Origin of the sequence: Herbidospora mongoliensis, from assembly GCF_001570545.1 — a bacterium.
Taxonomy (GTDB): domain Bacteria; phylum Actinomycetota; class Actinomycetes; order Streptosporangiales; family Streptosporangiaceae; genus Herbidospora; species Herbidospora mongoliensis.
The window spans coordinates 131125-186997 of the sequence record NZ_BBXD01000018.1 but is presented as its reverse complement, the minus strand read 5'-3'; the positions used below and the strand labels follow the sequence as shown (position 1 = coordinate 186997).

Genomic DNA, 55873 nt, shown 5'->3' with positions numbered 1-55873 from the left:
CGGACGCTTCGTCTGGGACACGAGCGACCACTGCTGCGTGCCGATGTGGGTGAAGGTCGAGCGGCAGCTGTGGGGCAGCTACGGCTGGCTGACCACGAACGCGCAGTACAAGAAGGTCCTCTGGGGCAACTTCGGCACGCACAACACCGCGACCGTCCCCTCGAAGACCTGGGAAGGCGATGAACGGTTCCACGCCTGCTGGGGTGTGGGCGACAGCCAGCCCGGCTCTTGGACCTGCGGCCCGTGGGTCGACTAGTCGGCTAGGAACCCGAACGGGTCAGGGCCCGGCCGCCTCGGCGACCGGGCCCTTCCGGCGTCACAGCTCGGTGGCGGTGATCTCGTTGGCCGTGGCCAGCAGGCGGCCGGCGGCGCGGTCGACGTCGAGGTCGGCCCGGATGCGGCGGCGATCACCCCGCTGCTGCGCCCCTAGATCGCCTGGGGTTCGGTGATCTGGAGCAGGCGCAGGCTGTTGGCCCAGAGTTCGTCGAGCTGGCCCGGGTCGTTGAAGAGTTTGGCGAACATGACCGTCCCCTCGATCTGGGCGACGATCGACTTCGCGGCGCCGCGCGCGTCGATCGCGGGCAGGTCGCCCAGCGCCTGGGCGGCCTCGATCGAGCGGCGGATGAGGTCGACCTGCTCGTCGAAGATCGCGCGCAGTCTCTCGCGCATCGGGTCGTCGCCGGTGCTCAGCTCCAGGCTCAGGTTGCCGAAGATGCAGCCGCAGACCACGCCGGCCTCGTTCAGCGACATGTTCTGCACCTCCACCGTGAAGGCGAACAGCTCCTTGAGGCGGTGGACGAGGGATCCTTCGCCGTCGAGGACCCGCTGCCAGTAGCCGCGCTGGGAGCCCCACTGCAGGTCGATGATCTCCAGGGCGAGCGCCTGCTTGGACTCGAAGAAGTGATAGAAGCTGCCCTTGGGCACCCCCGCCCGCGCGCAGATCTCCGCGACCCCGATGGAGCCGTAGGAGCGCAGGGAGAACAGCTCGGTGGCGGCGGTGAGGATCCGTCCTCGAGCGTCTGACGTTCGGCCCATTTTGTCATTATATGACCGGTCGGCTATAACTAGGACTCGTCAGTAGTAGACCGACCGTCTAGTAAGGATCAACGCATGTCAGAGCAGCGCGTCGCCATCATCACGGGCGCATCGCAGGGCATCGGCGAAAGCCTGGTGGCCGCCTACCGCAAGATCGGTTACGCCGTCGTGGCGAACTCCCGCTCCATCAGGAGCGGCGACGACCCGGAAGTGGTCGCCGTCCCGGGCGACGTCGCCGACCCCGCCACGGCGGCGGAGATCGTCAAGACGGCCCTCGACCGCTTCGGGCGGGTCGACACCCTGGTCAACAACGCGGGCGTCTTCATCGCCAAGCCCTTCACCGACTACACGCCGGACGACTACGCCGTCGTCCTGAACACCAACGTCGCGGGCTTCTTCCATCTGACCCAGCGGGTTATCGAGCCGATGCTGCGGCAGGGCGGCGGCCACATCGTCAGCATCACCACGACCCTGGTTGAATCGGCCCGCTCCGACACCCCGTCGGTGCTCGCCTCCCTGAGCAAGGGCGGCATCGCGGCCGCCACGAAGTCGCTGGCCATCGAGTACGCCGACCGGGGAATCCGGGTCAACGCCGTCTCCCCCGGGCTGATCGACACCCCGCTCCTGGGCGGCGCGACCCCGGAGCAGATCGCCGAGTTCCACCCGATGAAGCGGGCCGGTACCGTCGAGGACGTCGCCCACGGCGTGATCTACCTGGAGCAGGCGCCCCTGGTCACCGGCGAGTTCCTGCACATCGACGGCGGACAGAGCGCGGGCCGATGAACGAGGAGACGATCTTCGCCGGCGTCCTGGCCGTGTGGAAGCACGGCATCGACGTCCACGACCCCATCGAAGTGGGGACGGTGTTCGCCGAGGACGCGCTGTTCCAGGGCGCCCACCCCGAACCCTCGCGCGGACGCGCCTCGGTGGTGGACTACTACGACGGCCAGCCCCCGGGGCTCGGCGTCGACTACGAGATCATCGACGCGCGCCGCTCGGCGGACGACGTGATCACCGGCTACGCCGCCGCCGACTTCACCTCCCCCGGCGAGGAGGTCGTCCACCGGCACGTGACGATGGTCCTGGAGCGCACCGGCGACCGGTGGCTCGTCGGTCATTACCACGTCTCGTTGAAGCCGGCGGGCTTCCGTTAAGAGCGTTCTCTCACTCCGGGGCCGCCACCTGCGACTTCGAGGATGCGAAAAAGTTGTTCAGTCCAGGGGCCCATGATCCACAACGCCTGTGTCACAAAATGGGCGATCGTTTCCACCGGCGACTGTCCGGGCGGATGACCCGGGTCTCCCCAGGGAGATCCGGGTCGCGGGACGGGGGGCACCCCATCCCGTCGCCCGGTATCGCCGTGGCCGAGAGCACCGATGGGCCTACGCAACCCGTTCCGGATGAGCGTCGACCAGGCCACCGGCATCGTCTACCTGGCGACTACGGCCCGGACGCCGGTGGGCCGAGCGCCAGTCCCGGGCCCGGCGGTCAGGTCGAGTTCAACCGGGTGACCGGGCCGGGAAACTACGGCTGGCCGTTCTGCACCGGGACGAACACCGCCGACGAGGTCTACAACGAGATCACCTTCCCGAGTGGCCCCTCCGGCGCGAAATACGACCGCGCCAACGGGCCGCCCGACAACTCCTCCCGCAACACCGGTCTACCGACCCTGCCCCCGGCCAAGCCGGCTGGATTCCGCCCCCGCCACCTCAGGACGCCGAACGCTAAGCGCCGGAGCGATGGCCGCCACCGCGACTTGCTGTCTCCGCAGGCGAGTCACTTGTCGCATCGTGGCATGTTCGGCAGCGGATGCGTGGTGGCATCGACGTGTTCGGAGCCGACGTAGCCCCACCCTTCCCAGCGCTCCTTGCCCGGCTCCGAGCGGTCTCCCCGGGTGTAGTACCAGACCCTTCCCCCGTCACCTTGGACCCGTCCGAGCTCCCAGCAGACGAACCAGCTCTTCGGCGTGTCCAGGACCGCGATCTTCTCGGTGCTGCCCACGTTGACGTAGAGCGGCGTGTCGGGCCGGTTGACGCACACGAAGTCCTTAGTCCACACCCCGCCCTGTCTGGCGTCGACGTGCTTGACCCCGCTGCGTTCGGTGCAGTGGTTCGCGGTATCCGCGTCCGCCGTGACGCCCTGACCTAGGCGCCAGATCAGGAATCCGCCCACGATCAGGGCCGCCAGCCCCACGACGGTCCACCACGTGCGGTTCCGGCGGGGAACCGGCTCTGCGGGAGGCGGAGGAGGGAGCGGCGGTGCCGGTGGCTCGGCAGGCTGTTCGAGTTCAGGAGCCTGTACGGTATGCGCCCGCACCCACCGCCGGTGCAGTTCGACGATCTCCGTCTGGCCCGCCTGGCATTCCCTGGCGAACTGCTCCAGGAGAGTGAAGCGCGGCGGCACGCCCTCCCCGGAGCAGTAGCGGTGGAGGGTGGATTTGCCGACGCCGAGCCGCTTGGCGAGGGCGTCGTAACTCCGGCCGGTCTTGTCCTTCAGCTGGCGCAGATATGCGGCTAGGTCTTCTACCTCGGAGGGCTCTGACAACCTTGGCTCCTCGAGTTTCGAGCCCGAGTTCAACATCCCGAAGGCTAACAGCAGAGCCACCAGCATCTTTGACCATTCTCGCCACATCCCAGCCGGGCCGGGACGGTCCTGGTCAAAGCGGGTTTCCGTCCCACTCGTCCTGAGTTTTCCCAGGCCTCTTGTTGCGGGACGGCGGGCCGGTCACGGTGATGATCGTCATCCCAAGATGATCACAAATCACTCGTCCATCAGGAGATGCGCCATCATGCGTCTGTTCGTTTCCCTCCCCTCCCGGGTGAAGGTCGTGGCCGCGCTCGCCGTCCTCGTCGCCGGTCTGCCGGCTCTCCCCGCGAGCGCCGCGGCCGCCCCCAACCTCCAGTTGCCGTTCCCCTGCGGTCAGCAGTGGCGGCTGGACACCTGGGGCCACGCCCCCGGGCTCGACATGGTCAAGGAGCCCGACCAGGTGGGCACCGAGGGAGCCACGCTGTCGGCACCCGCCGCCGGGACGGTGAACAAGTCGTACTACCACGAGAACGCCGGCAACGTGATCCAGATCAACCACGGCGGCGGCTACTTCACCACTTACCTGCACTTGCAGTCCCGCGCCGTCAGCGTCGGCGCCAGGGTCCAGCAGGGCGCTGTCATCGGAAAGGTCGGCCGCACGGGCCCGACGTCCAACAACCATCCCCACCTGCACTTCGAACTCGGCTACGACGCGAACGGCAACGGCGAGGCGTCCTGGGGCTTCGCCGGCGCCGAACGGGTGAAGCCCACGTTCAACGGCGTCTCCTACGGCAGCGCCAACAACCAGACCTACCGGAACGTCACCAGCCGCAACTGCGGCGGCTCCCCCGACCTCGGGGTCCTGGACTTCTACCTGTCCGACGACCAGAACGCCACCGGGGCGACCCGGCCGGTTTTCGGTTACGGCAACAGCCCCATGGTGCCCATTACGGGCGACTGGGACGGCGACGGCACGGACACGGTGAGCACCTACGACCCCACCGCGGGTCGTTTCTTCATCAGCAACAACCCCGCCTCAGGTCAGGCTCAATACACCTTCCTGTACGGAGATCCTTACGGCGTCCCCTTCGTCGGCGACTGGGACGGCGACGGCAAGGACAACGTCGGCGTCCGCATGGGGATCGGGTTCTACATGCGGACCAGCCCGGTGAGCTCGGCCACCGAGACCACAGTGTCGGTCGCCTACGGCGATACCCCGATGATCCCACTGGCCGGTGACTGGGACGGCGACGGCAAGGACACCATCAGCGCCTACGACCCCGGCACGGCGCGTTTCCTGCTCAGCAACAGCCCGTCCAACGGCCAGGCCCAGTACGCCTTCGTGTACGGCAACGCCAACAGCCTGCCGTTCGTCGGCGACTGGGACGGCGACGGCAAGGACAACGTCGGCGTCCGGATGGGCTCCGGGTTCTACTACCGCACCAGCCCGGTGACCACCGCTACCGAGACCACCCACTCCGTCCCCTACGGCGACGCCGGTGATCTGCCGGTGATCGGCGACTGGGACGGCAACGGCAGAGACAGCCACGGCATCGCCCGCTGACTCGACCAACGGCATCCCAGGGCAGGCTTCCTGATCATTCTGGCAGCCTGCCCTAATCTGACCCACCCATCACAATGGTGGCATGGGGCCCGGCGTGGCCGGGCCCCACGGTCAGCGCGGCGATGCGGGCAGGGGGTCGTCGACCAGCGGGATCGGCGTCGGCTTGAGCAGGGCGCGGGCGATGCTCACCCGCTGGTGTTCCCCGCCCGACAGGGGCGGCGCCGGCCTCCCCGACGGTGGTGCGGTCCCCGTCGGGGAGGCGGGCCGCGATCTCGTCGACTCGGGCGAGGGTGACGGCGTGGCCGAACCGGTCGTCATCCGCGCTGCGGTCACCGGCGAGGATGTCGTCGCGGATCGTGCCGTCGAACAGGTACGGGTGCTGGTGGCCAGACCAGCACGTACACGCGAAAACGCGTTGCCGTCGGTGGTCTTCGACCATAGAGTCTTGCGCCCGTGGTCACAGTCGTGGAGAAAGTCCTGCCCGCCCGGCTGGGGCGGGGGTTCCGGTGGTTGCTGGCGTCGAGCTGGCTGACGAATCTCGGTGACGGGATCGCCGCCGCGGCGGGCCCGCTGCTGGTCGCCTCGCTGACGAGCGACCCGCTGCTGATCTCGCTGTCGGCATTGGTGAGCTGGGCGCCTCCGCTGCTGTTCGGCCTGTACGCGGGAGTGTTGTCCGACCGCCACGACCGGCGCCTGATCGTGCTCGTCGCGAACGCGGTGCGGGCCCTGATCCTGGTGGCGCTCGTCGCGCTCATGGCGACCGGCACGGTGACCGTGGCGACCGCTTTGGCGCTGCTGGCGCTGCGCGCCGTCGCCGAGGTGTTCGCCGACAACGCGACGGCCGCGTTGACGCCGATGATGGTCGGCCGGGACGACCTCGTCATCGCCAACGCCCGCCTGGGCACCGGATTCATCACGCTCAACCAGCTCGCCGGGCCGCCGGTCGGCGCCGCGCTGTTCGGCCTGGGGCTCGCCTGGCCGTTCGCCGGCCAGCTGCTCCTGGTGGCGGCGGCGATCGTGCTGGTCACCCGGATCACGCTGCCACCGCGTACCGAGATCCCCCGGCAGCACGCCATGAGGGAACTGGTCGAGGGTTTCGGCTGGACCCTCCGGCACGCGGCGGTCCGCACCCTGGCGCTGACCATCCTGATCTTCAATTTCACGTTCGGCGCGGCCTGGTCGGTGCTCGTGCTGTACACGCAGGAGCAGCTCGGGCTCGGCGCCCTGGGTTTCGGCCTGATGACCACGATCGGCGGGATCGGCGGCCTGATCGGCACCGGCCTGTACGGCGCGATCACCCGCCGGGTGAGCCTCGGCGCCCTGATGCGGATCGGGCTCGTCATCGAGACCCTCACCCACCTGGGCCTGGCCCTGACCCATTCGCCGTGGGTCGCCGGGGGCGTCTTCCTGGTTTTCGGCGCGCACGCGTTCATCTGGGGCACGACCTCGATCACCGTCCGCCAGCGCGCGGTGCCGGCCGAGCTGCAGGGCCGGGTGGGCAGCGTCAACACCGTCTGCGTGTACGCCGGTCTGGTGGTCGGCTCGCTGATCGGCGGCGTGCTGGCCACGCACTTCGGCGTCGCGGCGCCGTTCTGGTTCGCCTTCGCCGGTTCGGCGGTGTTCCTGGTCGTGTTGTGGCGTCAGCTCATGCTCATCGCCCATGACGACTGAGCCCCCGTCCGGTGTGACCTCATCTCCGGACGGGGGAACGTCACGGCCCGGTCAGCCCTTGCGGACCAGCCCGTTGTTGGTCCAGCCCGTCACGACGCCCGTGGCCGACGAGACGAGGTAGTCGTCGCGGCGGTCGCCGTTGAAATCGGCCAGGAAGACCTGGTCGCGGAGCGCCCCGGCACCGGCGGCGATCTGACCCTGGGTGAGCCAGGTCGCGCCACCGCCGCCGCGGTTGTTCAGCCAGGCCCAGACCCGGCCGTGCTCGTTGACCACCAGGTAGTCGTCCCGGCCGTTGCCGTCGATGTCGGCGAAGTCGATCATCGAGCCGGGCAGACCGAAACCGGAGGCGATGTCACCCTGGGACACCCACGTGACGCCGCCGCCTCCGCCGGGGGTGTTGAACCACGCCGTCACCTGCGCCTGCGGGCCGACGACGAGATAGTCGTCGCGGCCGTCGCCGTTGATGTCGGCGAACCGGATCGAGTCACGCGGCCCCGACCCGGTGGCGATCTCGCCCTTCGCCTGCCACGACACGCCGTCTCCGGTGCCGACGTTGAACCAGGCCTTCACCTGACCCTGCGCGCCCACCAGCAGATAGTCGTCGCGGCCGTCACCGGTCAGGTCGGCGAACCGCACCTCCTCGCGCGGCCCGGCGCCGGCGGCGACCTGGCCCAGGTACTTCCACGCCGAACCGTTGGCGCGGTCGTTCAGCCAGGCGCGTACCTCGCCCCCTGCGCCGACGACCAGGTAGTCCGTGCGGCGGTCGCCGTTGAGGTCGGCCAGTCGCACCTCCGGCAGCGTCGCGCCCACGCCGGACGCGAGCACGCCCTGGCGGTCCCAGCGGTCGTCGGTGACGTACACGTCGCTGGTCCAGGCCGAGACCTGCCCGGAACCGTTCACCACCAGATAGTCGGCGTTGCCGCCGCCGTCGATGTCGGCGAACTCGACGCCGGCCCCCGAGGCCCCGGCGCCGGCGGCGATCTGCCCCTGGACCAGCCACGACGCGCCGGTCTCGCCGAAGGTGTTCAGCCAGGCCCGCACCTGCCCCTGCGACTGGACGACCAGATAGTCGTCCCTGCTGTCACCGTCGATGTCGGCGAACCGCACCTGGTCGCGCGTCGCGCCGACACCCGAGGCGACCACTCCGGCGTAGCCCCAGGACATCCCGCTCGGGCTGCGGTTGTTCAGCCAGCCCTTCGCCACGCCCTGGGCGTCCACCACCAGATAGTCGTCCCGGCCGTCACCGTTGACGTCGGCGAACCGCACCTCGTCGCGCGAGGCTCCGACGCCCGAGGCGACCAGGCCCTGGGAGGCCCAGGACACGCCGTCGCCGGTGCCGACGTTGAGCCAGCCCTGCACCGAGCCCTGGCCGTCGACCACCAGGTAGTCGTCGCGGCCGTCGCCGTTGATGTCGGCGAACCGGATCGAATCGCGTGGCCCGGACCCCGAGGCGACCTGGCCCAGGAAGGTCCACGACGTGCCGCCCCCGTTGCGGTTGTTGATCCAGGCGCGCACCTGGCCCTGGGTGCCGACCGCCAGGTAGTCGTCGCGGCCGTCGCCGTTCAGGTCGGCGAACCTGACCTCCTCGTGGGTGGCTCCCACGCCGGAGGCGACCATGCCCTCGAAGCTCCAGCCGTCCATTCCCTCGGTCGTCGGGTTCTCCGGACCGTCGTTTCCGGGGAGGTCGCCGCAGGCGTCGGGGAAGCCGTCCCTGGCGGTCAGGAAGGCGCCCGCGCGCTCGACGTCGTCGATCGTCTTGTTGAACGCCTCGGCCATCTTCCTGAAGCCGTTCGCGTTCGGATGGAGGGAGTCGGTCATGTCTCCCGGCGTGACCGCGCCCATGTCGACCAGATACACGGGTCGGCCCGCGCGCTGGAATCCGGCCACGATGCCGGGTATCGCCGCGTTGTAGCGCTGGATGCGGTTCATGATCGCCGGCGCCGTCGACGGGATGAGGGTGGCGACCAGGACCGTGGTCTCCGGGGCCGCGGCGACGATCTTACCGATGAGCCCGCGCAGCCGGTCGGGGGCGGTGGCCGCCCCGGTTTCCTGGCGCATGTCGTTGGTGCCGATGTGTAACGTGACGACGTTCGGCCGGTATTCACGGAGGGTGCACGACGCGATTCCGCTGATGTCGCTGATCGTCCAGCCGGGGTGTCCCTCGTGGTCCCGGTCCGCCAGCTGACCGTTCCGCCCCGCGCCGACGTAGTCGAGCGTGTCCACGTCGCCGCCGAGGAGAAGGCTCGACAACCGGGCCCGGTAGCTGGAGTTGTCCGGCGTGCCGACCCCGTAGGTGATCGAGTCACCCAAGGGGAGGACGCGTAGATTCATGCTCCTGGGGGCCAGCGAGCGCCACGCCTCCATGAAGCCCTCGACGAAACGGGGCCCTTCGGTCCTCAGTTTCAGGCCCAGCCGGTACATGCCGGCGCCGACCTCCTCCAGCCAGCCGATGAGGGCGGTGCCTCTCTCGACCAGCCACGTGCCCGCTTTCGGGAACCACAGCGGCAGGATTTTTCCGGCGAACACATTGATCCCGCCCTCCCAGGCGATCCCCTGGGCGGCTGAAAAGACGGATTTCAGGAGCGCGTTTCCCCAGGCTTTCAGGTCCGTCGTCCGGCCCGAGGTGGTGATCACGATCGCCTGATAGATCATCTGCTGGATGAAACCGCCCACGGCGGCGCAGAGCGCGATGGCGGGGAGGGTCGCCGTGCCGGCACTGGCGGCGGCGAAGGCGCCGACGCAGAGGGAGCGGACCACGAGTTGCAGCACCAGGGTGGCGCCGTAGACCAGCGCGTCCGCCCACCAGCTGAGGTCCTGGGCCTGAACGGCGTCGGCCTCGATCGTCAGCACCAAGTTGGAGCCCGACAGCGAGAGGACGCCGTCGAAGTCCGTCTCGACCATGAACGGCGGGGCTTCCGGAAGAACGACCCCGTAGAGGTTCGACTGCTCGTGCATCGCGTCGCTCAGGGTCCCGGGACGGTCGTTGAGGTCCTCGATCGCGCCCTGGAGCATGTCGCGGTCGATGTCTTCGGGGAGCGGGAAGGCCAACGTCTGCGTGGTGGGCAGTCCCTCGGCGGCTTGGGCCGGCTGGGCCAGGTTCACCACCAGTGAGACAAGGACGACGATCGCGACCGCGATCCGGCCCCACCCGCGAGACCGTGGCGGCTGCCCGTGCCTCCGCGCTCCGACAATGACGACAGAACTGACAGCCACGCTGTCTCCACTCATGAGAAGGAGCCGCCGGGAGCGGACGCCCCCGGCGAGCTGAGACGGGCTCTTAGAATCCTCAACGCGCATACAAACCCGCCCGAAGTGCCGAGCGGTTTACGGGAGATGAACGCGAGATGACGATAAAAACGAATGGCGCCGGATTCCGCGATGCGTTGCCGACCGGCCGCTTTCCGTGATTATGTTTCCGGCCAGTGAAAGCGAATTCTCCGCTGTCAACCCATGAGGCCTTACCGATTCCTTACGGCTTCCTCACCTGCGGGTTCTTTCATGAGGTGAGGACGTCGCCAGGCGGCTCACGCCAGGCCGATCGGAAATTCGTCCACGAAAATAAAGGCCGATATCGCGGCGCCCCGCCGGTTCCCGTCGGCCCGGCTGGCCACCTTCGGTCATGCCGGTCGACCGGCATTCCGGACGGAAAACGTCATTCATATTCAGGAGAGAAACCGGCGGCCCGGCGTTTCCCCAGATGAACGACGGGCCGCGCCCTTTCGCATTCCGTGCCCGGCGGCTGCCCGTTCGAGCTCGCCCTGCCCTCGGTCACCTGACATCGGTAGCCCTCACGGCACCAGTCCGGTTTCGTACGCGATGATGACCAGCTGGACCCGGTCCCGCGCGTCCAGTTTCACCAGCAGCCGTGTCACATACGCCTTGACCGTCGCCGCGCTGATGAACAGCTCGGCCGCGATCTCCCCGTTCGACCGGCCGCGTCCGATCAGCGTGAGGACCTCGCGCTCCCGTTCGGTGATCCCGGGCAGCGCGCCCGGCGTCGGCCGGCCGGTGAACGCGGCGATCAACCGGCGGGTCACCCCCGGCGCGATGAGCGCGTCTCCGGCGGCGACCACCCGGATGGCGGCCAGGATGTCGTCCAGCGCCATGTCCTTCACCAGGAACCCGGACGCGCCCGCGCGCAGGGCGCCGTGCACGTTCTCGTCGTCGTCGAACGTCGTCAGCACCACCACCTGGGCGGACGCGGACGCCCGGGTGATCCGCCGGGTCGCCTCGATGCCGTCCATGCCGGGCATCCGGATGTCCATCACGATGACGTCGGGCGCGAGCTCCCCGGCGAGGCGGACCGCCTCGTCGCCCGTGCCGGCCTCACCGGCGACCTCCAGGCCGGGCGCGTCGGCGATCACCATGCGGAGCGCGGTCCTGATCAGCGGCTGGTCGTCGGCCAGCAGCACCCGCACGTTCACCGCGCCTCCACCGGCAACCGCGCCGCCACCCGGAAGCCGCCCTCCGGCGCGGGGCCCGCGGTGAACTCGCCGTCGAGCAGGGCGGCCCGTTCCCGCATGCCGGCCAGCCCGAACCCCGGCACGAGCTGTCCCCGGGCGCCGCGCCCGGCGTCGACGATCTCGACGGCCAGCCCGTCCTCCCGGTAGTCGATCGTCACCACGCACGATCCGGTCGCGGCGTGCCGGGCCACGTTGGTGACGGCCTCCTGGATGATCCGGTACGCCGCCGCGTCGACCTCCGGCGGCAGCGCGCGCCGCCCGCCGAGTTCCCGGAACTCCACGCTCACCCCGGCCGTGGTGAGCCGCCGCAGGTCGGCCAGCCCGGCGGCGGGGGCCGTGTCGCCGTCGCGCAGCGCGATGAGCATGCGGCGCAGGCCCGCCAGCACGTCGCGCCCGGCCGTCTCGATCTCGCCGAGCGCCTGGGCTGCCTCGGCGGGCCGGGTCTCGATCACCCGCCGGGCGGCCCCGGCCTGGAAGGCGATCACGCCGATGGAGTGGGCGACGGTGTCGTGGAGCTCGCGGGAGATGCGCAGACGTTCGTCGGTGACGGCCTGGGCGGTGGTCCAGGTGACCCTGTCGGCCGTGTGGTCGCGCGCCTGCCGGACGGCCCGGCCGAGCAGCCAGGCGATCACGGAGACCAGGACCAGCACGTAATAGGAGATCAGGGGGGTGTACAGGAGAAAGACGATCTGCACGCCCGCCGCGCCCGCCAGCGCGATCCAGGCGGTGCGCGGGGCGGCGACGGCGGCGATCCGGTAGAGGCCGAAGGCGACCACGACGAACTGGGTGAACGGCAGGACGCCGATGGAGAGCTCGCTCCCGAGCGGGAGGGTGACCAGCAGCAGCGCGAGCCCCGGCAGCGGCCACCGGTCGAGGAGCACCCCACCCGCCACGACCAGCACCGTCGTGACCGCCAGCACGAGGACGTCGGAGGCGCTCGGGGAGCCACCGCGGGACAGGACCATGACGAGCACCCCGGCCGCCCACGGCAGGGCCGTCCACAAAGCCGGTTTCACCCAACGCATGGTCCCGATCGTAGGCTCGGGCTCCTTCCCGGGGATCGGACCGTGGTCGTACACCCGCTGTCCGATGTGTCGCATCGGTGGCTTTCGGCATCGTCCCCGGCATGAAGCTGTGGGCACTCCTCGTCGCCGCGTCCGTGGCCCTGCCGGTCGGCGGTCAGACGATCCCCGCGCCGCCAGGGACACCGGTCGGGTTCAGCCCGGCGCACCAGGTCCTCACCAGGGAGGCGATCGGCCGCGCGGCCCGGTTCGCCGCCGATCGGGGCCACTTCACGCGGGCGGCGTCGCTGCGCGCGATGGCCGTACTGGAACGAACCTTTCTGGCGTTCGACGGTCACGACGGCGGGCAGGCGGTCGAGCTCTTCGGCACTCTTCCAGCGCGGACCGTCGCGGTCGTCGTCCCCGGCGCGGGCACCACGCTCGACGCCTACGGGCGTCTCCGGGGTGGCGCGATGCGGCTCCGGGCCGCTCTGGGCGCCGGGTCGGCGGTCGTCGCCTGGCTCGGCTACCCGACCCCTCGCCTGGTCAGCCTCGGGTCGGTGACCACCGCCCGCGCCGTCGCCGCCGCCCCGCGTCTGCGCGCGTTCGTCATCCGGCTCGCCGCCGCGTTTCCGCAGGCCAGGATCTCGCTGCTCTGTCACTCCTACGGCGCCGTCGTCTGCGCGCGGGCCGCGCCGGGTCTCCCGGTCAAGAACCTGGTTCTGTACGGCACCTCGAGCGTCCCCGCTCTCCGCACTCCGGCGACGGTCTGGGCCGGGCGCGGGCGCCGTGACTGGATCGCGAACGTACCGCCCGTCTTCGGCCCCGACCCGCTGTCACCGGGCTTCGGCGCACGCCGGTTCGACGCCGGAGACGCCGGGCACGGCGACTACCTGCTGGGCGACTCCCTGAAGAGCATCGCCGCGATCGTCGCCCATGCGTGACAGGGGGATCGATGCGCTGCGCGCCGTAGCCATCGCCGGAGTCGTGTGCGGTCACTGGCTCGTCACCGCGCTCGTCGCCGACAGCGGCACGATCAGGGTGACGAGCCCGCTCAAGCACCTGCCCGAACTGACTCCGATGTCCTGGCTCCTCCAGACGATGGCGCTGTTCTTCCTGGTCGGCGGGATGGTCGCGGCCCGGAGCACGACCCCGGTGCGGCTCCGGCTGACCCGGCTGCTGCGCCCGCTGCCCGCGCTCGCCGCCGTCTGGGTCATGGCGGTGGTCGTCATGCTGGCGTACGGGACAGAACCGGCGACGGTCACGGCGCTGGCCAAGCTGGTGTGGGCACCGCTCTGGTTCCTGCCCGTCTACGGCGCTCTGATGGTGGTGGCGCCACTGGTGGCGAGGCTGCATCCAGGCTGGCCGCTGGCCGTGGTGGCGTCGGTCGACCTGGCGCGGTTCGTCCTCGGCGCACCCGGCTGGATCGGGTGGATCAACGTCGGGGCGGCCTGGCTGGTGCCCTACTGCGTCGGGCTGTCGTGGCGGCGGTTCAACGGGTGGGCGCTGCTGATCGGCGGGGGTGTGGCGACCGGCGTGCTGATAGGGATCGGCGGTTATCCGGCCGCCATGGTCGGCGTGCCCGGCGCGGCCCTGTCCAACCAGTCGCCGCCCACGCTCGCTGCGGTGACGTTCGGGCTCGCCCAGGTGGGAGCGGCTTTGCTGCTGCTCGGGCCACTGCGCACGGCGATGCGACGGCCGCCGCTCTGGGCCGGGGTGGCGGCGGTGAACCTGTCGGCGATGACCGTGTACGTGTGGCACCAGACCGCGCTCATCGCGGTGACCGCCCTCGCGCTGCCCGCCGCGCCGGTGGCCGGGCTGCACACCGTGCCCGACGATCCCGGCTGGGTGGCGGCCCGGCTGGCCTGGCTGCCGGTGTTCGCGCTCGCCCTGCTGGCCTGCCGGGCCGGGGGTAGACTGCGGGGGTCGCACTGACTCTCGTCGATGGCTCGGGCGTGCCGATGAACGCCCTCAATATGATCATGTACGTAGGAGCTCGCCCCCAGAGCCGGTGAGCGGCCGTTCGGTCCGGATCCGGACCCCCAAGGATCTACGCGGCCAACGGCGCAGGCGCGCCCCGAGATGTCTGGGCCACCTCTACGCCGCACCCCTGTGGCCCCTCCACCAGGCCAACCTCGGCACGTTGCTCAGGACCTGCGACGCCGTCGGCGCGTGCCTGGCCGTACCGAGGATTCCGTGGGTCCCCGAAGCGCTGGCGCGCGGCAACACCCTGCGGCAGCGGACCTGCGTGCACTGGGTTCGCCCGCTCCCCTGGCTGGCCGGACAGCGGAAGGCAGGGGCGCGGGTGATCGGGGTCGAACTGGCAGAAGACGCGGTCAGGCTGGCCGATCTGCCGATGGCCCGGCAGCCGACCATCGCCGTGCTGGGCCACGAACAGGACGGCATCCCGCCGGAGGCGCTCGACCTGCTCGACGACGTGGTCGAGATTCCCATGATCGGGACGGGGGCCAGCCTGAACGTCGCCGTGGCCGGATCGCTGGTGCTCTACAAGCTGGCGGGAATGATCTAGTTCCGGTTTGTCGGAGGGAAGATCTATTGTCCCGGCCATGACTTCAGCGACTCTCTGGGCGGAGATCAGTGACCTGATCGTCCGCAACCAGGTCACTCCCCTTGCCGATCGGCTGGTCGCGCTCACCGAGGCGGAGCGGGGCGAGATCGGCGCGAGGCTGCCCGGTCTGGTGAAGGAGCTGCGCCGCCGTGTCGTCGAGCAGGCCCGTGCCGACAGTCCCGGCGACTTCGAGGAACTGGAGTCCTGGGAGGTCGACGGCCTGCTCGACGACCGGGCCGGGGCGCTGGTGCTGGCCGGTGTCGGGTGCGTCACCGGTCCGGCCGCCGCCGTGACCTGGATGACCAGCCGCGACGTGAACCGCCGCTGGGCCGACGAGCTCGACGTCGCCCCGGTCGTCCGGGTGGCGGCGGCCCGCCCCGAGGCGTGGCGCCTCGACGTGGCGGTCCGGCTGGCCCGGCGCATCCGCCGTCCCGCCGACCGCTTCGCCCCCCTGGCCGTGGCGCTGCTGCGCGACTCGGGTGCGACGCCGCCCGACCACGACCCGCTGGTGGCCGCCTGGCTGACCGCGCCTAGTGTGGCCGCCGACCCGCTGAGCCCGCTGCTGCTGCCGCGCGTCTTCGACGCCGACGGCGCGGGCCGCGCCCTCCGCGACGAACGGCTCGACCCGCGGCCGACCCGGTGGCTGGCCGCCGCCGCCCGCGACCTCCCCAGGGACCAGGCGCTCGACGGCTGCGTCAGCCGGTTCCTGCGCGGTGGCGACGTCCAGGATCTGCGCTTCTTCGTCCGGCTGCACCAGCTGCTGGCACCCACGGCCGAGGAGTCCGCGTCCCGGCTGCGCGACTATCTGCGGCTGCTGCCGTCGGCCCCCGGCACGGTCGCCGAAGTGGCCGCCGGGCAGGTGCGTCAGGCGATGCCGCTCGACCACGCCGACCTGGTGGAGGCGGTCGAGGCGCTGACCTTCCGGGCCGAGGCGAAGATGGCCGCCACGGGCCTGCGCTGGCTCGACCAGTCGGTCAAGTCCGCCCCGGAGAGCGCCGGTGACTTCCTGACCGCGCTGACGACCGCCTACGCCCACAGCTCGTTCGACGTGCGCAACCGCGCCGCCGAGCTCACCCTGAAGCACGCCGGTCCGTTCGCCGCCCACGCCGAGACGATCCTCGACGCGCTGCCCCACCTGGGCGCCGACCTGGGCGCGAAGGTGGCGGCGCGGTTCGGCGGGGAGACCCCGGCCGGGGACCTGACGGATGCGAAGGAGTTCCCGCCGCTGCCCGACGTTCCCGAGACCGGGCGCTTCCCCGAGCCCTCACTCTCCCCCGATGACGACGTGCGCTGGGTCGGGAGGGAGCGCTGGCTGGCGGCGTTCGTGGCGGGGGCCGCCGACGACCGGTCGAAGGTGCGGGACGAGCTGAAGGCGCAGCTGGAACAGGGGCCGTACTACTGGCGATCCATCGAGACGCGCACCGACCTCGACCTGTGGCAGCTGGCGCTGGCCGACGAACTGGTCAACCCCGGTCCAGGCGGCCTGCCTGACCTCCCGAAGCGCGAACCCCAGACCGTCTGGATCAACTGCGCCGACTCCCACGTGCTGCGCCGGGTCACCCGGGGCGAGCCCGTGCCCAGGGAGACCGCGCCCGTCCCGAAGCGCTCGGCCCAGAGGCCCGACTACGTGTACGCCGACGAGGTGATTCCCCGTTCCGTCGTCATCACCTGGACGACCGACGAGGGGCCGGTCAAGGCGGTCGCCGTGGAGAACGGGCGGCAGCTGTCGGTCGTCGGCGGCGTGGTGATGGTGCCCCCCGGTGAGCCGACCGGCGCCGCCTACCGGCCCGACGCCCACGGGCACGCGCCGAAGGACCTCGACCACATCGCCCGCGAGCTCCTGCGGCTCGGCGTGAACGCCGAGCGGGTCGAGGCCATGCGGCTGTTGCGTCAGGTGCCGCCGCCCGGTCCCGACGAGCCGCTCGTCGCGGTGACGGTCTTCCTCACCCCGGGCCACAGCCGGGTCCTGCAGCCCGAGCCGCTGCACCCGGCCGAGGAGTGGCGCCGCCGCCACCGCCTGCCGTTCCCCGACGCTGTCCCGCCTCCGCTCCAATTCCTCATCCACCGCTACCACGAGCTGCTGACCGCGCTGCGGTCCGGCGCGCTGCCCCCCGTTCTGCTGGCCACACCGACCTGGCTCGACGGCCACCTCGACCCCGACGTGCTCGTCGCCCGCCTGGAGCTGTGCGCCGCCGCCGGGGTGGAACCGCTCCCCTCCGACCTGGCCCAGGCCCTGCTGCGCCTGCCCAGAAGCGGCCATCCGGCCGCCGAGGCGCGCGCCGCGACGATCGACTCCGACGCGGCCCGTTCGGTCGTGCGCTGGCTGGCCGGAGGAGGCCTGCCCGACCCGGAGGCCGGCTTCACCTGGGCCCATCGCGACCGGGGACGGTGGGTCGAGCTCGGCGACGGCGAACCGGCCGACTTCACGACGGCGCGCCTCACCCCCGTGCTGCGGGCCAAGCCCACCGGCCATCCGCTGATCGACGAGATGCTGCTGCGTCAGCCGGTCGACCGCACCTTCCCCGGCGACTTGATCGGGCTCTGGTCGGCGCTGCTGCCCTCCCACCGCGAGGCCGCGTCGGTCCACTTCCTGCCCCAGCTGCCGCACGGCTGGTGGAGCCGCTCGGCACTGGCCAGGGAACTGGCGGGGCTGGTCATGGCCGACGGACCGCTGGGCGAGGCCACCGCCGTGATCCTCGCCGTGCTGCTGGCCGAGAACGCCCACGACGACGTGATCCCGGCGGTGCTGCGCCTGGCCGCGAAGGGAGAGCTGCCCGCCGAGTCGATCGGACGGCAGATGGCCCTGGCGATCCGCCGCACGTCCTGGCTGGAGACCCGCCCCGCCATCGCGGCCCTCACCGAACTGGCCGAGGCGGGCGGGCACCACGAGGTGTGGCGCATGCTGCGCGCCATGCTCCCCGAACTGCTGCCCCGCGAGGGGCAGCGCATCACCGTCGTCCACGCCGAACTCGTCGCTTTCGCCGCCGACGTCGCCCGGTGGACCGGCGCCCGGGGGGAGATCCCGGTGATCGCGGAGTTCGCGAAGAGCCGTCGCGGCGCACGCCTCATCCACGAGTGCAGGCGCCTGCACGCCCAGCTCACCGATACTTCGCCGTGAAGGTGTCGACCCGGCCGAGAACCTGCCCGCCGCCGAATCTTCAGGCGACCTTCGCCGCGCTCGCCGTCCACGTGTTGCAGGCGCCGGGCTTACCGGCCTGGTAGCCCTTCTTCATCCAGTAGAGGCGGTTGGCGGGCTTGCCGTTGTGCTTGAGGTAGGAGTACTCCGGGGGCTCCATCCCGGAGATCACCTGCTTGAAGTCGGTGATCTTGCGGCCCAGGCTCTTGGCCGACACCCCGGCGAAGCAGTCGCCCTGCAGGTAGTAGCGGTGCATCTGCTCGGCGATGTCCTCGCCGGTCCGGTCGTTGGGCATGGACCGGAAGGCCACGGCGATGCCCGTCATCCCCTGGACCACACCGTTCCACGAATGGATGAGGGACGCGAACGCCTTCACGTCGCTCTTGGCCTTGATCCAGTCGTCGGCCAGCCTCACCTCGATGGCCTGGGAGCAGATCTCGGAGTAGGAACCGGCGATGTCGTTCCCGCTGGCGCAGGCCTCCTTGTCGGTCTTGAACCTGACCTTGACCGGCTGGAAGCCGTCGATCGCGCCCTTCCAGGCGGTGTTCAGGCAGGAGACGATCTTCTTGACGTACTTCTCGGTCGAGGACTTGGTGGTGCCCTTGACCGCCTTGCAGGAGACCTTGGGAAGCACACCCTCCTTGTAGATCGCGTTGTTGGTCAGCCTGGGCTGACCTTTGACGGGGCCGGCGTGGGCCGTACCGGAAAGGAGGACGATGCCCGCCACGGCGGTGCCGACTAAGCGCATGATCATGGAATCGGAGCGTAGCGGGCTCGTCCAGGATGATCGGGAACTCCTCATTTCCTTGACAGAACCTACGCGGTGACCCCCAGACGTTCGGCGACCAGGCAGGCCAGGGCCACGTCGCAGGCCGCCACGCCCTGGACGACGGCCAGCACCCTGTCCTCGTCGCTCACCCGGCCCTTGGCCTGGCCGCTGATCACCGCCGGCAGGTCGGCGGTCAGGCGGTCGGACAGGTCGGCCCTGGTCAGGCCGGTGCGCAGCCAACCGGCCACCGATCCGACCTCTTGTTCGTAGGCGAGTTCGTCCACGAACAGCTGGTCGGCTGCCGAAAGGGTCGTGGCGGCGATCTCGGGGCCGCCACCTCCGCGCGGCGGGCGACCACGGGCAGGACCATGCCGGGGAAGGCCGCTGCGAAGGCGGCGGGCACCAGTTCGGCGACGCAGCCCGCGCCCACCAGGGTGAGGACGCGGCTGCCGGGGCGGGCCGGCAGTCGGGCGGCGACGACGGCCGAGGCGGCGGTGCGCATGCGGTGCAGCCACGTCTCCGCGACCCCGACCAGGGGCCGGCCCCGCCGCTCGTCCAACACGCCTTTCCGGGCCCGCGCCTTCAACCACCGCGTGACCCTGACGGTCAGGACGGCCGGATCACCTTCACCGGCCCAGGACCGCGATAGCGCGGGCCGCGGTGTGCAGGAAGAGCGGGTCTCCGGTGGCGGCGTGCCCGCGGAGCACCGCCTCGGTCAGTTTGATCGCGTGTTCCTCGCCCGTCTCCGCGGCCTGCCCCGCCAGGTCTTCGGGGGCGGGCGGGTCGGCCGAGGGAAGCGGCTCCACGACCCCCTGGTAGGCGTAGCCGCTGTACAGGGCGGCCGACATCTGCCAGACCCGGTCGTAGGTGGGCCGCCACGTCTCCTGCGGGAGATGGCCAAGGATCGAGGAGACGGCGACGGGCATGGTCACCGCGTGGGTGAACGCGATCGGCGCGTGCCTGCCCTGCGAGAGGAACACCCCGGAGAACACTCGCGACAGTTCGGCCAGATCGGCCTGGACGTCTGAGGGCGGGCGCAGCGCGGAGATGGCGTCCACGAACTCCGGCAGGTCCTTCAGGTTGCCGAGATGGTCGACGATGAGGCCCCGGGGAGCCAGTTCCAGGATGGGCAGCACGGCGACGGCCTGTTCCATCGTCCGCACCCCGGCGGTGATCGGCCGGTCGGGAAGCTCGGCATAGGCGGCGGCCCAGTAGGCCAAGGCGTGGGCCAGTTCCGCCCGTCTCGGTTCGCTCTCCTGGTCGGCGAGGGCTCGCACCGCGTGTGCCGTGCGGATCACCCCATGGGTGGCGCCGGCCGCCAGGCCCGGGGCGAGCCGGGGCCACCACCGGGCCAGCACGTCTCGCCAGGAGGATCCGGCCAGCGCCATCGTGAAGTAGGCGGTCCAGTCGCCGACCCTGCGCTTGTCACCGAGCGCGTCCCGCCAGTCGGTGATCCGTTCCCGGGTGCCCGGCCGCTCCTCGAGTTGGGGCAGGTACGCGGAGATCCACCCGGGCACCACCCCCGGCGCGCCCAACCGCACCAGGGCCTCGGCCACCATGGGGCCGTGGTTGGACAGGCCGCCGTGGAACTCGGGACCGGTGTCCGCCAGCCGTTCAAGCGCTTCGTCCAAGTGATCCATATCGCCTCGTCTCTATATAGAGAATCCACTATATAGAGACGAGGCGATAGAATGTCCAGCGTGGAGATCGAGGTTCTGCGGGCGCTCGCCCATCCGGTCCGGCTCGGCATCGTGCGCAAACTGTCCGCCCGGCCGGACATCTGCGCATGCGACTTCACCGACGAGTTCGAGGTGAGCCAGCCGACGATCTCGGCCCATCTCAAGGTGCTGCGCGAAGCCGGGCTGGTCACCACGAGGCGGCAGGGCACCACCATCTGCTACTCGCTGAACCGCGAGCCCCTGGCCGCGCTCGCCGACGAACTGGGGGCGCTGTCCGTCGGGGCAGGGGTCCTGACCTGACTAGGTTGGCGGTATGGCACTGCGATTTGTTCAGGTGAATTTCAAGGCTCGGGACGACGCGGCGCTCGGCCGGTTCTGGGCGGAGGCGCTCGGCTGGGGTGTCGCCAGCGAGGAGCCCGGTGTGACCAATGTCGAACCTGTGGGCTTCGACTGGCCCGACCCCACCGCCGTCTGCATCGACTTCGTGATCGTGCCGGACCCCGAAACGGTGAAGTACCGCGTGCACCTCGATCTCGCCACCACCTCCGCCGCCCATCACGCGAAGCTGGTCACACGGCTGAAGGAACTCGGCGCGACGCCCGCCGATGCGGGCCCGGACGATGCCTGGACCGACCCGGAGGGCAACGTGTTCCGGGTGCTGGAGCCCCGGGAGCTCTACCGGGACACCGGGCCGATCGCCGCGGTGGTCGTCGACTGCGCCGACCCTCGGGCCATGGTCCGGTTCTGGGGCGAGGCGATCGGCTGGACCGTCCACGAACTGAGTGACGACCGGGCGCTGCTGCGCTCCGCCGAGGGTGTCGGCCCGTATCTGGAGTTCGTCCGCGCGCCCGGCGGGGGAAACCACCGCGTCCACATCGACCTGCTGCCGAACCCCGTCGAAGACAAGGCGGCGGAGGTCGCCCGGCTGCGGGCTCTCGGCGCGACGCTCACCGACGTAGGCCAGGGCGACGTTCCGTGGACGGTTCTGACCGATCCCGCGGGCAACGAGTTCTGCGTTCTCGGGCGCGGGGAGCCCAGCTCAGACCGTGAATGACTCCACATGATCGATGGCGGCGGTCAGGGCGTCGCGCAGCGGGGCGACGTCGTTCGCGATCTGGGCGAGCAGCATGCCTCCCTGCATGGTGGCCAGCAGCAGCGTCGCCAGCTTCGCGGGGTCGGCTTCCGGACGGAGCCGGCCACCGTCGCGCATGCGGGCGAGACCGGCGCGCAGCACGTCTTTCCATCGGTCGAAGTCGGCGGCCAGCCGGTCGCGGACGTCGAGATCGGCCTTGACGATCTCGGCCGCGAGTGAGCCCAGTGTGCAGCCCTCCTGGCACACCCGCTCGTGGGAGACGTAGAACGCGGCCCATTCACGCAGGGCCTCGATGGTGTCGAACACCGCGAAGCTCGACCTGGCGTGCTGGGTGAGGATCTCCTCGGTCTGCCACTCGATCACCGCGAGCACGAGGCTTTCCTTGTCGGGGAAGTAGTGGGTGAGCTGGGAGCCGCTGACGCCCGTCTCCCTGCGCAGCAGCTCGTTGCTCGTGCCGTGCACGCCATGGGTGTAGATCAGCTCGGCCGCGTGCTCGATGATGCGCGCCCTGGCCGCGAGCCCCTTGGCCGTGAACTTTTGAACACCCATGGCACAGAGCGTACGCCAAAATTGGGTTTGACAGCCCATTCGGCGTCCTGATTGACTGGCGACAAGTGGGCTGATCAGCCCATTCACTTCAAGGGGGCAGAGTCATGTCTGGTAACACGTCGCGCGAGCGCTATGAGGCCTTCGCCGCCCTGCACGAGCAGAACGACGTCTTCGTCATGCCCAACGCCTTCGATGGCCTGTCGGCGGCCGTTTTCGCCGACGCGGGATTCAAGGCCGTCGCCACCTCGTCGGCCGCCTTCGCCGCCACCCTCGGCCGCCTCGACGGCCGTCACGCGGTCAGCCGCGACGAGCACCTCGCCCACGCCCAGCTGCTCAGCCGGACGAGCGGGCTCCCCGTCAACGGCGACTTCGAAGACGGCTACGGCGACACCCCCGACGACGTCGCCGCCACCGTCGAGGCCGCCATCGCGGCGGGCCTGGCCGGCCTCGGCGTCGAAGACACCTCGGCCGACCCCGACCAGCCCATCCGCGACTTCGACGAGGCCGTGGCGCGCGTCCGCCGCGCCGCCGAAGCGGCCCGCGGGAAGATCGTGCTGACCGGACGCACCGACAACTTCATCCAGGGCCGCCCCGACCTCGACGACACCATCCGCCGCCTGACCGCCTTCGCCGAGGCGGGCGCCGACGTGCTCTTCGCCCCCTTCCTCCCCGATCTCGACGCCATCGCCACCGTCGTCAAGGCGGTCGCACCCAAGCCTGTGAACGTGCTGCTGAGCTGGTCATCGGGCGAGTTCACCATCAGCGACATCCAGCGGACCGGCGCCCGCCGCATCAGCCTGGGCGTCGAGCCCTACCTGCACAGCCTGAGCGCCCTGCGCGCGGGAGCCGCCAAGATGGCCGCAGGCGACCTCGGCGCCTTCCCGAGCACGATGGGCTTCGACCTGCTCAAATAGTTCAGCTCGACTCGGCCAGCTCGACTCGGCTCGGCCAGTTCGGTCGGTTCGACTCGGCTCGGCCGGTTCGCTCGGCCGGTTCGCTCGGAGAGTTCGGCTGGCTCAGCTCGGCTCGGGCGGTTCGGCTCAGCTCAGCTCGGGCGGTTCGGTTCGGTTCGGTTCGGTTCGGTTCGGTTCGGTTCGACGATGTGATCATCTTGGTCCGGCCGATGCGGTCGCGCCGTCGGCGATCAGCGGGAGGCAGGAACAGATGGCCGTCGAAGGCCTCGCGGATGTGCTCGCCGACGGGCTGGCGGTCGTGTTCATCGGGATCAATCCCGCGCCGGTCTCCGCCGCGATCGGGCACAGCTTCGCGACGCCGGGCAACCGGTTCTGGCCCGCGCTGCACGCGTCCGGTTTCACCCCGACCCTGATGCGGGCCGAGCGGGAGCGGGACCTGCTGTCGCTCGGGTTGGGCATCACCAGCATCGTGCGCCGGCCGACCTCGCAAGCCGCCCAGCTGACCCGGCGGGAACTCGCCGACGGCGGGCGCGACCTGGCGGAACGGCTTGCGGGCATCCACTGTTCGTGGGCGGCGTTCCTCGGCGTCACCGGATACCGGGCCGCGTTCCATGCCCCTGCGGCGAAGCCCGGCCTCCAACCCGGCACCATCGGCGGGGCCAGGGTGTGGGTGCTGCCCAACCCCAGCGGCCGCAACGCCCACTACCCGCCCGCCGTCCTGGCGGCGGAGTTCACCCGGTTCCGCCTGCATACTGGGCTGCCCGACCGATCCGCGCCTGAGTGACACGCCCTACTGATATCCCCTTATTTCCTGAAAAATGAGTGATAGGGCCGACGACGTCGCGTCGAAGGCCGCCCCACTGGTGAGCTTCGCGAGCCGGTCCATCTCGGCCCGGTCCGCGTCACCGAACACGATCGCGAACACGGGCGGAGCCGCTCCGGGCAGGCCCCGGTGGAACCGCGCGAAGGCTTCGAAGCCGCGCCCGGACGTGTTCTCCCCGTCGGTCAGCAGGACGACGGACCGGATCCGGCCCTTCCCGATGCCCACGAGGTCATAGGCCCTGACCAGGGAGTCATAGATCGCGGTGTCCCCACCTGCGGTGAGGTTCTCCACGTAGGTACGGATCTCCCGCAGGGTCCCTCCGGTGGGCCCGGTCTCGGGGATGTCGACGGTGGACGCCGCCCCCGGCTCCATGGCGAAGGGCAGGAACGTGATGCGCTCCCGGCGGCGGAAGGTGCCCGTCAACCCCGACAGAGCCTCTTTCAGCCGGGCGAGACGAGCTCCCTTCATGGAACCCGACGTGTCCAGCACATAGACCGTGCGGCCGGGGAGCCGCAGGTTGTCGTTGTACGCGTGAACGAGCGCGTCCACCGTATCCAGGTCGGCGGGAAAAGGGATCTGGAACTGCCGCGCGCTGAGTTCCACCGCCACGCGCGCCCCGCTGACGATCGGCCGCCGGCGGGTGAGCCCGGCGATGCGTTCCTGGACGGGCTGGGTGCGCAACCAGCGGGTGAGCCGCTGGAAGGCGTCTTTCGCGGCAGGGGAGGTCGCCAGCAGGGACAGCGGATGGTCGGCCGTCACGGTGCCGTCCGCCGGGTGGATCGGGATCAGGCGGTGCTCCGGCGGCAGGGTCGCGTCGGCGCTGAGGATCTCGGACTCCGAACCGATCAGGCCGTCGGCGCCGAAGCCGTCGCGGTAGGTCCTGACCAGCCACGACGTCGAGTTCGCGGTGAGCCGCTGCCCCGTGAACAGACCCGCGAGCCGGGGCGCGGCCCGGTGCTCCTCGCCGGGCTGGAGCGCGCCGGGCCCGGTCAGGGCGGTCGCGGCGGCCACGAGCGCGTTGAGGCCGTCGTCGGATCGGGCCGGATCGGCCATGCCGAAGGTGAAGCGGCCCGAGGCGGCCGCCGCCGCGATGTCGGCCCACGTGGCGGGGCGGCGGTCCCAGCCGAGGCGGTGCGCGGCCCGCGTGCTCACGCCCACGATCACGGGCGACGACATGATCTCGACGGTGCCGTCGAGCCGCGCTGTGCCCCCGCGCAACCGCAGGCGGTGGTCGGACGCGGGCCAGATGGCGTCGAAGTCACGCCCTGCCGTCTCGAACCTGGCCGGGTCGTCGGTGGTGGTCAGCGCGACCGTGACGCCGGTGGCCGGGATCGCGTCCCGCAGGATGGGGGCCATGTCGGCGAGACCGTCACCCGCCAGGACGCGCAGGGTGAACGGCGGGCCGGACAGGTCGTCCTGAGGCGGGCCGGTACACCCGGCGGCCAGCAGCGACAAGGTCAGCGTGACCCGGATCAGCACGCCGGCATCCAGGTGGGAGACCGCCACAGCTCGCGGCGGATCTCGTCGATCAGGTCGCGCAGGATGCAGGAGTTCGGGACCGGGGTGACCGCCAGATTCCGGCGCAGCGGCACGGAGGTGTCGGGGTATTCGAGCCGGGTGTTCCGGTAGCCGAGGCGGACGACTCCCTACTGCGGATCGTGGTGCTGGTGGTCTCCGGCGGCACCGTCTGGATGGGCGCCCACGCCAGCTGGATCGCGGCCACCCGCGATCATGACACCGCGACCCTCGGCATCGTCGGCACCCTGATGGCCTTGGGCTCTTTGATCGCGGTCAGCGCGGTGTGAGGCCCTGGAAAACCGGAGGCCGAAGAGTAGGGTCGTCCGCGTGGACTTGGACGACACCGCGGCCCGGCTCGGCGTATCCGTCGAGGATGTCGATCGCGTGCACCGACTGGCCGGCGACCTGCCGTCGGCTCCGCTGCCCGCCAAAGCCGACGCGCCCGCGATGCTCGACCGGCTCGCGGTGCGGCCCGACGACGCCGCCGAGATCATGGAGGGCTGGCCCGACCCCGGCTCTCCGCTCTGGACCCCGGAGCTGCGCTGGCTGCTCGACCGCTCGATCGCCCTGGTCCGCGCCGACCTCGGGGGCGGCGGCTGGCTCTTGCCCGGTCCTGAGCTGCCCCGCGATCGGGGCCCGGCCTGGCGGCATCTCTATGTGTACGCCTTTCTGGCCCTGGCCGACGTCGCCATGGCATACCACCGCGACCACGGCGTCGACGAAGCCGTGTCGTGGCTGAGCCTGGCGGACCTCGGCCGCAACCTGGCGGTCGACCGGCGGATGAACCGCGAGGGCTGGCCGGTCATGCAAGCCTGGCTGACGCTGCACGCGCGCGGCGCCGTCTACGAGATGGGCCGGTTGCAGTTCCACCGCGGCGGCACCACCCTCGACCTGCACATCCCCGAGTCGGGCCCGATGACTCCTGAGGCGATCGACGCCTCGCTCGACCAGGCCCGCGTGTTCTTCCCGCGCCACTTCCCCGACGAGCGCTACACCGCCTTCGGCTGCGGCTCGTGGCTGCTCGACCCGCAACTACAGGAGTATCTGCCGGAAGACTCCAACATCGTCCGGTTCCAGCGGAGGTTCGAGCTGGAGCCCTACGAGGAGTCGGAAGGGCCCGACGCCGACGTCGAGGTGCTGCGGTTCGTGTTCCGGACCCTGACCACACCGCTCGATCGGCTGCCGCGCGACAACGTGCTCCAGCGTGCGATCGTCGACCATCTGCGGGCCGGCCGCCGCTGGCACTGGCGTCGCGGCAGTTTTCCGATCTAGTTCTCGCGGGCCGCACCGGTTTGTCGGTGGGAAGATCTATTGTCCCGGCCATGACTTCAGCGACGCAGGCGTACACCTACGCTGCGCCCTCCTCCCTTGTCGACGGTCGTCTCGGATTGGCGACCTCCGGCGGCCGGGCGCTGTCCGGCCCGGCACTGGCTCCCCGGTTCTTCAGCGGCGTGGTGACCCAGGCGGCGCCCGCCGCGGCCGCGCTGCTCGGCGTCGCCGACGTGGCGCTGGCCCGCTACCACCAGCCGCAGGCGCGGCCCGGCTGGGTGCGCGACCCGGTGGTGACGTGCAACGGAGACCGGTTGCGGTTCGAGTCGTTCTCGGCCTGCGGCGGGGTCTACGCCCGGCTCGACCTGCTGGGCGGCGCCCTCGACGGCGAGGTCTTCGATCGCGGCACCACCAACGTCGACGTGAACGCGCCGCTCCGGGAGGCGCTGGCGCGCATCGGCGCGCGTGACCCGCTGCACCTGGGGGTCGGGCTCGACGAGCTGGTCGTGACCACGATGGACGGCGCTGTCGTGGAGAAGAAGGTGCCGCTCCCCGAGCGCTGGTTACGGGGATTCGCCGAGGTGCAGGTCATCGCCTCGGGCATGGACCAGCGCGGCGAGCTGGCCGGCATGACGGCGGTGCGGTTCCTGCGCGGGCTGCCCAAGAAGGGCACGGTGTGGGTGACGCAGTCGGGTCGCGACCTGAAGGTCGCCGACCGTCAGGTCCCGGGTGCGGTCCAGCTCGCCGGTCCCCACCGGCTCGGCACCCTCCTGCCACTGCTGCGCTTCGCGAAAACCCTTCGTGTGTACGGCCCTGCCGACGCCGCCTCCAGCGCCTGGGAGCTCGAACTGCCGGGCATGCGCTACACGCTCACCCTCTCCCCCGAGCGCTGGCGCGGCTTCTCCGGTGAGGGCGCGGTGCTCGGCGACCTGGCCACCGACGAGGCAGAGAACGACGCCGACGTGGTGGGCATGCTGCTCAACTTCGAGCCCGAGGTCGAGATCGGCCTGCTGGCCGACCGTGCGGGCATCCCCGCCGACCGGGTCCGGGCCGCGCTGACGCAGCTCGGCGTCGCCGGCCGGGTCGGCTACGACCTGGCGGAGGCCGCCCACTTCCACCGTGAGCTGCCCTACGACAAGGACAACGTGATCCTGCTCAACCCCCGGCTGGCCAAGGCGCGCAAGCTGGTCGAGGCGGGGGCCGTGCGCCTTGAGGGCGAGCTGGCCACCGTCCACACCTCGGGTGGCGCCCGCCGGGTCTCGCTGCCGGACGGCTCCTGCACCTGCGAGTGGTGGTGGGACCATCGCGGCTCGCGCGGGCCGTGCAAACACGTGCTGGCCGCCCGGATCGTCGCCCGCGCCGCCGTGGAGGTCTCCCGATGACCCTCTGGACGGAGATCCGCGACCTGGTCACCGGCAACCGGGTCACTCCCCTCGTCGACCGGCTGGTCACGCTCACCGAGGAGGAGCGCGCCGAGCTGGGCGGGCAGTTGCCCGGCCTCCTGAAGGAGTTGCGGCGTCCCCCCGCTGATGACCCCGACGACGTGGATGAGCTCGTCGGTGAGCAGCTCGACACCTCGGCCGGGGCCCTGCTTCTGACCGGTGTCGGCGTCATCACCGGCCCCGCCGCCGCCGTGACGTGGATGACCGGCCGCGACGTCAACCGGCGCTGGGGCGGGACCGTCGACGTGGCCCAGGTGTGCCGGGTGGCGGCGACCCGTCCGCCGGAGTGGCGTCGTGATGTCGCGGTCCGGCTGGCCCAGCGGGTGCGCCGTCCCGCCGACCGCCTCGCGCCGCTGGCCGTGGCGCTGCTGCGTGAGTCCGGGGCGACGCCGCCCGACCACGACCCGCTGGTGGCGGCCTGGCTGACCGTGCCGAGCCTGGCCGGCGACCCGTTGACCTCTGTTCTGTTGCCGCACGTCTTCACGGCCGACGGCGCGGGCCGTGCCCTCCGCGAGGAGCGGCTGGACCCCGGGCCGACCCGCTGGCTGGCCGCCGCCGCTCGCGAGCTGCCCAGGGAGCAGGCGCTCGACGGGTGCGTGAGCAGGTTCCTGCGTGGTGGCGACGTTCAGGACCTGCGGTTCTTCGTCCGGCTGCACACGCTCCTCGATCCCACGCCCGAGGAGTCCGCTCCCCGGCTGCGTGACTATCTGCGGTTGCTGCCGTCGGCTCCGGGCCCGGTCGCCGAACTGGCCGTCGGACAGGTGCGCGCGGCGATGCCGCTCGACCACGCCGATCTGGTCGAGGCGGTCGAGGCGCTCACGTTCCGGGCCGAGGCCAAATTCGCCGCCCGGGGTCTGCGCTGGCTCGACCAGACGATCCGGGCCACTCCCGAGGTGGCCGCCGACTTCGTGGGCGCGCTGACCACGGCGTACACACACGCGTCTTTCGACGTGCGCAACCGCTCGACCGAGCTGACCCTGAAGCACGCCGGCCTGTTCGCCGACCACGCCGAGGCGATCCTCGACGGCGCCCGGCACCTCCCCGCCGACCTGGGCGCGAGGCTGGCCGAACGCTTCGGCGGCGAGGCCCCGGCCGAGGATCCGCAGGAGCGCAAGGAGTTCTCTCCGCTGCCCGAGGTGCCCGCCAGGGAGAGTTTCCCCAAGCCGTCGATCTTCCCGAACTACCACGAGCGGTGGATCGGATGGGAACGCTGGATGGCGGCCTTCGTCGGCGGGGTCGCGGAGAACCGCACGAACCTGCGCCGCAGGCTGAAGCCGCACGTCGAGCAGCAGACCCACCGGCAGAACCGGGATCAGATCACCGACCCCGACGAATGGCAGACCGTGCTGGCCGAGGAGCTCGTCACGCCCGGCGCCCTGCCGGAGATCCCGCCGCGCGGCCCGGAGAAGTTCTGGGACAGCGCGAGTCACTCGGTCTCGGCCCGCTTGGTCAACCGGGGCGAGGAGATCGGGCTGAACCCGCCGAAACGGCGGTTCGCGGTGGCCGGTAGCGGCTGGCGACCCGGCCGCTACCTCGACGACGACACCCCGCTCCGCGTCGTCTTCATCACCTGGACCAGCGACGACGGCCCGGCGGGGGCCGTGGCCGACGAGGCCGGCCAGCCGATCCCCTACGCCAACGGCCGGATCTATCTGTACGGACAACCCTCCGGTGACGACCGGACCCCGGACCCCGCTCCCGACGAAGACGACGAGTACGACGGTGACTTCGAAGAGGACTTCGACGACGCCGTCCCGGATCGGCGTGCGTCCCGTCCGGTGGAGCCCGGAGTCCTCTACGACGACTCGGACGAGGCCATGCCGCAGGACTCCCTGCGTGGCGTGTACGAGCGCCTGGCCGAGCTGGGGGTGAACCCCGACCGGATCACCGCCATGCGCAAGGGCCTGCCGGTGCCCCCGCCCGGCCCGGACGAGCCGCTGGTCGCGGTCACCGTCGCCTTCGTCCCGTCCCGGTTGCGCTCCTTCCAGCGCCGGGAGCTTCCGCCCCTGCACGAGTGGCGGCGACGGCACCGGCTCCCGCACCCGGAACATCTCTCGCCGCCGTCCGACTTCCTCGTCACCCGCTACGCGGAGCTGTACGGGGCTCTGCGCACCGGCACGCTGCCGCCGGTGCTGCTGGCCACGCCGACGTGGATGACCGGCCACCTCGACCCCGACGTGCTGGTCGACCGCCTGGAGACGTGCGCCGCCGCAGGCGTGGAACCGCTGAGGGCCGACCTCACCCAGGCGCTGCTACGGCTGCCCCGGGGCGGCCACCCGGCCGCCGCCGACCGGGCCGCGAAGATCGATTCGGTTGCTGCGCGCAGGGCACACGAATGGCTGGCCGGGCCGGGTATGCCCGACCCGGAGTGCGGTTTCCAGTGGACCCACATGGTGAACGCGTCCATGGTCCCGTTCGGCGACGGAGAACCCGAACACTTCACCGAGGTCCGCCTGACCCCGGTGCTGCGGGCCACGCCCACCGGTGACGAGCTGATCGACGGGGCGCTGCTGAGGCAGCCGCCAGACGGTTCGTTCGACGAGATGGGCAGCGGGATCGCCGGGTGGCCGGCCATGCTGCCCTCGCACCGCGAGGTGACGGCCGTGAACATGCTGCCGTTCGTCCTGCGCAGCCGCTGGTACGCGAGCGTGACCCCGGCGGAGCTGTCCCGCCTGGCCGCCGCCGACGGCCCCCTCGGCGACGCGACGGCGGTGACCATCGCGGTCCTGCTGGCGGGCGGCGTGCCCGGGACGATCCCGGTGGTCCTGCGGATGGCGGCCAGAGGCGACCTGCCCGCCGAGGCGATCGGCCGCCAGCTCGCACTGGCACTGCGCCGCACGTGGCTGGAGACCCGTCCCGCCATCGCCGCCCTGACCGAGCTGGCCGAGGCCGGAGGTCACCACGAGGTGTGGCGCATCCTGCGCGCCCTCCTGCCCGGGATGCTGCCGGGCGAAGGACGGCGCATCACCGTGACCCACACCGAACTCGTCGCCTTCGCCGCCGACGTGGCCCGCTGGACCGGCGCGAGCGGCGAGATCCCGATCGTCGCCGAGTTCGCGCGCAGCCGCCGGACGATCCGCTTCGTCCACGAATGCAAGCGCCTCCACACCCAGCTCACCGGAGCCACGTCATGACATATCGCGACATCTTCACGCTCAGCCGCGACGTCGAAGGGCTGGCGTCATGACCGTCGACGACATCCGTACCGAGATCAGGAATCTCGTGGCGAACCGCGACGCCGAAGGGCTGGCGTTGCGGTTGCCGGAGCTCACCGACGCCGAACGGGCCGCCGTCGCCGCCGAGCTGCCGGGCCTGCTCGCGGAGCTCCGCGACAGCCCGCTGCTGGCCGTCTCCCTCGACGGGGACGTCTTCGACTGGACCGATGACAGCCAGGTCATCGGCTCGTCCGAGGTGCTGATGATGGTGGGCGCGGCGACCATCTCCGGCCCGGCCGCCGTGGTCACCTGGCTGACCAAGCGCGACTTCAACCCCCGCTGGTCGACCGCGCCGAGCCCGCACCGGCTGGTGAAGGCGGTCTCCGGTCGCCCGGCGGCCTGGCGGGCCGATCTGGCGGTACGGCTCGCGCGCCGCATCCGCCGTCCCGACGACCGGATCGCGTCACTGGCCCTGGCGTTGCTGCGCGACGGCGTGGTCACCCCGCCCGACCATGAGCCGCTGGTGGTGGCCTGGTTGTCGGCGGTGGGGGTGGCCAAGGACCCGCTCACACCCCAGCTGCTCGCGAAAATCTTCGAGGCCGACGGCGCGGGCCGGGCGCTGGCCGCCGAGACGCTCACCCCTAAGCCGTCCCGGTGGCTGGCCCTGACCGTCCGCGAGTTACCCCGCGAGCAGATCATCGACGGCTGCGTGGGCCGTTTCCTGCGTGGTGGCGACGTACCGGACCTGAGGTTCTTCGTCCGGCTGCACACGCTCGTGGCGCCCACGCCGGAGGAGTCGGCCGGGCGGCTGCGCGACTACCTGCGGCTGCTGCCCGCCGCGCCGGGGCCGGTGGCCGAGCTGGCCTGGCAGCAGGTGCACCAGGCGCGGCTCGATCCGGCGGACGTCGCCGAGGCGATCGAGGCGATGACCTTCCGCCCGGAGGCCAAGCTCGCCGTGAAGGGCCTGACCTGGCTCGACCGCGACCTGGCCGCCGCACCGGAACGCGTCGCCGGGCACGTCACCGCGCTGACCAACGCTTACGCGCACGGCTCTCCCGAGGTGCGCGACCGGGCGGTGGCCCTCACGCTCAAGCACGCCGGCCATCTCACCGACCCCGCCCCGATCCTGGAGGCGGCCGAACTCCTGCCGCCGGCCTCGGCCCGGCAGCTCTTCGAGCGCTTCACCGGAGGCTGGACCGCCGACTTCACTCCCGGACGTCTGCCCGAGGTCACCGTCCCCGGCCCGTTCCCCGTCTCCGGCTTGGAGAGCGGCCCGCCGGAGGAGATCGGCTGGATCGACGTCGAGGCGTGGCTGGCGGCGGTCGTGCGGGCCGCGCACACGAATCCCGGCCCCCTCAGGAGAACGCTGGCCCGGCGGTTCGGCGAACACCTGCGGCCGGTGCTCTACGACGCCCTGACCTGGCCGTCGCCGCGCGACTGGTGCACCGCGCTGGCCAGGGAGCTCGTCAATCCCGGCGAAGATCCGGGACCGCCCGCGGCCCGGCGCCCGGCCCACCAGAAACCGGTCTCCGAGGAGCAGCGGACCGACGCCGAGCACGCCTTCCCCGGCCTGTCGGGCGATCTCGGGCAGTCCCTGTACGGCGGCATGGTGAGCGTCGCGGCCACGGCCTTCCAGCTGTTCCCCGGTCTCCGCACGGTCGTCCCGCTGCACGCGTTGCCTGGCTACTTGCAGGAGGAGGTCCTGGGGACGGCCGACATCTACGACCCGGCGACGCGACCTGAGCCCGCCCCCTGGAACCGCCTGCCCGACCCGGGGGAGTGCGCCCGCCCGCACACCTTCCTGCTGTCCCGCCTCGACGAACTCCTGCGCGCGGCGAAGGCCGGAGTGCTGCCCCCGGTGCTGCTGGCCACCCCCACCCGCGCCGACGGCCACCTCGACCCCGGGCCCCTTCTCGACCGGCTGGCCGTGTACGCGGAATCGAGCCACGAACCGTTGCCGCTCGACCTGGCTCAGGCACTCTTGCGCCTGCCGCCCGATCTCGGCCCCGACCTGGCCGAACGCGCGAGAAACAGCGGCTCGGCAGCGGTGGCCCGATGGTTCGAGCGCGGCGCGCCCCCGCCCCCGGAGGTGGAGCTGACCTGGACCCTGGCCCTCGGCTCCCGCGTCGTCCCCTATGACGATCACGTCGTCGACCAGCGCGGCATCGCCGACGTGAGCTGGAAAGCGGCGGAACCCCTCGGCATCGCCCCCCTCGACACCCTGCTGACCATGCCCGAGACGCGCCCCTACCGGCGCGAGTCACGTCACTACTGGCCCGGTATGACGCCTCACCACCGGGAGCTGGCGGCGGCCCATCTGGCGAGCGGCCTGATCGACCGCAACGATCCGCCCGACATCGCGATCGGCGACCTCCACGACCTGGCTCTCGCCGAAGGCGCGTCGGGCCCGGCGACCGCCCTGGTCCTGGCCTACTTCCTCACCGAGGAAGGCGACGACGCGGTGCCCCCGCTGCTTCAGCTCGCGGCCAAGGACGCTCTCCCCGCTGCCGAGACAGGCAGGCTGCTGGGCATGCTGGGCCGCCGGACCCGCTACGAGGCCGGCCCCGCGCTGCCCTCGCTGGAGCTGGCCGCCAGGCAGGGCGCGCACGCCGAGGTGTGGACGATCCTGCGCCACTTCCTGGCCGAGTTCCTCCCGAGGGAGGGCGAGCGGGCCCTGGCTCTGCACACCGACGCCGTCGTGCTGGCCGTCGACGTCGCCACGTGGGCCGACGCCCGGGGCGAGATCCCCGAGGTGGCCGCCCTGGCGAAGAAACGCGGTTCGACCTCGCTGGGCCGCGCCTGCCGGAGTCTCGACCGGCTCCTGAACAGCTGAAGGAGAACGCACACCATGGAACGCGCACGGCAGTTGGCCGGCGAGGTGCTGATCTGCCTCTTCCTCGTGATCCTGGGCACCGGGGTCTATCTGATGATCCATTTCGTGCCCGCCGACGCGGAGATCTTCTACGACGGCTCCTACCTTCCCCTCCAGGGCGTGCACATGAGCGAGCCCTACGAATACGAAACGGCTCTGCGTGGCAGCCTCGACATCGAGGGCGGCCTGCTCTCCCGGCGGCTGCACCAGAGCGCCTCGATCATGTTCCTGGCCTGCACGGTCGTATGGGCGCTGCTCGGCCGGTACCGCGAGGCGGCGGTGGTGTTCGCGCTCGGGCTGCTGATCGCGTTCAGCGGCTCCCGACTCGCCGGAGGTCACGGCCCGGAGAGCCTCTGGTGGGGAGTGCACCTGGTGGCCGCGCTCGCCGTCGTGGTGATCCTGCTGCGCGGCTCCTGGCAGGAGGCGAGGATCAACCGGCGCACGCCGGGCCTGGTGGCGCTCGCGCTGGCCGCCACCGCGTTCCTTGTCATCGTGCTCTGAAGCCGGGGAGGTCACACAATGGTCGCCTTCGAGGGCATCCGGCAGACACCACATCCCAGGAAACACTACTTTGAGTGACTGATCATATCGGTTCCGTGTTGATGCAGACTGCCCCGAACTGAGCCGACGCGTCGCACAGGACATCACGAGGAGCTGTGTATGAAGGTTCCGGGCCACCTGGAAGCGGCTTGTCCGACCGGCCCGGGGACCTCGACGGCGCGCCCGGCGCACCCCGACACGGATCCGACGCCGCCCGATGCCGAAGACGGCGGGCCCCGATTCAGGATCCCGTGGCCGGCGCGGCTGAATCCCGAGGTGGAGCGGATGCGCCGGCGCAGCCTCCAGTGGGCCGCGTCGTTCGGGATCGTCACCGGCGAGCAGGAGATCCGCAGGCTCGACGAACCGAGGTTCGACCTGCTCACGGGTTATGCGTTCCCCGACGCCCGCGGTCTCGGCGCCCAGCTCGCGTCAGACTGGATGTACTGGTTCTTCCCCTTCGACGACTGGTTCGACGGCCCGCTCGGCGAGGATCCCGCGCTGGCCCGGACGGTCCTCGACCCGATGATCCGCTTCGCCTACGGCGAGGCGGGCGCGCTGCCGATCAGCGCACCGCCGCTGGTGCGGGCCTACGCCGATCTGTGCGCGCAGCCGCATGGGCATGTCGCCCACCTGGCAGACCAGGTTCGCTCACGACCGGCTCATCGAGTAGTACCTTGATCTCGAGGCCGAGGCGCTCGCGCTCCCCCGCGACTACGGGCTCCCCGAGCAGGCCCGCGACCTCGCCGGCTATCTGGCGAACGTCCGATCGTGGATCAGCGGCAACGACGCCTGGAGCAGGGGCACCACCCGCTACGGCGTGGGCCACTAGGCCGTGAAGCCGAGCTTGCGCAGCAGGTCCTGGTGGGCGAACTGGCCGTAATACTCGAGCATGTGGGCGATCCGGCCGTCCCGGAAGGTGACCCGGATGATGAGGCGGTTCTCGTAGCGGTCGCCGTCGGCGAGTTCGCCGACCATGCGCTCCTCGATGATCGCGACGTCGGGGTCGTCGGTCTGGTGGAAGCGGACGTCGTGCACGGTGATGCTCTTCGCGGCGGAGACCAGGCCGGTGAAGGCCGCGTGCAGCGCCTCGTGGCCGGTGATGACGGCGGGCAGGCCGGCGACGGGCAGGGCGGCCTCGTAACTGGCGTCCTCGCACCAGAGCTCGACGAAGGCGTCGATCTGGCGGGCGTACAGGAGGGTGCTGGAACGGCGCCAGACGTCCTCGTTCCGGGCTCGGGCGGCGGCGAGGTCGATGGTCTGTGCGGTCATGGTGGAACTCCTTCGGTGTTGAGGGTGACTCAGGCGATGACGCCGATGCCGCGCGGCGGCGCGGGGGTGCCGTGGACGCGGCGGGCGTAGCGGCGGTAGGCGCGGCGGCCCAGTGGGGGCAGCAGGCGGCGCAGTGGTGCGGGGAGCTTGCGGAGCTCGATCTCGATCGCCTCGGGGTCGCCCTCGTAGAGCATCATGCCGAAGCCGAGGAACATGAGGCGTTTCGGGATCGAGGACATGCCCTGGACGGTGAACTCCTCCCACTCCGCCGGCGTGATGTGCCTGGCCATGATCGGCAGGAGGTGGGTCTCCTCGGCGTGCAGGTGCTCGAACAGCGCCGTGCACAGATCCGACAGGACCACGGCCAGGGCGTCGCCGTCGGGTGCGGACGCGGTGCGCCGCCAGGCGCCGAGCGCCGCGTGCGACCGGTCCAGCAGGGCGGCCACGTGCTCGTGCTGGCTCTGCATCACCTGGACCAGCGGGGCGAGCTCGGCGGGGACGCGCTCCAGGAGCGCCGCCCACAGCAGGTCGTCCTCGATGGTGTGGTGGTGCAGCAGCGACAGGAACAGGTCGGCGTGGTCGGCGACGATCGTCGTCCGGCGGCGGTCTCCCCCGGCGACCGCGCGGATCGCGGCCGGGGACAGGCCCAGCTCGCGGCGGAAGTTGGAGTGCGCCACCCGCATCATCCGCACGTCGGTGAGCCCCGGCCCGTGGAGCCGCTGCCCGGTCTGACTCGTCATTGCCCTCTCCTTTCTCGGTGGGATGTGCACAGCCTGCGCCGCCCTACTTGGATGTCATGCTGGCCGGACTTGGACGGGACCCGTGGGCCCGTTAGCTTTGCCGGGTGCGGTTTCAGGTGCTGGGCCAGGTCGAGGTTCTCGACGTCGAAATCGGAAGCGGTCCGGCGCAGCTCGGCGGGCAGAAGCAGCGTGCCCTGCTGGCGCTGCTGCTCGCCGCCGGCGGCCGGATCGTGTCGGTCTCCCGTCTCGTCGACGAGTTGTGGGGTGAGGAGCCGCCGCCGAAAGTGCTGTCCTCGGTGCAGGCCTACATCTCGAATCTCCGGCGCGCCCTCGAACCCGACCGGCCCGCGCGGGCGCCGGCCCGGATCCTGCTCACGCGCCCGCCCGGCTACGCCCTGACGGCCGAGAATCTCGACGCCGCCGCCTTCGAGCGCCTGGTCGGCGAGGCGCAGAAGATCCTCACGACCGATCCCGCCCACGCCCTCGACCTGCTGCGGAGCGCCGGCGAACTGTGGCGCGGCGAGCCCTACGAAGACGTCGCGGCCATGGCTCCCGGGCTCGCCGCCGAGGCGGCCCGGCTGACCGAGGTCTGGCTGCTCGCGACCGAAGACCGGTTCCGGGCCGAGCTCGCCCTCGGGGTGCACAACCGGCTGGTCGGCGAGATCGAGCGGATGGTCACCGCGCATCCGCTGCGCGAGGCGGGCTGGGGGCTGCTCGCGGTCGCCCTCTACCGCTCCCAGCGTCAGGGCGAGGCGCTCGACGCGCTGCGCCGGGCCCGGCAGGTCCTGGCCGACGAACTCGGCGTCGATCCGGGTCCTGAGCTGCGGCGGCTCGAAGCGGCCGTGCTGAACCACGAACCTTCACTCGACGCCATGCCCGCCCCCGCGAAGGCCGTCCTGGTTCCCGTGCCACCGGTCGCGGCGACCGGCTTGGTCGGCCGCGACGACTGGCTGGCCCGCCTGACCGGGCATCTCGTCGACACCTCGGCGGGCCGGGGAACCCTGGTGCTGGTGACGGGTGAACCCGGCGTCGGCAAGACCGGGCTGGCCCGCGCGCTGACCGCGACCGCCGCCGCGATGGGCCTGCGCACCGGATGGGGACGCTGCGAGGAGACCGCCGGCGCGCCGGCCCTGTGGCCGTGGTCGCAGGCGCTGGCGCCCCTGGCCGAGGCGTCCGCGACGGGCCAGTGGCTGCCCGGTTGGGACGGCACGGCCGCCGATCTCGACACGGTGGCCTTCCGGCTGGCCGAGGCCACCGCCGCGCTGCTGCGCGAGACCGGCCCGGCCCTGCTGGTCCTCGACGACCTCCACTGGGCCGACGGCGACACCCTGCACCTGGTCAGGCGGCTCGGCGCGATGCTGGCCACGTTGCCGGTCGTCCTGCTGCTGACCAGCCGCGACGCCGAGGCCGACCTCTCACCGGAACTGGCCGAGGCGCTGGCCGACCTGGCCCGCGCCGATCTCGTCCGGGTGGGGCTGCGCGGGCTCGACCAGGCGGGCGTCCGCGACTACGTCGCGCTCCGCCACGGTGTCGAGATCCCCGACGAGGTCGCGGCGGCGCTGCGGGAACGCACCAACGGCAACCCGTTCTTCATCGGGGAACTGGTCCAGCTGCTGGCGGAGGAGCGACGTCTCACCGACCCGGAGGCCCCGGGGGCGCTGCGCGTCCCCGACGGCGTTCGGGATGTCGTCCGGCGGCGGATCGACCAGTTGCCCGACGACGTCGAACCGCTGCTGTCGACGGCCGCCGTGTACGGACGGACCTTCGACGCCGACCTGGTCGAGGCGGCGTCGGGGCTGACCGGGGAGGCCGCGCTGACCGCCACCGAGGCCGCGCTGCTCGCGGGCCTGATCGAGGAAGAGGGCGACGGCCACCGGTTCACCCACGCGCTGGTCCGGGAGGCGATCTACGCGCGGCTGTCCCCGGGCCGCCGCAGGCTCCTGCACGCGGCGCTGGCCGGGGAGATCGAGGCGCGGTCCGGCCGGGTGCGCGAGACGCGCCTCACCGAACTGGCCCACCACTACGGCCGGGCCGCGGCCGAGCACGCCCGCGCCGCCTGGACCTACGCGACCAGGGCCTCGGCCGTGGCCGCCCTGCAGCCCGCCCCCGCCGAGGCCGCCCGCCTCCAGGAGGCCGCGCTGTCGGCGCTGTCGCGCGACCGCACCGCGACGGACGCCGACCGCTACGAGGTCCTGCTCGGGCTCGCGCTCGCCCGCAAACGCGCGGGCTACGAGCGTCAGGCCTGGGAGTCCGCCCGCGAGGCGGCCGAGGTCGCCCTGGCGGGCGGCGACGTGGTGGCGGCGGCCCGCGCGGCGGTCACCACCACCACCGACGCCATCTGGAGCTGGCGCGAATACCAGGTGGTGGACGTCGCCGCCACCGCCCTGTTCGAGCGGCTCGCCCGGGAGCTGCCCGCCGGGCACGAGGCGTTGCGGGCCCGGCTGCTGGCCGCCCTGGCGGGCGAGATCTACTACGGCGCCGACACCGCCGACCGCTCCGTGGCCCTGTCGACCGAGGCCGAAGCCCTGGCCCGTGCCCACGGCACCAGAGACGACCTGGCCCGCGTCCTCGAACTCCGCCACGTCGCCTACGAACGCCCGCAGCTCCTCGACGAGCGCCTGGCCGCCTCACGCGAACTGGTCGAGATGGCCGAGTCGGCCGACGACCCCGCCGCCCAGGCCCGCGCGCTGGTGTTCCGCGGCCGTGACCAGATCGAGCACGGCGACGTCGGCGCGGGCCTGCGCCACTACCGCGACGCCAGGGAACTGGCCGAGCGACACGCCCTCGCCCCCGCGCTCGTCGTCCTCACCTGGGCCGACGCGATCGTGGCCGTGGCCCGCGGCCGGTTCGAGGAGGCGGAGCAGGCCATCGCCGACGCCCGTGAGTTCCATTCCGGTACGACCGTGCCCGGCGCCGCCGAGATCCCGATCGCCCTGACGGCGACCCTGAACCTGGCACGGGGCACCCTCCCGGCGATCGAGCCCCTGCTGGCCGAGGCCGCCGCCGCCACCGGCCTGTCCCTGCTCCGCGACTGGCACGCCCTGGCCCTGGTCCGCTCGAACCGGACCGAGCAGGCCCGGACCGCGCTCGGCCCGTGGCGGCAGCAGCCGGAGGTGCCGCGCAACTACATGTGGCTGACCCACATGGCGATCCGGGCCGAACTCTGGTCGGCCCTCGCCTCCCCCGACGCCGCCCACGACCTGTACGCCGACCTGGCCCCCTACGCCGGCCGGATCGTGATCGGCGGCACCGGCATCACGTTCGCCGGCTTCGCCGCCCACCACGTCGGTCTCCTGGCCAGGGCCCGCGGCGATCTCGACACCGCCCTCGACCACCTGCGGGCGGCGCTGCGGGACAACGAGGAGTCCGGGTTCCGCCCCTTCGCCGCGGCGACCGCCCGCGAACTGGCCGCCACCCTGCAATCTCGCAAGTGAAGCGGGGTCAGCGGCCGGTCGTGCCGTCGATCAGTTCGCGGAGGATGTCCGCGTGGCCCGCATGGCGGCCGGTCTCCTCGATCATGTGCGCGAGGGCCCAGCGGACGCTGGGCGCGGGGCGGTCCGGCCGGTGTCGTGGGAGCGGGCCGCCGAGATCGGTGCACCGGTCGAGCACGTCGTTCGCGCGCTTCACCGTCTCGCGGTAGTGGGCCACGACGTCGGCCACGCTGTCGGCGGGTGCGGCCTGGAACGTCGACGGCCAGTCGGTGACGTCGTCGCCGAGGAAGACGGCGCGTTCGACGGACGTCAGGTGGGTGAGCAGTCCGAGCAGGTTCGTGCCCGACCGCACGGCGGCCGTCCGCGCCTGGGGATCGGGGACGCCGTCGACCTTGGCGGCGATCGAGGTCCGGAGGTAGTCGAGGAATGCGCGCAGCACCTCGGCCTCGCCGATCCCGGTGCGGGGCGGCGGGGTGTCACGGCGCACGGTGGATGACCAGCACGTTATCGGTGACTTCGGCGGTACTGCCGTCCGGGCCGGTCGCGATCCTGGTGAGCGCGTCGGCCCGCTCGACCGTCCACGTCGCCGGGTCGAGATCGATCTCCGCCGCGACCTCCACCGGGCTCGGGTGGTGAACGTCAGGGTCCTGGTTCCATGACCACGGCATGGTCGAGCCGTGGTCGACGACCAGCAGCCGCCCGTCCCGGCGCAGCGCGTGCGCGGCCGCGCGCAGAACGGCCGCCCGGTCGAGGTCGAACGGCGTGTGAAGGTAGTGGGCGCAGATCAGGTCGAACGTACCGTCAGGGAACGACACGCCCAGGTCGTGCCGGACGGCGGTGACACGATCACCGGCGAGCGCCGTGAGCCGCTCGACCGCCACGGCCGAGATGTCGGTGGCGGTGACCCGCCACCCCTGACCGGCAAGCCACAGCGCGTCGCCGCCCTCGCCGCATCCGAGGTCCAGCACGTCGCCGGGCGGCAGGCCCGCGACGAGTTCGGCGAGCCGGGCGTTCGGCCGCGGGTCGGTGGCCACCGGCCGGGAGGCGTAGACCTCATCCCAGAAATCCATGAGCTCAGTCTCGACGGGACATACCGATCTGGCACGAAATCTTGCTGTTTCGGCAAGATGGCTCCATGGACCCTGAACTCGACGCGGTACTCGACGCGGTCGGCCCGCGACTGCGAGCACTGCGGCGTCATCGCGGCATCACCCTCGCCGACCTCGCGACGACGACAGGAGTGTCGGAAAGCACGCTGTCCCGGCTGGAGAGCGGGCAGCGCCGGGCGACCCTGGAGTTACTGCTGCCGCTGGCCCGCACCTACGACGTCCCGCTGGACGACCTGGTCGGCGCCCCACGCACCGGCGACCCCCGGATCCACCTCACGCCGATCCGGAGGTTCGGGATGACCTTCGTGCCGCTCTCCCGGCGGCCGGGCGGGGTACAGGCCTTCAAGATGATCATCCCGTCCCGGGTGGATCCGCTGGTCCCGGCGCCGCAGACCCACGACGGCTTCGAATGGCTCTACGTACTCAATGGGCATCTGCGGCTCGTTCTCGGCGAGCGCGACCTGACGCTGCCGCCCGGCGAGGCGGCCGAGTTCGACACGTCCCTGCCGCACTGGCTGGGCAGCGCCGACGGCGGGGTGGTCGAACTCCTCATCCTGTTCGACCCGCAGGGGATGCGGACACACGTACACTGACCTCAGTAGCCAAATTTGGCTAGTCGAAGGAGACACGTGGCCAACGAGAGAACCGTCCCGTTACTGCCCTGCCGGTCGATCGACGAGATCGCCGACTTCTACCGTGCGCTGGGCTTCACCCAGATCTACTACCAGACCCGCCCCAACCCCTACGTGTCGATGAAGCGGGAGGACCTCCAGCTCGACTTCTTCGGGATGCCCGGCTTCGAGCCCGCCGACTCCTACGGGACGTGCGTGGTGGCGGTGCCCGACACGGGCCTGCTGTTCGCGGCGTTCGCCGAGGGGATGCGGGCGGCCTACGGCAAGCTCCTGGTGTCGGGGATCCCCCGGATAACCCGTCCGCGCAAGCGGAAGAACTCCGACGACGTGTCCGGGTTCTCGGTCATCGATCCGGGTGGCAACTGGATCAGGATCTTCGCCGACTCGGCCGGGCCGTCCCAGCCGGAACCGGCCCCGGGCACGCTCGCCGCCGCGCTGCGGAACGCCGTCGTGCAGGGCGATTCCCGGGGCGAGCACGTCCAGGCGGCCAGGATCCTGGACACCGCGCTCCGCCGCGAGCAGGACACCACGCCGCGGGCCGACCTGGTGGAGGCGCTGACCTACCGGGCCGAGCTCGCGCTGCGGGCCGACGACCCGGCGCACGCCCGTGAGCTCATCGTCCGGGCGCGGGAGCTCGCGGTGTCCGATGCCGAGCGGGAAGCACTCGACGATCTGGCCGGCGCACTCCCGGCCTGAAGGGAACCTCACATGTCCGTGGTCCGGCTGCTGGTGCTCGGCGCGATCCGGAGGCGGGGCCGGGCCCACGGCTATCTGGTCCGCTCCGACCTGGAGACCTGGGGTGCGCACGAGTGGTCCAACGCCACGTCCGGCTCGATCTACCACGCCCTGAAGTCCCTGACCGGGGAGGGCTGCCTGCTCGTCCACGAGACCACCCCCAGCGAGGCGGGCGGGCCCCCGCGCATGGAATACGAACTGACGGGTGACGGCGAGCGGGCCTACTTCGCCCTGCTGCGCAAAGCGCTCTCCAGTCGTGACCCCCGGCTCGACCTGCTCGCGGCGGCCGTCGGGCTCATCGACGACCTTCCCCGCGCCGAGGCCATCGGCCTGCTCAGGCAGCGCGCGCTGGCGATGGACCGGTGGCGCGAGAGCGTCACCCGGGAGATCCCGCCCGGCGCCGACCTCGACGACTGGGGGCCGGTCGGGGCCGTACTCGAACTCTGGCTGCACACCGCCGACAGCCGCACCGCCTGGACACATCGAATGATCAATCGCCTCGAACAGGGCGCGTACCGGATGGCCGACGACGAATCATGAGCTACTGTTCTAGAACAGTAGCTCATGAGAGAAGGCGATCATGGACGTGATGACCGACCCCGGGACCACCGGGAGGTTCGGCGCCTACGGCGGGCGATATGTGCCGGAGTCGCTGATCCCGGCCTGCCACGAGATCGAGGCGGCGTTCCGGGAGGCCTGGAGTGACACGGAGTTCCGCGGCAGGCTCACCATGCTGCTCTCGGTCTACGCGGGCCGGCCCACTCCGCTGACCCCGGCCTGGCGGCTGTCGCGGGAACTCGGCATCACGCTGCTGCTCAAGCGCGAAGATCTCACCCACACCGGCTCCCACAAGATCAACAACGTAATCGGCCAGGCGCTGCTCGCCCAGCGGATGGGCAAGCGGCGGATCCTGGCCGAGACCGGCGCCGGCCAGCACGGCGTCGCCACCGCCACCGCCGCGGCGCTGCTGGGCCTCGAAGCCACCGTGTTCATGGGCGAGCGCGACATCGAACGGCAGGAGCTCAACGTCCTGCGGATGGAGGTGCTCGGCGCGGAGGTCGTGCCGGTCACCAGTGGGAGCCGCACCCTCAAGGACGCCTGCAACGAGGCGATGCGCCACTGGGTGTCTTCGGTGGACGACTCCTACTACTGCATCGGATCGGTGATGGGCCCGCACCCCTATCCGTGGATGGTCCGCGAGTTCCAGCGGGTGATCGGCGAGGAGGCCCGCGAGCAGTGCGCCGCCGAACTCCCCTACGGCGTGCCCGACTACGTGGTCGCCTGCATCGGCGGCGGCTCCAACGCCGTGGGCACGTTCGCGGGCTTCGTCGACACGGCCGCCCGGCTCGTCGGGGTCGAGGCCGAGGGCGGCGCGGCGGCGACCTTCGGCCGGGCCGGGGTGCTGCACGGCTTCCGCTCGCTGGTCCTCCAGAACGACGACGGCCAGGTCACCGAGGCCCATTCGGTCGCGGCCGGCCTCGACTATCCGGGAATCGGCCCCGAGCACGCCCATCTGCGCGACGCCGGGCGGGCCCGCTACGAGACCGTGAACGACGACGAGGTGATCCGGGCGCTGCGCCGCCTGGCCCACACCGAGGGGATCCTGGCCGCGCTGGAGTCCTCCCACGCTCTGGCCTGGGTGATCCGGGCCGCCGAGTCCGGTGGGATCGCGCCGGGGTCGACCGTGATGCTGACCCTCTCCGGCCGTGGCGACAAGGACATCGCCTCCATCAAGGAGATGCTGTGAACGCGTCCCTGGAAGAGTTCCTGATCGCCCGCCGCGACACGGGGCGTTCGCTGCTGGTGCCCTACGTCACCGCCGGAGTCACCCCGAAATGGACGGAGGTCGTCCACGCCTACGTCGACGCCGGAGCCGACGCCGTCGAGGTGGGCTTCCCCTTCTCCGATCCGATGCTGGACGGGGTCACGATCCAGGAGGCCTCGGATCGGGCGCTCGCGGCCGGGACCACGGTCAGGGGGATCCTCGACGAGGTCGCCACGCTCGACGTCGACGTGCCGGTCGTCGCGATGACGTACAGCAACCTGGTCTTTCAGCGGAGCGCCGCCGAGTTCTGCGCGGCGCTTCGCGGGAGCGGGCTGCGCGGGCTGATCGTGCCCGACTCGCCGCTGGAGGAGGTCGGCGACCTGGCGGACGCGGCGGCGGCCGAGGGCCTGGACCTGGTGCTGCTCGCCGCGCCGTCGTCGTCCCGGGCGAGGCTGCGCGAGATCGCCGGGCGCAGCCGGGGTTTCGTGTACGCCCTGACCCGCATGGGCACCACCGGCGAGGGCGGCGAGATCTCCGAGCAGGCCGCCCGGCTCGGCCGTGAGCTGAAGGAGCTCACCGACCGGCCGGTCCTGTTCGGCTTCGGGGTGGCGGGCCCGGAGCGGGCCGCCGAACTGGCGGATCACGCCGACGGCGTCGTGGTGGCCTCGGCGTTGATGCGCCGGCTCCTCGACGGCGCGGGGGCGGGCGAGCTGGGAGAATATGTGTCGAGCATTCGACGCGCACTCGACCAGGGAGCCAGATGGGCAGTACACCCCGCTACCGCGCCATCGCCGACGACCTGACGGAGAAGATCAGGTCGGGCCACTACCGCGCGGGCGAGGCGCTGCCCGCGCAACGTGAGCTCAGCGCCTCCTACGGCGTGACGATGATGACGCTGCGGCAGGCACTGCAGGTCCTCAGCGGCGAGGGCCTGATCGTCCAGCGGGCCGGTCGCGGCACCTACGTGACGCCGGCCAGCGCGGAGTATCCCCTCGACACGCTGCGCAGCCTCGGCGACGACCTCCGCAGGCAGGGCTACCCGCTGCGGACCGAGGTGCTGTCGGCCGCGATCCGCCCGGTACCGCGCTCACTGCCGCTCGACGACGGCAGGGCTCTCAGACTGGTTCGGGTACGCCATCTCATGGGCCGCCCGGCCGTCCATCAGATCTCCTGGATCGCCGAGCCCCACGCCTCGGCGATCAAGGGGACCGATTTCACCGAGACCCCGCTCTACACCGCGCTCGCCGAGGCCGGCGCGCGCGTGCACCGGGCGACCGAACGGATCAGGCCCGCCCTGCTGACCGCCCCGGTGGCCGAGGCGCTGCGGCATCCGGAGGGCGGCCCGGTCTTCGTCAGCGAACGGGCGACCTACCACGAGCGGGGCGACCTGCTCGTCGTCGACCACGCCACGATCCTCGGCGAGTTCATGGAGATCAGGACCGAACGCAAGACCACGGACCTGTCACTCCAGTGGGTCTCCCCGCACTGACGTGTCCGCCGCCGCTCTCAAACGTGGCGGAATCGTCGCGACATCCAGGTATCAGACCGGCGCGAGCGTGCTCCATACACGCAGAACCGTGAATCGGCCTGGAGGGATCGACCCATGCACAAGAACATCGACTCCGTTCGTCGCACCACGATCGAGGCGTTCTACGACAACGAGATCATCGTCGACTCCACCCAGACGCATGAGGTCCTCGGCCTGATCGAGCGCTGGGCGGGCACGGGCCCCGCCGCATGGTCGATGCTCGGGGAGAGCGAGGCGCTCGGCCTGGACTGGGTCGAGGTGACGGGCCTGCCCGATGTCGTCACCACGTTGCGGGCCATTCCCGGCCTGGAGGACGAGGCTCAGCGCGCCAGCGAGCGGATCTACCCCGACGCTCCGGTGACGGACCTCGACCTGCTGCTGCACGCGCTGCGCGCGCAGTCGCCGAACTGGATCGTCGGCAAGCACCGCCTGCTCGACAGCATCGAGGGCGAGCCTTACACCGGTGGGACCGGCACGATTCCGGTGGGGCTGGCGAGCGGCGCCCCGTTGGAGCGCCGCGAGGCGATCGAGGGCAGGCGGCTGCGGGTCGGCGTCCTCGACACCCCGGTCGGGAACCACCCCCAGCTCACCGGCCGCTTTCTCGCCGACACCGGTGACCTCCTGACCGAGCGGACCCCGCTGCCCATGCTCGCCGGGCACGCCATGGCGGTCGCGGGGATCATCGCGGACCGCGCTCCGGCGGCCGAGCTGATCGTCAGGTCCTGCCTGGACGAGACCGGCGTCAACGCGTCGTCCTGGGACGTCGCGACGAAGATGATGTCCCTCGCGGACGAGGGCGTGAATGTGCTCAACCTCTCCTTCGCCGGCTTCACCGCCGACGACGAACCCCCTCTGGTCATCGGCAGGGCGGTCGAACGGCTCGTGGACCGGATGACCCTAGTGGCGGCCGTGGGCAACCACGGCAGGGTCGACCCGTCGGCGACGGGCGAGCACCCCATGGTCACCCCCGGGTCCAAGGCGTTTCCGGCGGCCTGCGCGCGCGTGATCGCGGTGGGCGCGGCCACCAAGGGCGTGCGGCCGGAGTTCAGCCCGAACGTGCCGTGGGTCTCCCTCGTGGCTCCGGGAGAGGACGTCGAGTGCCTCTACCTCACGGGTCAGGTCGTGGTGGACAAGCACGGCGCCGAGAAGCCCTACGAGGGTTACGCCGCCTGGAGCGGCACCTCGTTCGCGGCCGCCGCGGTGAGCGGCGCCATCGCCGATCTGGCGCACCGGCACCAGATCTCCCCGAGCGAAGCGTGTGACCTGCTCCTTCGCCGGAGCCCGGCGCAGATGCGCCCGGAACGCCATGAGGACGTCCAACCACCCGAGCCAGGGTGAACCCAGAGTGAGGAGTCTGGATGCGGGATGACCCGGAAGTCATCGCGTTGGTCGCACGGGCCCGCAAGGGCGATCAGGCGGCCTGGGACGAGATCGTCGAACGGTATTCACCCTTGGTGTGGGCCATCTGCCTGCGCTACCGTCTCACCCGGCCCGACTCCGACGATGTCGCGCAGGTGGTGTGGTTGCGCCTGGTGGAGAACCTCGACACGCTGCGCGAACCCGCGGCACTGGCCGGATGGCTGGCGACGACCGCGCAGCGGGAGTGCCTGCGCGTGTCCAGAAACCTCCGCAAGGTTCAGGGGGCCGAGTCGCCCCTCACCTTCGATCCGGAGACGGAGTCGACCGTGATCGACCAGGAACTCGAACGGGCGGAGCGACACGCCGCGCTCCTCCGTGGCCTCGCCCAGTTACCGGCCCGCTGCCGGTGTCTTCTCGAGCTGTGCCTGCAGGAGGAGTCCCTGTCGTACACGGAGATCAGTGCGCGGCTCGGCGTGCCGGTCGGCGGAATCGGGCCGACCCGCGCTCGCTGCCTGGCCAAGCTTCGCCGCATTCTGGAAGGGCACGGCGATGCCGGACGAATCTGAGAGACACCCCGATGAGCGGCTCCTCGCCGAGCTGACCGAGGCGGTCAGCCGCCGGCGGCACGTTCCGCGCGAAGCGATCGAGGCGGGCAAGGCCGCTTTCGGCCTGCGTGGCTTCGACGCCGAGATCGCCCAGCTGGTGATCGAGTCGGCGGCGCTCGACGGCTCCCTGCTGCTCAGGGCCGAAACCGCGGCGCTGACCTCCCTGACGTTCCAGTCGGCCCACCTGCGCATCGACCTCGGGATCCTCGACGACGCGCTGATCGGCCAGCTCGACCCCGACGAGGAGGCCCGCGTGGAAGTCCGCGGGCGCACGGGCGGCACTCGCGAGGTCGCGGCCGACGAGGTCGGCGGATTCACCATCCGGCCGATTCCGAAAAGCGGCTTCCATCTGTACGTGCGCACCGCGAGCGGCCTCGAGGTCGTCACCACCTGGGTGACGCTCTAGGTCACCCAATCGGTCCGCACCGACCGGCCCTCGTAGGTCCAGCTGAGGGAGAAGCTCTCCGGCGGCGGGGGCTGGATGACGAAGCACCCCGTGTCGTCGACGGGGGAACCGGTGGTCTCGCCGTTCCTGAGCCGGTTCACGACGGTCGTCCGCTGTGGCGGCAGGAACTGGCCGAAAAGCGCCTCCGGGCCGACCTCGACCTCCAGGGTCAGGTCGCGCACCTCGAAGATCAGGAACCGGTGGTCTCCCCGGACGCTGGTGAGGAGCCGGTCGTCGAGCGCCGAGTCGTACACGAGACCGGCGAGTTCGGCGTCGACGTCGTGCCACGCGAACGCGGCCTTCGCGGCGTCGACCACCTCCCGGGGCACGGCGCTCCGGGTCCGCGCCATGTCCCGGAGCGCGGCCAGCAACCGGTCGTCGTCGTCCCAGCCGGTCATCACCGTTCTCCCTTGTCCGCCAGGGCCACGAGTTCGGGACACGCGCGCAGTTTGGCCAGGCAGCGGACGCGGGCCGGGCCGATGCCGGCGACCGGCAGGTCGAGCTTCGCGACGTCCTCGGCTTCGCGTCCGGCCAGGCCGTGCCGGAGGCAGATGGCCCACACCAGCGGGGAGTAGCGTTCGACGAGTTCGTTCCAGGCGTGCCGGTCACCGGCGCACACCCGGCCGACCAGAGCCGCGACCGGAAGATCCTCGCTCATGCCGTCATTGTCGTACGGCATCGGCTCCGCGCGGAAGCGGTACGGCCGGAGCCGGACGCGCGGGGTCGCCATGTCGATGACCATGAGATTCCTCCATTGTTCGCGCTGTCGTCTTACCGGAGGACGCCGTCTCCTGCGCTGATACGAAACATCCGAACCCGGTGTATCAGACGCCCGCGGATGTGCTCCGAACTGTCGAAGCGACGGGACACCGGAGGTTGGAGAACCATGGCAGACGCAAGCCCCCCGAAGAAGAGGACCAAAGGCAAGGCCCCGGCCGTGCCCGGACAGCAGGAGACGGTGGCGGAGGTCATCCGGACGATGGAGACCGCCCGCGAACTCGGCGCCGCCGCCGAGCGGCCCCCGCTCACCGTGGGCGAGTCGGCGGCCGACTCCAACGTGGCGGACGAACTGGCCGGCAACGGCGTCGCCTTCGGCGAGTTCGTGAAGAGCGTCGGCCTCGCCGTCGCGGCCGCGCAGTCGGAGCTGGACAAGAACCTCCGCGAGACGGCCAAGGCGATCTCCGACACCCAGATCGACGTCATCGCCGTCTTCGAGCAGGTGGTCGACGACGAGGACGGCTCGATGAAAAGGGGCGAGATCCACATGCAGAAGCTGCCCCTGATCAACTACCTGATGCCGACGGCCTACCAGTGGTCGCGCGTCTACCTCGAGGCCGACGCCAACGTGCAGGAGTTCAACTCCCGCAGCGGCATCAACGTCCAGCAGCGGGCCTTCCGCGCGGGCGGCTCGGTCAGCGGCAGCTTCGGCCTCTTCGGCGGCGGGGTGCGCGCGTCCGCGAGCACGTCATACAGCAACACCAGTACGGGCGTCGACGCGTCGTACAGCCAGGATGTCGCCGCCGGGAAGCTGCACATGGAGGCGACGCTCGAACCGCGCGCCGACGTGCAGCTGCCCAAGCCCTTCGTGCTGCAGAAGGGACCTCGTCTCGAACTCCTGGTCAGCGCGCGGTTCGACGTGCACCAGGACGGTGACACCACCAAGCCGGTCATCGCCCACAGGGCCACCGTCACCGCCCTGCTCAGGAAGACCGACGGCGAACCGCACGGCACCAAGAGCCTGTCGGTCAGCATCAGCGAGCCGACGCTCAACTACACCAGCACCGGCGAGACCGACGCCCAGGGCAAGATGACGATCGAGATCACCCGGACGATCGCGACCCCCGACCAGGACCAGCCGGTGCAGGCCGTGCTGCGGGTCAGCTTCGGCCTGGTCACGCAGTCGGCCGGGATCACGGTCTGAGGCGCCGGGCATGACCGCGCTCACCGAGTTCCACGGCGTCCAGGACAGCGTCACCTGGCGGCTGACCGGCTCCGGCGTGGAGATCAGCGGCAGCGGCGTCGAACGGACCCGGGGCCGGCCCCTCACGGTCACCCGGGTCTGGGAGGGGTACGCGCGGCAGATCAACCTCACCGCCAAGGCGTACGGGATCCCCGCCGAGCTGATCGTGGCGTGCGTCTGCACCGAGTCGGGCGGAGATCCCGACGCGGTCAGGGAGGAGCCCGGCTACACCTCGGACGAGGCCACGCCCCACCGGGTGAGCGCCGGACTCACCCGGACCCTGATCTCGACGGCCCGGGAGACGCTCCGGCTCAGTCTCGACCGGGCGTGGCTGCTGGTCCCCGGCAACTCGATCATGGCCGGTACGGCCTACATGGCCAGACAGGCCAGGGAGACCTCGCTCGACCCGCCGCTGGTGGCCGCCGCCTACAACGCGGGGCGGCTGCGTTACCAGGGCGGCGCGGGCAACCGGTGGAAGCTGCGGCAGTATCCGATCGGCACGGGCACGCACGTCGACCGGTTCGTCCGCTTCTTCAACGACGCGGTCGCCGTGCTCGGGAGCCACTCCACCCGGCCGTCGGTGTCGGTCGACGTCCTGCTCGCGGGTTCGCCGCAGGTCAAGAGGAACAGCGCGGCCCAGGAGCCCGTCATCCGCTGGGCCGATCGGGCCAACCGCGCGGTGGTGCCCGACTACGCGATCACCGTGCTGACCGACCTGCTGCGCGCCGCGTCGCTGTCGGACGCGCTGGTCACCAGCACCCAGCGCACCCCCGCCGACCAGGCCAGGGCCATGTACGACAACTGCGAGCGACACGGCGCCGAGGCGCAGAAGAACCTCTACGGCAAGTACGGCGACCAGATCATCGACGTCTACACCACCGCGAAAGCCGCCGGTCGCGACCCCGGCCAGATCAAGGCGGACATGACACGGAAGATCGTCGACGTCGGCCCCAAGAACGTGTCCCTGCACACCGCCGACCCCCGGACGCTCGCCGTCATCGACGTCGCCCCGAGTTCGATCCGCGACCGGGCCGCCTTCGAACGGGCGGTGAAGGCCGACGCGCGGGTGGCCCGCTTCCTGCGACCGCCCGACGATCCCGCCTACCACCTCGAGATCCCGAAGCCATGAGCGTGGCGCTCACCGGGCTGCTGGCCGCCTTGGGCGGCGGGATCGTCGACGCCCAATTGGAGTTGGACGAGAGGGCTCGCGACAGCCTCGACGCGTTCGGCGAGACGGGGGTCCCGCCCACCGCGTTCACCTGGTCGTCGGTGCGCCTGTCCGTCCCGCTCGCCATGCGGCTGAAGGGTTCGTCGCTGGTGGCCACGGGGCCGGACGGCGGAGCCACGCTCACCGTACGTCTGGCGTACCTGCCGGCCGAACAGGAGGACGAGTGAACGGCATCGTGCTGAACCGGGCCGATCGATCGGCCGTGGCCGGGGCGATCGTGGGAGCCTGGCGCTCAGACCGGGAAGAGCTGATCGGGATCGATTCCACCGGCGCCGACGGCCGCTTCGACCTCGACCTGCCGGTCGGCCGGGGCGACCGGGGCGACGTCGTGCTGCGCACGTTCTGGGGCCGGGGCGCCGACGACCGGGATCCGCGCGCGCTGGTCTCCGTGATCCAGATCCCGGTTCCGGGGCGGCTGATCCCCCTGGGTCAGACCGTCATCTGGCTCGACCGGGTGGACCGCGGCCACCGGCCGGCGTTCGGCCGCGCGCTGATCGACGGCGATCCGGTCAGGGAGGGGCTCACCGTCGTCGCCACCGACCCGGCGGGCGGCAGGCAGAAGGCCGCGATCGGCCGGGGCGGCCGGTTCACGGTGATCGTGGACGAGAACGGCACCGACCTGAGGCTCTGGCTGAGCGGTGGCGATCGGGTCGCCGACTGGCCCGTCTCCCCCGAGCGGCCCGAATCCGACGTCGAGTTCACCGGGGCCGCGACCTGCCGGGCGGCGGGCCGCGTCTCCAGGAAGGCGGACGACGCGCCGCTGCCCCGACTCCGGGTCGAACTCCTCGACCGCGCCGGCCGATGGGTCAACCCCGTCGGCGCCGCGACCACCACCGAGACCGGGGAGTTCGCGCTGACCTTCCCGCACCTGGTCGACCAGTTGCCCGACCCGACGTTCGCCGTCTGGTCGCACGACGAGCGGATCGCGGTGGTCGACTGGGCCGGCGCCTGGACCGGCCCGGTCCTAAACGGAGTGCGGCTGGTCGTGGACGTCGCGCCCGACCGCCCGGTCACCTACCGGCTCGACGTGCAGGCCCTCGACCGGGCCACCCGTCAGCCGGTGCCCGGTCTCCGGGCCGAGGTGTGGGACGCCGCCTTCGCCACGATGGTGAAATAGGCCACCACGGACGGCGACGGGCGCATCTCCGTCGCCGTGCCACCTCGTTCGGAGCTGGGGCTGTGGCTCTACCGCGACGGTGTCCGCGTGGCGGAGCAGCGCGTTCCCCCCACCGCCTGGCACGCCGACCTGGCGTCGGTGTTCTGCGAGGTGGATCTGCCCGCTGCGGCTCCGGCCGTCTATCGCGTCGTGGGCCGCCTCGTCGACCAGGTCGCCTGGTCGGGGATGGCCGGGCTGCGGGTCGAGGCGTGGGACCAGAGTCCCCGGTCGGGTGGTCTGCTCGGGGCCGCGGCGTACACCGCGCGGGACGGTTCCTTCGAACTCGCGCTGCCCGCCGCCGCCCGCCCCGCCCTCCTGTTCCGGGTGTACGCCGCCGACGCCCTCGCCGCCACCTCCACCGACGCGGTGACCTGGGACGACGCGGGCACCGGTTCTGTCCTCCTCCGGATCGCCGCCCTTCCCGGCGCAGGCGGCGAGGTGGTGCTGCACGAACTCGGCGAGACCATCGCGACCGCCGTCAACCGGATGCAGGGCGAACTCGCGCGCTACCCGAGCACCATGGGCGCCTACGTGGTCGACGAGCTCGACTTCAGCGTGCCGGTGGCGGTGCAGCTCGACCGGCTCGGACAGGTGCGGGCCAAGGTGGTCGACCGGGCGCCGGTCGACGAACAGCTCGGCCGCATCCGGATGCGGGTGCGGCCCGTCCTCGGCGCCCAGCTGCCCCGCACCGACCAGCTCGACCAGCCGCTCGCCACGCTTACCGAACTGGGCGCCGACGCGATCGCCAGGCTGAACGCGCTGCGCGTCTACTCGGTGGAGGACCTGGCCCGGCTGGCCGCCACCCCGGCGGGAGCCGCCGCGCTCGCCGCCCTCGGCCTGGGGCTCGACCTCGTCGCGCTCCTCGACAAGGCGGCGCTGCTCGCGCTGGATCTCATCCCCCGGCCCGTCCGCGAGGCGCTCGTCGCCTTGGGGCTCACCGGCGTGCGCGCCTTCGCCTTCCACCCCGACGCCGGAGCGCTCGCCGCCGCGCTGAGCGAGCGGCTGGGTCAGGAGATCACCGTGGACGCGGTGCGCTCCTGGCAGCTCCAGGTCCGCGAACGTCTCACCATCCCTCTTCCCGACTCAGAAAGGACCGGCGATGGATGACATCCGCCCGCTTGGCCGGCGCGCCCCCTCGGACTGGCGGCACGTCGAGCGCTACCCCTACGCGGCGGTGGCCCCGGCCACCGTGCCGGTGGTGGAGCACGCCCTGGCCCTGCCCGCGTTCCGCCGTGAATACGACCAGTCGAAGGAGGGCGCGTGTGTGGGTTTCTCCTCGTCGTGGGCGATGTCCATCCTGAACGGGCCCCTGTACGACGCCCGCTGGCTCTGGGACCGGGCCAAGGAGATCGACGAGTGGCCCGCCACCAACCCCGGCGACAACGAGGGCACCTCGGTCAGGGCCGCCATGGACGTCCTGCGCGACCAGGGGCACTCCCGTCTCGTGCTCGGGCAGCGGCAGGAGCCCTCGGCGGCCGACGGCATCGCGGCCAACCGGTGGGCCACCCGGGTCGACCAGGTCAGGACGTGCATCACGACGGGCGTCCCGGTCGTGCTGGGCTGCAACTGGTATGAGGACTTCGACAAGCCCCGGCGGCGGGGCGACGACGGGCACTGGATCGGCCGGGGCTCTCTCGGTCTCATCCGTGGCGGGCACGCGATCTGCGTCTACGGCGCCTCCGACCGCCTGGGGGCGGTGCGGCTGGTCAACTCCTGGGGATTCGACTATCCGCTGGTGTGGTTGCCCTACACGACGCTGCAACGGTTGATCGACGAGGACGGCGAGGCGACGCTCGTCACCGACCGCTAGACCGGCAGCGCGGGACCGACGCCGGGCAGCGGGACCGCCCCGGCGAGAACCGCCTGGACGGCTGCGGCGGGCAGGACGGCGTTGGCCGCCAGGTGGTCGGCGATCATCCCGGCGACCAGCGGGGCGGCGAACGATGTCCCCTCCCACCTGGCCATTCCGTCGAAGCTCTGGACGGCGGGCGCCTTCGGCGGCTCCCTGTATTCGTAGTCGCCGGTCGCGTAGGCGTTGACCATGCCCTCGCCGAGGGCCCAGACGTCCACCCAGCTGCCGTAGTTGCTGAACCAGGCGCGGTGCTCCTGGTCGGGCCCGAGCGCGCCGACACTGACGGTCCACGACGACGCCGCCGGATAGAACTCCCGATTGCCGCCCTCGTTTCCCGCCGCCGCCACCACGATCGTCCCCGGGTGGTCGGCGTGGAAGAGCTCGAATCCCGGTGATGGCTGGTTGTTGTAGGTGTAGAGCCCGGCGGAGAGGTTCAGCACCGCCGGGACCCGCCGCTTGACCGTGTCGGCCAGCTTGAGGACGATCTTGCTCTCCAGCTCCCCGCCCGACTCGGTGAAGTGGTCGGAGACGTAGACGTCGGAGTGGGGCGCCATGCAGCGGGCGACTCCGGCGGCGAAGGTGCCGTGCCCCGTGTACTGCGGGATGAGGTATCTGCCGTTGGGCAGGAGCGTATCCAGGATGTCGATATCGCCGACGACGCCGTTCAGCCAGGGCGGAAGCGGGCCGGACAGGAGCCCGGTGTCCACGACCTCGATCAGGACCTGGTTCTGCACGCCGGACCGGCTCGCCTTGGGCGGGGGCCACGGGAGCGGCGGTTTCGGCGGCACCGGCTCGCCGCCGGGGCAGAGCCGGGTGATGTGGGTCAGGTGGTTGGGCGTGAACCGCGGCAGATCATCACTCCGCCTCCTTCGGCGCCCGATGCGCTCTTCGAGATACTCGAGCGCGGCGGGCACCGTCCAGAAACCGCGTTCGGCGTTGTCGAGCGACAGCACGGCGAGCCCGGGGTAGACCGGCTCTTCCACCCTCTCGATTCCGGGAAGCGCGTGCATGATCTGCCTGACGTTGTTCCCCCGGTCGAGAGCGAGCAGCCGCCTCGCCTGGTAGACGTAGTCGACGTCGCCGTTCGGCCTGAGAGCGACCTCCAGTTCGACGCCGTCCCTCGCGAGGGAGTTCTGAACATGACGGAACTGCGCTTCGAACACGGAATCCACCGATGCCCCCTTTGTGGCCCCACTGCTTGCGAACGCTACGCCGGTCGTTGAATGTCGGGATATGGCCGACCCGGTGACGAACGGAAGTGCCGAGCTCCTCCCGCTGGCGTTGTCCCGCCCGCACCTGGCCCTCGAACAGGCGCGTAAGGTGCTGGCCCGTGATCCGAGTCCGTTCGAGGCGTCGGTGGCCCGGCAGGCCGTCGGGATCGTCCTGCGGGAGTTCGGCGACATCGACGCGGCGGTGCGGGAACTGCGGACGGCCCGTCATCTCGCCCGTTTGTCGCGGTCGGCCGACCGCG

The 55873-nt window shown here is 71.4% G+C and carries 56 protein-coding genes (2 of these 56 running past the window's edge); 37 read left to right on the top strand and 19 right to left on the bottom strand.

Annotated elements, in window-relative coordinates:
* Nucleotides 1-256, top strand: the 3' portion of a protein-coding gene (locus AW272_RS26985) for a hypothetical protein (RefSeq protein ID WP_157518807.1). 185 nt of this gene lie to the left of the window's left edge; the window shows 256 of its 441 coding nt (coding positions 186-441); its start codon lies beyond the left edge, outside the window; the stop codon is at nucleotides 254-256.
* Nucleotides 257-426: 170 nt separating this feature from the next.
* Here the strand turns inward: AW272_RS26985 and AW272_RS26980 are convergent, their stop codons facing one another.
* On the bottom strand, nucleotides 427-1035 hold the full coding sequence (locus AW272_RS26980; protein WP_066370773.1) for a TetR/AcrR family transcriptional regulator: 609 nt from the start codon (nucleotides 1033-1035) through the stop codon (nucleotides 427-429).
* Nucleotides 1036-1110: 75 nt separating this feature from the next.
* Here AW272_RS26980 and AW272_RS26975 point away from each other — a divergent pair, with 75 nt between their 5' ends.
* Together AW272_RS26975 and AW272_RS26970 are read left to right on the top strand one after the other, a co-directional pair.
* On the top strand, nucleotides 1111-1818 hold the full coding sequence (locus AW272_RS26975) for an SDR family NAD(P)-dependent oxidoreductase (RefSeq protein ID WP_066370770.1): 708 nt from the start codon (nucleotides 1111-1113) through the stop codon (nucleotides 1816-1818).
* The gene (locus tag AW272_RS26970; protein WP_066370768.1) at nucleotides 1815-2189 is read left to right on the top strand and encodes an SgcJ/EcaC family oxidoreductase; all 375 of its coding nucleotides are present in this window, start codon (nucleotides 1815-1817) and stop codon (nucleotides 2187-2189) included. Before AW272_RS26975 ends, AW272_RS26970 begins: the two co-directional genes overlap by 4 nt.
* Nucleotides 2190-2811: 622 nt before the next feature.
* On the opposite strand, the gene AW272_RS26965 is transcribed toward AW272_RS26970, so the two are convergent.
* Entirely contained in the window at nucleotides 2812-3579 is a 768-nt protein-coding gene (locus AW272_RS26965) for a helix-turn-helix domain-containing protein (RefSeq protein ID WP_169807638.1), read from the bottom strand.
* 244 nt (nucleotides 3580-3823) lie between these two features.
* Here AW272_RS26965 and AW272_RS26960 point away from each other — a divergent pair, with 244 nt between their 5' ends.
* Nucleotides 3824-5125, top strand: a complete 1302-nt coding sequence (locus tag AW272_RS26960) for a M23 family metallopeptidase (protein WP_066370763.1) — start codon at nucleotides 3824-3826, stop codon at nucleotides 5123-5125.
* A 111-nt stretch (nucleotides 5126-5236) separates the two neighbouring features.
* Here AW272_RS26960 and AW272_RS41060 read toward each other — a convergent pair whose 3' ends face one another.
* A complete protein-coding gene (locus tag AW272_RS41060) occupies nucleotides 5237-5458 on the bottom strand; it encodes an ATP-binding cassette domain-containing protein (RefSeq protein WP_275527323.1) in 222 nt (73 codons plus the stop codon).
* Nucleotides 5459-5578: 120 nt separating this feature from the next.
* Here AW272_RS41060 and AW272_RS26950 point away from each other — a divergent pair, with 120 nt between their 5' ends.
* Nucleotides 5579-6796 (top strand): MFS transporter, encoded by a 1218-nt coding sequence (locus AW272_RS26950; RefSeq protein WP_066370755.1) that lies wholly within the window; start codon nucleotides 5579-5581, stop codon nucleotides 6794-6796.
* A gap of 51 nt (nucleotides 6797-6847) precedes the next feature.
* Here the strand turns inward: AW272_RS26950 and AW272_RS26945 are convergent, their stop codons facing one another.
* The 3 genes from AW272_RS26945 to AW272_RS43840 all read right to left on the bottom strand — a co-directional run bounded on the left by AW272_RS26945 (nucleotide 6848) and on the right by AW272_RS43840 (nucleotide 12284).
* Nucleotides 6848-10009 (bottom strand): FG-GAP-like repeat-containing protein, encoded by a 3162-nt coding sequence (locus AW272_RS26945; RefSeq protein ID WP_218011086.1) that lies wholly within the window; start codon nucleotides 10007-10009, stop codon nucleotides 6848-6850.
* A 575-nt stretch (nucleotides 10010-10584) separates the two neighbouring features.
* Nucleotides 10585-11220: a response regulator gene (locus AW272_RS43845; protein ID WP_066370750.1), complete on the bottom strand. Its 636-nt coding sequence runs from the start codon at nucleotides 11218-11220 to the stop codon at nucleotides 10585-10587.
* The gene (locus AW272_RS43840) at nucleotides 11217-12284 is read right to left on the bottom strand and encodes a sensor histidine kinase (RefSeq protein WP_066371130.1); all 1068 of its coding nucleotides are present in this window, start codon (nucleotides 12282-12284) and stop codon (nucleotides 11217-11219) included. Before AW272_RS43840 ends, AW272_RS43845 begins: the two co-directional genes overlap by 4 nt.
* A 101-nt stretch (nucleotides 12285-12385) precedes the next feature.
* On the opposite strand from AW272_RS43840, the gene AW272_RS26930 reads away from it, so the two are divergent.
* From AW272_RS26930 to AW272_RS26915, 4 genes are all read left to right on the top strand, one after another.
* Nucleotides 12386-13204: an alpha/beta hydrolase gene (locus tag AW272_RS26930; protein WP_083958729.1), complete on the top strand. Its 819-nt coding sequence runs from the start codon at nucleotides 12386-12388 to the stop codon at nucleotides 13202-13204.
* Entirely contained in the window at nucleotides 13197-14195 is a 999-nt protein-coding gene (locus AW272_RS26925; RefSeq protein WP_066370747.1) for an acyltransferase family protein, read from the top strand. The genes AW272_RS26930 and AW272_RS26925 overlap by 8 nt, the downstream gene beginning before the upstream one ends.
* A 76-nt stretch (nucleotides 14196-14271) precedes the next feature.
* Nucleotides 14272-14790 (top strand): TrmH family RNA methyltransferase, encoded by a 519-nt coding sequence (locus AW272_RS26920; RefSeq protein ID WP_066370745.1) that lies wholly within the window; start codon nucleotides 14272-14274, stop codon nucleotides 14788-14790.
* A 37-nt stretch (nucleotides 14791-14827) separates the two neighbouring features.
* Nucleotides 14828-17947 (top strand): hypothetical protein, encoded by a 3120-nt coding sequence (locus AW272_RS26915; protein ID WP_066370743.1) that lies wholly within the window; start codon nucleotides 14828-14830, stop codon nucleotides 17945-17947.
* A 40-nt stretch (nucleotides 17948-17987) separates the two neighbouring features.
* Here AW272_RS26915 and AW272_RS26910 read toward each other — a convergent pair whose 3' ends face one another.
* The 4 genes from AW272_RS26910 to AW272_RS26895 form a co-directional block, all read right to left on the bottom strand.
* Entirely contained in the window at nucleotides 17988-18719 is a 732-nt protein-coding gene (locus tag AW272_RS26910; protein WP_066370741.1) for a neutral zinc metallopeptidase, read from the bottom strand.
* Between the two features lie 62 nt (nucleotides 18720-18781).
* Nucleotides 18782-18982 carry a hypothetical protein gene (locus tag AW272_RS43565; RefSeq protein ID WP_066370740.1) on the bottom strand — a complete coding sequence of 67 codons (201 nt, stop codon included), beginning with the start codon at nucleotides 18980-18982 and terminating at the stop codon, nucleotides 18782-18784.
* The gene (locus AW272_RS43560) at nucleotides 18955-19293 is read right to left on the bottom strand and encodes a hypothetical protein (protein WP_066370739.1); all 339 of its coding nucleotides are present in this window, start codon (nucleotides 19291-19293) and stop codon (nucleotides 18955-18957) included. Before AW272_RS43560 ends, AW272_RS43565 begins: the two co-directional genes overlap by 28 nt.
* A 67-nt stretch (nucleotides 19294-19360) precedes the next feature.
* A complete protein-coding gene (locus AW272_RS26895; protein ID WP_218011085.1) occupies nucleotides 19361-20365 on the bottom strand; it encodes a questin oxidase family protein in 1005 nt (334 codons plus the stop codon).
* 69 nt (nucleotides 20366-20434) lie between these two features.
* On the opposite strand from AW272_RS26895, the gene AW272_RS26890 reads away from it, so the two are divergent.
* Complete coding sequence (locus AW272_RS26890; protein WP_439649161.1) at nucleotides 20435-20713, top strand: ArsR/SmtB family transcription factor; 279 nt, start codon at nucleotides 20435-20437, stop codon at nucleotides 20711-20713.
* Nucleotides 20714-20726: 13 nt separating this feature from the next.
* Complete coding sequence (locus tag AW272_RS26885; protein ID WP_066370731.1) at nucleotides 20727-21467, top strand: VOC family protein; 741 nt, start codon at nucleotides 20727-20729, stop codon at nucleotides 21465-21467.
* Here the strand turns inward: AW272_RS26885 and AW272_RS26880 are convergent.
* Nucleotides 21453-22055, bottom strand: coding sequence for a TetR/AcrR family transcriptional regulator (locus tag AW272_RS26880; RefSeq protein WP_066370729.1), 603 nt, complete (start codon nucleotides 22053-22055; stop codon nucleotides 21453-21455). The two genes, AW272_RS26885 and AW272_RS26880, sit on opposite strands and share 15 nt — an antisense overlap.
* A 104-nt stretch (nucleotides 22056-22159) precedes the next feature.
* Here AW272_RS26880 and AW272_RS26875 point away from each other — a divergent pair, with 104 nt between their 5' ends.
* The gene (locus AW272_RS26875) at nucleotides 22160-22969 is read left to right on the top strand and encodes an isocitrate lyase/PEP mutase family protein (RefSeq protein ID WP_066370727.1); all 810 of its coding nucleotides are present in this window, start codon (nucleotides 22160-22162) and stop codon (nucleotides 22967-22969) included.
* A 250-nt stretch (nucleotides 22970-23219) separates the two neighbouring features.
* The gene (locus AW272_RS26870; RefSeq protein ID WP_066370724.1) at nucleotides 23220-23753 is read left to right on the top strand and encodes a mismatch-specific DNA-glycosylase; all 534 of its coding nucleotides are present in this window, start codon (nucleotides 23220-23222) and stop codon (nucleotides 23751-23753) included.
* 6 nt (nucleotides 23754-23759) lie between these two features.
* Here AW272_RS26870 and AW272_RS26865 read toward each other — a convergent pair whose 3' ends face one another.
* Entirely contained in the window at nucleotides 23760-25271 is a 1512-nt protein-coding gene (locus AW272_RS26865; RefSeq protein ID WP_066371126.1) for a VWA domain-containing protein, read from the bottom strand.
* A 179-nt stretch (nucleotides 25272-25450) separates the two neighbouring features.
* Here AW272_RS26865 and AW272_RS42445 point away from each other — a divergent pair, with 179 nt between their 5' ends.
* The 7 genes from AW272_RS42445 (at nucleotide 25451) to AW272_RS26835 (ending at nucleotide 35266) form a co-directional block, all read left to right on the top strand.
* Nucleotides 25451-25597 (top strand): hypothetical protein, encoded by a 147-nt coding sequence (locus AW272_RS42445; protein ID WP_157518805.1) that lies wholly within the window; start codon nucleotides 25451-25453, stop codon nucleotides 25595-25597.
* Between the two features lie 40 nt (nucleotides 25598-25637).
* The gene (locus AW272_RS26860) at nucleotides 25638-26582 is read left to right on the top strand and encodes an acyltransferase domain-containing protein (protein WP_066370722.1); all 945 of its coding nucleotides are present in this window, start codon (nucleotides 25638-25640) and stop codon (nucleotides 26580-26582) included.
* 50 nt (nucleotides 26583-26632) lie between these two features.
* A complete protein-coding gene (locus tag AW272_RS26855; protein ID WP_066370720.1) occupies nucleotides 26633-27961 on the top strand; it encodes an SWIM zinc finger family protein in 1329 nt (442 codons plus the stop codon).
* Nucleotides 27958-31155 (top strand): hypothetical protein, encoded by a 3198-nt coding sequence (locus AW272_RS26850; RefSeq protein WP_066370718.1) that lies wholly within the window; start codon nucleotides 27958-27960, stop codon nucleotides 31153-31155. Before AW272_RS26855 ends, AW272_RS26850 begins: the two co-directional genes overlap by 4 nt.
* Nucleotides 31156-31204: 49 nt before the next feature.
* Nucleotides 31205-34009, top strand: a complete 2805-nt coding sequence (locus tag AW272_RS26845; protein ID WP_066370716.1) for an amino acid adenylation domain-containing protein — start codon at nucleotides 31205-31207, stop codon at nucleotides 34007-34009.
* Nucleotides 34010-34024: 15 nt separating this feature from the next.
* A complete protein-coding gene (locus tag AW272_RS26840; protein ID WP_066370714.1) occupies nucleotides 34025-34549 on the top strand; it encodes a hypothetical protein in 525 nt (174 codons plus the stop codon).
* Between the two features lie 159 nt (nucleotides 34550-34708).
* On the top strand, nucleotides 34709-35266 hold the full coding sequence (locus AW272_RS26835) for a hypothetical protein (RefSeq protein ID WP_066370711.1): 558 nt from the start codon (nucleotides 34709-34711) through the stop codon (nucleotides 35264-35266).
* A gap of 147 nt (nucleotides 35267-35413) precedes the next feature.
* Here the strand turns inward: AW272_RS26835 and AW272_RS26830 are convergent, their stop codons facing one another.
* Nucleotides 35414-35857, bottom strand: coding sequence for a nuclear transport factor 2 family protein (locus AW272_RS26830; RefSeq protein WP_066370708.1), 444 nt, complete (start codon nucleotides 35855-35857; stop codon nucleotides 35414-35416).
* 29 nt (nucleotides 35858-35886) lie between these two features.
* Nucleotides 35887-36597, bottom strand: coding sequence for a hemerythrin domain-containing protein (locus AW272_RS26825; RefSeq protein ID WP_066370702.1), 711 nt, complete (start codon nucleotides 36595-36597; stop codon nucleotides 35887-35889).
* A 104-nt stretch (nucleotides 36598-36701) separates the two neighbouring features.
* On the opposite strand from AW272_RS26825, the gene AW272_RS26820 reads away from it, so the two are divergent.
* Nucleotides 36702-40031 (top strand): ATP-binding protein, encoded by a 3330-nt coding sequence (locus AW272_RS26820; RefSeq protein WP_066370699.1) that lies wholly within the window; start codon nucleotides 36702-36704, stop codon nucleotides 40029-40031.
* A 7-nt stretch (nucleotides 40032-40038) separates the two neighbouring features.
* Here AW272_RS26820 and AW272_RS26815 read toward each other — a convergent pair whose 3' ends face one another.
* Entirely contained in the window at nucleotides 40039-40515 is a 477-nt protein-coding gene (locus tag AW272_RS26815) for a DinB family protein (protein WP_245657741.1), read from the bottom strand.
* Nucleotides 40505-41098, bottom strand: a complete 594-nt coding sequence (locus AW272_RS26810) for a class I SAM-dependent methyltransferase (protein ID WP_066370693.1) — start codon at nucleotides 41096-41098, stop codon at nucleotides 40505-40507. Before AW272_RS26810 ends, AW272_RS26815 begins: the two co-directional genes overlap by 11 nt.
* A 65-nt stretch (nucleotides 41099-41163) precedes the next feature.
* Between AW272_RS26810 and AW272_RS26805 the strand changes: the two genes are divergently transcribed.
* From AW272_RS26805 to AW272_RS26765, 9 genes are all read left to right on the top strand, one after another.
* Nucleotides 41164-41730, top strand: coding sequence for a helix-turn-helix domain-containing protein (locus tag AW272_RS26805; RefSeq protein WP_066370691.1), 567 nt, complete (start codon nucleotides 41164-41166; stop codon nucleotides 41728-41730).
* A gap of 36 nt (nucleotides 41731-41766) precedes the next feature.
* Nucleotides 41767-42465 carry a DUF8817 family protein gene (locus AW272_RS26800; RefSeq protein ID WP_066370684.1) on the top strand — a complete coding sequence of 233 codons (699 nt, stop codon included), beginning with the start codon at nucleotides 41767-41769 and terminating at the stop codon, nucleotides 42463-42465.
* Between the two features lie 12 nt (nucleotides 42466-42477).
* Nucleotides 42478-43044 carry a PadR family transcriptional regulator gene (locus tag AW272_RS26795; protein ID WP_066370680.1) on the top strand — a complete coding sequence of 189 codons (567 nt, stop codon included), beginning with the start codon at nucleotides 42478-42480 and terminating at the stop codon, nucleotides 43042-43044.
* A 40-nt stretch (nucleotides 43045-43084) separates the two neighbouring features.
* A complete protein-coding gene (gene trpB, locus AW272_RS26790; protein WP_066370678.1) occupies nucleotides 43085-44251 on the top strand; it encodes a tryptophan synthase subunit beta in 1167 nt (388 codons plus the stop codon).
* Nucleotides 44248-45072, top strand: coding sequence for a tryptophan synthase subunit alpha (gene trpA / locus AW272_RS26785; protein ID WP_066370675.1), 825 nt, complete (start codon nucleotides 44248-44250; stop codon nucleotides 45070-45072). Before trpB ends, trpA begins: the two co-directional genes overlap by 4 nt.
* A complete protein-coding gene (locus AW272_RS26780) occupies nucleotides 45030-45758 on the top strand; it encodes a GntR family transcriptional regulator (protein ID WP_066370674.1) in 729 nt (242 codons plus the stop codon). Before trpA ends, AW272_RS26780 begins: the two co-directional genes overlap by 43 nt.
* A 114-nt stretch (nucleotides 45759-45872) precedes the next feature.
* Nucleotides 45873-47135 carry a S8 family peptidase gene (locus tag AW272_RS26775; protein ID WP_066370673.1) on the top strand — a complete coding sequence of 421 codons (1263 nt, stop codon included), beginning with the start codon at nucleotides 45873-45875 and terminating at the stop codon, nucleotides 47133-47135.
* Nucleotides 47136-47155: 20 nt separating this feature from the next.
* A complete protein-coding gene (locus AW272_RS26770; RefSeq protein WP_066370670.1) occupies nucleotides 47156-47722 on the top strand; it encodes an RNA polymerase sigma factor in 567 nt (188 codons plus the stop codon).
* Entirely contained in the window at nucleotides 47706-48167 is a 462-nt protein-coding gene (locus tag AW272_RS26765) for a hypothetical protein (protein WP_066370662.1), read from the top strand. Before AW272_RS26770 ends, AW272_RS26765 begins: the two co-directional genes overlap by 17 nt.
* Here AW272_RS26765 and AW272_RS26760 read toward each other — a convergent pair.
* Together AW272_RS26760 and AW272_RS26755 are read right to left on the bottom strand one after the other, a co-directional pair.
* A complete protein-coding gene (locus AW272_RS26760; RefSeq protein ID WP_066370660.1) occupies nucleotides 48164-48604 on the bottom strand; it encodes a hypothetical protein in 441 nt (146 codons plus the stop codon). The two genes, AW272_RS26765 and AW272_RS26760, sit on opposite strands and share 4 nt — an antisense overlap.
* On the bottom strand, nucleotides 48604-48948 hold the full coding sequence (locus AW272_RS26755; protein ID WP_066370659.1) for an RNA polymerase sigma factor: 345 nt from the start codon (nucleotides 48946-48948) through the stop codon (nucleotides 48604-48606). Before AW272_RS26755 ends, AW272_RS26760 begins: the two co-directional genes overlap by 1 nt.
* A 144-nt stretch (nucleotides 48949-49092) precedes the next feature.
* Here AW272_RS26755 and AW272_RS26750 point away from each other — a divergent pair, with 144 nt between their 5' ends.
* Genes AW272_RS26750 through AW272_RS26725 form a run of 6 tightly spaced genes read left to right on the top strand, consistent with a single transcriptional unit; the run spans nucleotide 49093 to nucleotide 54360 of the window.
* Nucleotides 49093-50127 carry a hypothetical protein gene (locus AW272_RS26750; RefSeq protein WP_157518804.1) on the top strand — a complete coding sequence of 345 codons (1035 nt, stop codon included), beginning with the start codon at nucleotides 49093-49095 and terminating at the stop codon, nucleotides 50125-50127.
* Nucleotides 50128-50137: 10 nt separating this feature from the next.
* The gene (locus AW272_RS26745; protein ID WP_066370650.1) at nucleotides 50138-51295 is read left to right on the top strand and encodes a transglycosylase SLT domain-containing protein; all 1158 of its coding nucleotides are present in this window, start codon (nucleotides 50138-50140) and stop codon (nucleotides 51293-51295) included.
* Nucleotides 51292-51561, top strand: a complete 270-nt coding sequence (locus tag AW272_RS26740; RefSeq protein ID WP_066370647.1) for a hypothetical protein — start codon at nucleotides 51292-51294, stop codon at nucleotides 51559-51561. The genes AW272_RS26745 and AW272_RS26740 overlap by 4 nt, the downstream gene beginning before the upstream one ends.
* Nucleotides 51558-52511, top strand: coding sequence for a hypothetical protein (locus tag AW272_RS26735; protein ID WP_066370645.1), 954 nt, complete (start codon nucleotides 51558-51560; stop codon nucleotides 52509-52511). Before AW272_RS26740 ends, AW272_RS26735 begins: the two co-directional genes overlap by 4 nt.
* Nucleotides 52512-52547: 36 nt before the next feature.
* Nucleotides 52548-53657: a hypothetical protein gene (locus AW272_RS26730; protein WP_066370638.1), complete on the top strand. Its 1110-nt coding sequence runs from the start codon at nucleotides 52548-52550 to the stop codon at nucleotides 53655-53657.
* Nucleotides 53650-54360: a C1 family peptidase gene (locus AW272_RS26725; protein ID WP_066370635.1), complete on the top strand. Its 711-nt coding sequence runs from the start codon at nucleotides 53650-53652 to the stop codon at nucleotides 54358-54360. The genes AW272_RS26730 and AW272_RS26725 overlap by 8 nt, the downstream gene beginning before the upstream one ends.
* Here the strand turns inward: AW272_RS26725 and AW272_RS26720 are convergent.
* Nucleotides 54357-55574 carry a S8/S53 family peptidase gene (locus AW272_RS26720; RefSeq protein ID WP_157518803.1) on the bottom strand — a complete coding sequence of 406 codons (1218 nt, stop codon included), beginning with the start codon at nucleotides 55572-55574 and terminating at the stop codon, nucleotides 54357-54359. The two genes, AW272_RS26725 and AW272_RS26720, sit on opposite strands and share 4 nt — an antisense overlap.
* 73 nt (nucleotides 55575-55647) lie before the next feature.
* On the opposite strand from AW272_RS26720, the gene AW272_RS26715 reads away from it, so the two are divergent.
* Nucleotides 55648-55873, top strand: the 5' portion of a protein-coding gene (locus tag AW272_RS26715; RefSeq protein ID WP_066371124.1) for a CHAT domain-containing protein. Its footprint extends 2387 nt past the window's final position; 226 of the gene's 2613 nt are visible here — the first part of the coding sequence; the start codon lies at nucleotides 55648-55650; its stop codon lies beyond the right edge, outside the window.

What these genes read in the sequence shown, in the direction of transcription:
- AW272_RS26930 (WP_083958729.1), top strand. Translation starts at nt 12,386, where the DNA reads ATGAAGCTGTGGGCACTCCTCGTCGCCGCGTCCGTGGCCCTGCCGGTC.
- AW272_RS26805 (WP_066370691.1), top strand. Translation starts at nt 41,164, where the DNA reads ATGGACCCTGAACTCGACGCGGTACTCGACGCGGTCGGCCCGCGACTG.
- AW272_RS26975 (WP_066370770.1), top strand. Translation starts at nt 1,111, where the DNA reads ATGTCAGAGCAGCGCGTCGCCATCATCACGGGCGCATCGCAGGGCATC.
- AW272_RS26910 (WP_066370741.1), bottom strand. Translation starts at nt 18,719, where the DNA reads ATGATCATGCGCTTAGTCGGCACCGCCGTGGCGGGCATCGTCCTCCTT.
- AW272_RS26760 (WP_066370660.1), bottom strand. Translation starts at nt 48,604, where the DNA reads ATGACCGGCTGGGACGACGACGACCGGTTGCTGGCCGCGCTCCGGGAC.
- AW272_RS26830 (WP_066370708.1), bottom strand. Translation starts at nt 35,857, where the DNA reads ATGACCGCACAGACCATCGACCTCGCCGCCGCCCGAGCCCGGAACGAG.
- AW272_RS26775 (WP_066370673.1), top strand. Translation starts at nt 45,873, where the DNA reads ATGCACAAGAACATCGACTCCGTTCGTCGCACCACGATCGAGGCGTTC.
- AW272_RS26780 (WP_066370674.1), top strand. Translation starts at nt 45,030, where the DNA reads ATGGGCAGTACACCCCGCTACCGCGCCATCGCCGACGACCTGACGGAG.
- AW272_RS43840 (WP_066371130.1), bottom strand. Translation starts at nt 12,284, where the DNA reads ATGCGTTGGGTGAAACCGGCTTTGTGGACGGCCCTGCCGTGGGCGGCC.
- AW272_RS26725 (WP_066370635.1), top strand. Translation starts at nt 53,650, where the DNA reads ATGGATGACATCCGCCCGCTTGGCCGGCGCGCCCCCTCGGACTGGCGG.
- AW272_RS26825 (WP_066370702.1), bottom strand. Translation starts at nt 36,597, where the DNA reads ATGACGAGTCAGACCGGGCAGCGGCTCCACGGGCCGGGGCTCACCGAC.
- AW272_RS26835 (WP_066370711.1), top strand. Translation starts at nt 34,709, where the DNA reads ATGAAGGTTCCGGGCCACCTGGAAGCGGCTTGTCCGACCGGCCCGGGG.
- AW272_RS26840 (WP_066370714.1), top strand. Translation starts at nt 34,025, where the DNA reads ATGGAACGCGCACGGCAGTTGGCCGGCGAGGTGCTGATCTGCCTCTTC.
- AW272_RS26850 (WP_066370718.1), top strand. Translation starts at nt 27,958, where the DNA reads ATGACCCTCTGGACGGAGATCCGCGACCTGGTCACCGGCAACCGGGTC.
- AW272_RS26855 (WP_066370720.1), top strand. Translation starts at nt 26,633, where the DNA reads ATGACTTCAGCGACGCAGGCGTACACCTACGCTGCGCCCTCCTCCCTT.
- AW272_RS26885 (WP_066370731.1), top strand. Translation starts at nt 20,727, where the DNA reads ATGGCACTGCGATTTGTTCAGGTGAATTTCAAGGCTCGGGACGACGCG.
- AW272_RS26980 (WP_066370773.1), bottom strand. Translation starts at nt 1,035, where the DNA reads ATGGGCCGAACGTCAGACGCTCGAGGACGGATCCTCACCGCCGCCACC.
- AW272_RS26745 (WP_066370650.1), top strand. Translation starts at nt 50,138, where the DNA reads ATGACCGCGCTCACCGAGTTCCACGGCGTCCAGGACAGCGTCACCTGG.
- AW272_RS26750 (WP_157518804.1), top strand. Translation starts at nt 49,093, where the DNA reads ATGGCAGACGCAAGCCCCCCGAAGAAGAGGACCAAAGGCAAGGCCCCG.
- AW272_RS26875 (WP_066370727.1), top strand. Translation starts at nt 22,160, where the DNA reads ATGTCTGGTAACACGTCGCGCGAGCGCTATGAGGCCTTCGCCGCCCTG.
- AW272_RS26915 (WP_066370743.1), top strand. Translation starts at nt 14,828, where the DNA reads ATGACTTCAGCGACTCTCTGGGCGGAGATCAGTGACCTGATCGTCCGC.
- AW272_RS26925 (WP_066370747.1), top strand. Translation starts at nt 13,197, where the DNA reads ATGCGTGACAGGGGGATCGATGCGCTGCGCGCCGTAGCCATCGCCGGA.
- AW272_RS26755 (WP_066370659.1), bottom strand. Translation starts at nt 48,948, where the DNA reads ATGGTCATCGACATGGCGACCCCGCGCGTCCGGCTCCGGCCGTACCGC.
- AW272_RS26880 (WP_066370729.1), bottom strand. Translation starts at nt 22,055, where the DNA reads ATGGGTGTTCAAAAGTTCACGGCCAAGGGGCTCGCGGCCAGGGCGCGC.
- AW272_RS26765 (WP_066370662.1), top strand. Translation starts at nt 47,706, where the DNA reads ATGCCGGACGAATCTGAGAGACACCCCGATGAGCGGCTCCTCGCCGAG.
- AW272_RS26845 (WP_066370716.1), top strand. Translation starts at nt 31,205, where the DNA reads ATGACCGTCGACGACATCCGTACCGAGATCAGGAATCTCGTGGCGAAC.
- trpB (WP_066370678.1), top strand. Translation starts at nt 43,085, where the DNA reads ATGGACGTGATGACCGACCCCGGGACCACCGGGAGGTTCGGCGCCTAC.
- AW272_RS26740 (WP_066370647.1), top strand. Translation starts at nt 51,292, where the DNA reads ATGAGCGTGGCGCTCACCGGGCTGCTGGCCGCCTTGGGCGGCGGGATC.
- AW272_RS26870 (WP_066370724.1), top strand. Translation starts at nt 23,220, where the DNA reads ATGGCCGTCGAAGGCCTCGCGGATGTGCTCGCCGACGGGCTGGCGGTC.
- AW272_RS26970 (WP_066370768.1), top strand. Translation starts at nt 1,815, where the DNA reads ATGAACGAGGAGACGATCTTCGCCGGCGTCCTGGCCGTGTGGAAGCAC.
- AW272_RS26770 (WP_066370670.1), top strand. Translation starts at nt 47,156, where the DNA reads ATGCGGGATGACCCGGAAGTCATCGCGTTGGTCGCACGGGCCCGCAAG.
- AW272_RS26960 (WP_066370763.1), top strand. Translation starts at nt 3,824, where the DNA reads ATGCGTCTGTTCGTTTCCCTCCCCTCCCGGGTGAAGGTCGTGGCCGCG.
- AW272_RS26810 (WP_066370693.1), bottom strand. Translation starts at nt 41,098, where the DNA reads ATGGATTTCTGGGATGAGGTCTACGCCTCCCGGCCGGTGGCCACCGAC.
- AW272_RS26795 (WP_066370680.1), top strand. Translation starts at nt 42,478, where the DNA reads ATGTCCGTGGTCCGGCTGCTGGTGCTCGGCGCGATCCGGAGGCGGGGC.